Origin of the sequence: Mesorhizobium ciceri biovar biserrulae WSM1271 (assembly GCF_000185905.1) — a bacterium.
Taxonomy (GTDB): domain Bacteria; phylum Pseudomonadota; class Alphaproteobacteria; order Rhizobiales; family Rhizobiaceae; genus Mesorhizobium; species Mesorhizobium ciceri.
Genome location: NC_014923.1, coordinates 513,295 through 569,104, shown reverse-complemented (window position 1 = coordinate 569,104; position 55,810 = coordinate 513,295). Strand labels below are relative to the sequence as shown.

The 55,810-nt window shown below is 63.5% G+C and carries 55 protein-coding genes, 1 tRNA gene and 2 pseudogenes (2 of these 58 running past the window's edge); 24 read left to right on the top strand and 34 right to left on the bottom strand.

Annotated elements, in window-relative coordinates:
• Both MESCI_RS02615 and MESCI_RS02610 read left to right on the top strand, forming a co-directional pair.
• Nucleotides 1–346 carry the final stretch of a beta-ketoacyl-[acyl-carrier-protein] synthase family protein gene (locus tag MESCI_RS02615; protein WP_013528392.1) on the top strand. 863 nt of this gene lie to the left of the window's left edge, so the window shows 346 of its 1,209 coding nt (coding positions 864–1,209); its start codon lies beyond the left edge, outside the window; it ends in the stop codon at nt 344–346.
• A gap of 163 nt (nt 347–509) precedes the next feature.
• A complete protein-coding gene (locus MESCI_RS02610; protein ID WP_013528391.1) occupies nt 510–1,214 on the top strand; it encodes a glutathione S-transferase N-terminal domain-containing protein in 705 nt (234 codons plus the stop codon).
• Nucleotides 1,215–1,237: 23 nt separating this feature from the next.
• On the opposite strand, the gene MESCI_RS02605 is transcribed toward MESCI_RS02610, so the two are convergent.
• The 4 genes from MESCI_RS02605 to MESCI_RS02590 all read right to left on the bottom strand — a co-directional run bounded on the left by MESCI_RS02605 (nt 1,238) and on the right by MESCI_RS02590 (nt 5,435).
• Nucleotides 1,238–1,585 carry a hypothetical protein gene (locus MESCI_RS02605; protein WP_013528390.1) on the bottom strand — a complete coding sequence of 116 codons (348 nt, stop codon included), beginning with the start codon at nt 1,583–1,585 and terminating at the stop codon, nt 1,238–1,240.
• An 85-nt stretch (nt 1,586–1,670) separates the two neighbouring features.
• Complete coding sequence (locus MESCI_RS02600) at nt 1,671–2,291, bottom strand: nucleoside triphosphate hydrolase (protein ID WP_013528389.1); 621 nt, start codon at nt 2,289–2,291, stop codon at nt 1,671–1,673.
• Nucleotides 2,292–2,401: 110 nt separating this feature from the next.
• Nucleotides 2,402–3,502, bottom strand: a complete 1,101-nt coding sequence (locus MESCI_RS02595; RefSeq protein WP_013528388.1) for a hypothetical protein — start codon at nt 3,500–3,502, stop codon at nt 2,402–2,404.
• Nucleotides 3,503–3,620: 118 nt separating this feature from the next.
• Nucleotides 3,621–5,435 (bottom strand): methyl-accepting chemotaxis protein, encoded by a 1,815-nt coding sequence (locus tag MESCI_RS02590; protein WP_164919839.1) that lies wholly within the window; start codon nt 5,433–5,435, stop codon nt 3,621–3,623.
• 216 nt (nt 5,436–5,651) lie between these two features.
• Here MESCI_RS02590 and MESCI_RS02585 point away from each other — a divergent pair, with 216 nt between their 5' ends.
• From MESCI_RS02585 to MESCI_RS02575, 3 genes are all read left to right on the top strand, one after another.
• Entirely contained in the window at nt 5,652–6,539 is an 888-nt protein-coding gene (locus MESCI_RS02585; RefSeq protein WP_013528386.1) for a D-alanyl-D-alanine carboxypeptidase family protein, read from the top strand.
• Between the two features lie 692 nt (nt 6,540–7,231).
• Nucleotides 7,232–8,158 (top strand): DUF1003 domain-containing protein, encoded by a 927-nt coding sequence (locus MESCI_RS02580; RefSeq protein ID WP_013528385.1) that lies wholly within the window; start codon nt 7,232–7,234, stop codon nt 8,156–8,158.
• A 131-nt stretch (nt 8,159–8,289) separates the two neighbouring features.
• Nucleotides 8,290–8,366, top strand: a tRNA-Arg gene (locus MESCI_RS02575).
• 52 nt (nt 8,367–8,418) lie between these two features.
• Here the strand turns inward: MESCI_RS02575 and MESCI_RS32535 are convergent.
• The 3 genes and pseudogenes from MESCI_RS32535 to MESCI_RS02560 all read right to left on the bottom strand — a co-directional run.
• A pseudogene (locus MESCI_RS32535) lies at nt 8,419–8,532 on the bottom strand (DUF899 family protein); the annotation flags it as partial.
• 198 nt (nt 8,533–8,730) lie between these two features.
• A complete protein-coding gene (locus MESCI_RS02565) occupies nt 8,731–9,123 on the bottom strand; it encodes an MAPEG family protein (RefSeq protein ID WP_013528384.1) in 393 nt (130 codons plus the stop codon).
• A 1,010-nt stretch (nt 9,124–10,133) separates the two neighbouring features.
• Nucleotides 10,134–11,252, bottom strand: a complete 1,119-nt coding sequence (locus tag MESCI_RS02560; protein ID WP_164919838.1) for a LacI family DNA-binding transcriptional regulator — start codon at nt 11,250–11,252, stop codon at nt 10,134–10,136.
• Between the two features lie 557 nt (nt 11,253–11,809).
• On the opposite strand from MESCI_RS02560, the gene MESCI_RS02555 reads away from it, so the two are divergent.
• The 3 genes from MESCI_RS02555 to MESCI_RS02545 all read left to right on the top strand — a co-directional run bounded on the left by MESCI_RS02555 (nt 11,810) and on the right by MESCI_RS02545 (nt 15,562).
• The gene (locus tag MESCI_RS02555) at nt 11,810–12,772 is read left to right on the top strand and encodes a sugar-binding protein (protein ID WP_013528381.1); all 963 of its coding nucleotides are present in this window, start codon (nt 11,810–11,812) and stop codon (nt 12,770–12,772) included.
• A gap of 196 nt (nt 12,773–12,968) precedes the next feature.
• A complete protein-coding gene (locus MESCI_RS02550; protein WP_013528380.1) occupies nt 12,969–14,513 on the top strand; it encodes a sugar ABC transporter ATP-binding protein in 1,545 nt (514 codons plus the stop codon).
• A 53-nt stretch (nt 14,514–14,566) separates the two neighbouring features.
• Nucleotides 14,567–15,562 (top strand): ABC transporter permease, encoded by a 996-nt coding sequence (locus MESCI_RS02545; protein ID WP_013528379.1) that lies wholly within the window; start codon nt 14,567–14,569, stop codon nt 15,560–15,562.
• Between the two features lie 5 nt (nt 15,563–15,567).
• On the opposite strand, the gene phnN is transcribed toward MESCI_RS02545, so the two are convergent.
• The 9 genes from phnN to MESCI_RS02500 all read right to left on the bottom strand — a co-directional run bounded on the left by phnN (nt 15,568) and on the right by MESCI_RS02500 (nt 25,297).
• Complete coding sequence (gene phnN, locus MESCI_RS02540) at nt 15,568–16,197, bottom strand: phosphonate metabolism protein/1,5-bisphosphokinase (PRPP-forming) PhnN (protein WP_024502021.1); 630 nt, start codon at nt 16,195–16,197, stop codon at nt 15,568–15,570.
• On the bottom strand, nt 16,194–17,345 hold the full coding sequence (locus tag MESCI_RS02535) for an alpha-D-ribose 1-methylphosphonate 5-triphosphate diphosphatase (protein WP_013528377.1): 1,152 nt from the start codon (nt 17,343–17,345) through the stop codon (nt 16,194–16,196). Before MESCI_RS02535 ends, phnN begins: the two co-directional genes overlap by 4 nt.
• Nucleotides 17,346–17,358: 13 nt before the next feature.
• Nucleotides 17,359–18,066 carry a DUF1045 domain-containing protein gene (locus MESCI_RS02530; protein ID WP_013528376.1) on the bottom strand — a complete coding sequence of 236 codons (708 nt, stop codon included), beginning with the start codon at nt 18,064–18,066 and terminating at the stop codon, nt 17,359–17,361.
• A 153-nt stretch (nt 18,067–18,219) separates the two neighbouring features.
• A complete protein-coding gene (iolB, locus tag MESCI_RS02525; protein ID WP_013528375.1) occupies nt 18,220–19,032 on the bottom strand; it encodes a 5-deoxy-glucuronate isomerase in 813 nt (270 codons plus the stop codon).
• Nucleotides 19,033–19,181: 149 nt separating this feature from the next.
• The gene (locus MESCI_RS02520; RefSeq protein WP_013528374.1) at nt 19,182–19,400 is read right to left on the bottom strand and encodes a hypothetical protein; all 219 of its coding nucleotides are present in this window, start codon (nt 19,398–19,400) and stop codon (nt 19,182–19,184) included.
• A 58-nt stretch (nt 19,401–19,458) separates the two neighbouring features.
• Nucleotides 19,459–20,376 (bottom strand): myo-inosose-2 dehydratase, encoded by a 918-nt coding sequence (iolE, locus tag MESCI_RS02515; protein WP_013528373.1) that lies wholly within the window; start codon nt 20,374–20,376, stop codon nt 19,459–19,461.
• Between the two features lie 114 nt (nt 20,377–20,490).
• On the bottom strand, nt 20,491–22,341 hold the full coding sequence (iolD, locus tag MESCI_RS02510) for a 3D-(3,5/4)-trihydroxycyclohexane-1,2-dione acylhydrolase (decyclizing) (protein WP_013528372.1): 1,851 nt from the start codon (nt 22,339–22,341) through the stop codon (nt 20,491–20,493).
• 34 nt (nt 22,342–22,375) lie between these two features.
• Nucleotides 22,376–24,310 (bottom strand): bifunctional 5-dehydro-2-deoxygluconokinase/5-dehydro-2-deoxyphosphogluconate aldolase, encoded by a 1,935-nt coding sequence (locus MESCI_RS02505; RefSeq protein ID WP_013528371.1) that lies wholly within the window; start codon nt 24,308–24,310, stop codon nt 22,376–22,378.
• Nucleotides 24,311–24,451: 141 nt separating this feature from the next.
• The gene (locus MESCI_RS02500; protein ID WP_024502014.1) at nt 24,452–25,297 is read right to left on the bottom strand and encodes a MurR/RpiR family transcriptional regulator; all 846 of its coding nucleotides are present in this window, start codon (nt 25,295–25,297) and stop codon (nt 24,452–24,454) included.
• 155 nt (nt 25,298–25,452) lie between these two features.
• Here MESCI_RS02500 and MESCI_RS02495 point away from each other — a divergent pair, with 155 nt between their 5' ends.
• Nucleotides 25,453–26,562 (top strand): Gfo/Idh/MocA family protein, encoded by a 1,110-nt coding sequence (locus MESCI_RS02495; protein WP_013528369.1) that lies wholly within the window; start codon nt 25,453–25,455, stop codon nt 26,560–26,562.
• Nucleotides 26,563–26,573: 11 nt separating this feature from the next.
• Here the strand turns inward: MESCI_RS02495 and MESCI_RS02490 are convergent, their stop codons facing one another.
• On the bottom strand, nt 26,574–27,275 hold the full coding sequence (locus MESCI_RS02490) for a helix-turn-helix transcriptional regulator (RefSeq protein ID WP_013528368.1): 702 nt from the start codon (nt 27,273–27,275) through the stop codon (nt 26,574–26,576).
• A 129-nt stretch (nt 27,276–27,404) separates the two neighbouring features.
• Between MESCI_RS02490 and MESCI_RS02485 the strand changes: the two genes are divergently transcribed.
• The gene (locus tag MESCI_RS02485; protein WP_013528367.1) at nt 27,405–28,040 is read left to right on the top strand and encodes a LysE family translocator; all 636 of its coding nucleotides are present in this window, start codon (nt 27,405–27,407) and stop codon (nt 28,038–28,040) included.
• 33 nt (nt 28,041–28,073) lie between these two features.
• On the opposite strand, the gene MESCI_RS02480 is transcribed toward MESCI_RS02485, so the two are convergent.
• The 7 genes from MESCI_RS02480 to MESCI_RS02450 all read right to left on the bottom strand — a co-directional run bounded on the left by MESCI_RS02480 (nt 28,074) and on the right by MESCI_RS02450 (nt 35,853).
• Nucleotides 28,074–29,165, bottom strand: coding sequence for a 3-deoxy-7-phosphoheptulonate synthase (locus MESCI_RS02480; protein WP_013528366.1), 1,092 nt, complete (start codon nt 29,163–29,165; stop codon nt 28,074–28,076).
• Nucleotides 29,166–29,682: 517 nt separating this feature from the next.
• Complete coding sequence (locus MESCI_RS02475; protein WP_013528365.1) at nt 29,683–30,477, bottom strand: SDR family oxidoreductase; 795 nt, start codon at nt 30,475–30,477, stop codon at nt 29,683–29,685.
• A 34-nt stretch (nt 30,478–30,511) separates the two neighbouring features.
• The gene (gene iolG / locus MESCI_RS02470) at nt 30,512–31,507 is read right to left on the bottom strand and encodes an inositol 2-dehydrogenase (protein WP_013528364.1); all 996 of its coding nucleotides are present in this window, start codon (nt 31,505–31,507) and stop codon (nt 30,512–30,514) included.
• Nucleotides 31,508–31,618: 111 nt separating this feature from the next.
• The gene (locus tag MESCI_RS02465; RefSeq protein ID WP_013528363.1) at nt 31,619–32,386 is read right to left on the bottom strand and encodes an ATP-binding cassette domain-containing protein; all 768 of its coding nucleotides are present in this window, start codon (nt 32,384–32,386) and stop codon (nt 31,619–31,621) included.
• Between the two features lie 2 nt (nt 32,387–32,388).
• Nucleotides 32,389–33,465: an ABC transporter permease gene (locus tag MESCI_RS02460; RefSeq protein ID WP_013528362.1), complete on the bottom strand. Its 1,077-nt coding sequence runs from the start codon at nt 33,463–33,465 to the stop codon at nt 32,389–32,391.
• Nucleotides 33,466–33,579: 114 nt separating this feature from the next.
• Nucleotides 33,580–34,521 carry a sugar ABC transporter substrate-binding protein gene (locus tag MESCI_RS02455; protein ID WP_013528361.1) on the bottom strand — a complete coding sequence of 314 codons (942 nt, stop codon included), beginning with the start codon at nt 34,519–34,521 and terminating at the stop codon, nt 33,580–33,582.
• A gap of 300 nt (nt 34,522–34,821) precedes the next feature.
• Complete coding sequence (locus MESCI_RS02450; RefSeq protein ID WP_013528360.1) at nt 34,822–35,853, bottom strand: LacI family DNA-binding transcriptional regulator; 1,032 nt, start codon at nt 35,851–35,853, stop codon at nt 34,822–34,824.
• Nucleotides 35,854–36,020: 167 nt separating this feature from the next.
• Here MESCI_RS02450 and MESCI_RS02445 point away from each other — a divergent pair, with 167 nt between their 5' ends.
• The 3 genes from MESCI_RS02445 (at nt 36,021) to MESCI_RS02435 (ending at nt 38,750) form a co-directional block, all read left to right on the top strand.
• Nucleotides 36,021–37,112 (top strand): fatty acid desaturase family protein, encoded by a 1,092-nt coding sequence (locus MESCI_RS02445; RefSeq protein WP_013528359.1) that lies wholly within the window; start codon nt 36,021–36,023, stop codon nt 37,110–37,112.
• 88 nt (nt 37,113–37,200) lie between these two features.
• Nucleotides 37,201–37,515 carry a Rieske (2Fe-2S) protein gene (locus MESCI_RS02440; protein WP_013528358.1) on the top strand — a complete coding sequence of 105 codons (315 nt, stop codon included), beginning with the start codon at nt 37,201–37,203 and terminating at the stop codon, nt 37,513–37,515.
• Entirely contained in the window at nt 37,512–38,750 is a 1,239-nt protein-coding gene (locus tag MESCI_RS02435; RefSeq protein ID WP_164919837.1) for an NAD(P)/FAD-dependent oxidoreductase, read from the top strand. The genes MESCI_RS02440 and MESCI_RS02435 overlap by 4 nt, the downstream gene beginning before the upstream one ends.
• Before the next feature lie 119 nt (nt 38,751–38,869).
• Here MESCI_RS02435 and MESCI_RS02430 read toward each other — a convergent pair.
• From MESCI_RS02430 to hslV, 6 genes and pseudogenes are all read right to left on the bottom strand, one after another.
• Nucleotides 38,870–39,897 (bottom strand): annotated as a pseudogene (locus tag MESCI_RS02430) (DUF1402 family protein).
• A 168-nt stretch (nt 39,898–40,065) separates the two neighbouring features.
• Nucleotides 40,066–41,376: an ATP-dependent protease ATPase subunit HslU gene (gene hslU / locus MESCI_RS02425; protein ID WP_013528355.1), complete on the bottom strand. Its 1,311-nt coding sequence runs from the start codon at nt 41,374–41,376 to the stop codon at nt 40,066–40,068.
• Between the two features lie 4 nt (nt 41,377–41,380).
• The gene (locus MESCI_RS02420; RefSeq protein WP_013528354.1) at nt 41,381–41,980 is read right to left on the bottom strand and encodes a DUF2585 domain-containing protein; all 600 of its coding nucleotides are present in this window, start codon (nt 41,978–41,980) and stop codon (nt 41,381–41,383) included.
• Nucleotides 41,977–43,191 carry a hypothetical protein gene (locus MESCI_RS02415; protein ID WP_013528353.1) on the bottom strand — a complete coding sequence of 405 codons (1,215 nt, stop codon included), beginning with the start codon at nt 43,189–43,191 and terminating at the stop codon, nt 41,977–41,979. Before MESCI_RS02415 ends, MESCI_RS02420 begins: the two co-directional genes overlap by 4 nt.
• Complete coding sequence (locus MESCI_RS02410) at nt 43,188–43,703, bottom strand: GNAT family N-acetyltransferase (protein WP_013528352.1); 516 nt, start codon at nt 43,701–43,703, stop codon at nt 43,188–43,190. Before MESCI_RS02410 ends, MESCI_RS02415 begins: the two co-directional genes overlap by 4 nt.
• Nucleotides 43,693–44,244 (bottom strand): ATP-dependent protease subunit HslV, encoded by a 552-nt coding sequence (hslV, locus tag MESCI_RS02405; protein WP_013528351.1) that lies wholly within the window; start codon nt 44,242–44,244, stop codon nt 43,693–43,695. Before hslV ends, MESCI_RS02410 begins: the two co-directional genes overlap by 11 nt.
• A gap of 242 nt (nt 44,245–44,486) precedes the next feature.
• Here hslV and hisB point away from each other — a divergent pair, with 242 nt between their 5' ends.
• The 9 genes from hisB (at nt 44,487) to coaA (ending at nt 50,368) form a co-directional block, all read left to right on the top strand.
• A complete protein-coding gene (gene hisB, locus MESCI_RS02400; protein WP_013528350.1) occupies nt 44,487–45,086 on the top strand; it encodes an imidazoleglycerol-phosphate dehydratase HisB in 600 nt (199 codons plus the stop codon).
• A 4-nt stretch (nt 45,087–45,090) separates the two neighbouring features.
• Nucleotides 45,091–45,567: a DUF2628 domain-containing protein gene (locus MESCI_RS02395; protein WP_013528349.1), complete on the top strand. Its 477-nt coding sequence runs from the start codon at nt 45,091–45,093 to the stop codon at nt 45,565–45,567.
• 23 nt (nt 45,568–45,590) lie between these two features.
• A complete protein-coding gene (hisH, locus tag MESCI_RS02390; protein ID WP_013528348.1) occupies nt 45,591–46,241 on the top strand; it encodes an imidazole glycerol phosphate synthase subunit HisH in 651 nt (216 codons plus the stop codon).
• Between the two features lie 86 nt (nt 46,242–46,327).
• Nucleotides 46,328–46,618: a DUF1330 domain-containing protein gene (locus MESCI_RS02385; RefSeq protein ID WP_013528347.1), complete on the top strand. Its 291-nt coding sequence runs from the start codon at nt 46,328–46,330 to the stop codon at nt 46,616–46,618.
• Nucleotides 46,619–46,622: 4 nt separating this feature from the next.
• Nucleotides 46,623–47,366 carry a 1-(5-phosphoribosyl)-5-[(5-phosphoribosylamino)methylideneamino]imidazole-4-carboxamide isomerase gene (gene hisA, locus MESCI_RS02380; RefSeq protein ID WP_013528346.1) on the top strand — a complete coding sequence of 248 codons (744 nt, stop codon included), beginning with the start codon at nt 46,623–46,625 and terminating at the stop codon, nt 47,364–47,366.
• Nucleotides 47,363–48,199 carry an arginase family protein gene (locus MESCI_RS02375; RefSeq protein WP_013528345.1) on the top strand — a complete coding sequence of 279 codons (837 nt, stop codon included), beginning with the start codon at nt 47,363–47,365 and terminating at the stop codon, nt 48,197–48,199. Before hisA ends, MESCI_RS02375 begins: the two co-directional genes overlap by 4 nt.
• Nucleotides 48,196–48,990 carry an imidazole glycerol phosphate synthase subunit HisF gene (hisF, locus tag MESCI_RS02370; protein ID WP_024501998.1) on the top strand — a complete coding sequence of 265 codons (795 nt, stop codon included), beginning with the start codon at nt 48,196–48,198 and terminating at the stop codon, nt 48,988–48,990. The genes MESCI_RS02375 and hisF overlap by 4 nt, the downstream gene beginning before the upstream one ends.
• Before the next feature lie 70 nt (nt 48,991–49,060).
• Entirely contained in the window at nt 49,061–49,384 is a 324-nt protein-coding gene (locus MESCI_RS02365) for a phosphoribosyl-ATP diphosphatase (protein WP_013528343.1), read from the top strand.
• Nucleotides 49,385–49,408: 24 nt separating this feature from the next.
• Nucleotides 49,409–50,368, top strand: coding sequence for a type I pantothenate kinase (gene coaA, locus MESCI_RS02360; protein ID WP_013528342.1), 960 nt, complete (start codon nt 49,409–49,411; stop codon nt 50,366–50,368).
• On the opposite strand, the gene MESCI_RS02355 is transcribed toward coaA, so the two are convergent.
• The 4 genes from MESCI_RS02355 to MESCI_RS02340 all read right to left on the bottom strand — a co-directional run bounded on the left by MESCI_RS02355 (nt 50,355) and on the right by MESCI_RS02340 (nt 53,783).
• Nucleotides 50,355–50,984, bottom strand: coding sequence for an alpha-ketoglutarate-dependent dioxygenase AlkB family protein (locus MESCI_RS02355; protein ID WP_013528341.1), 630 nt, complete (start codon nt 50,982–50,984; stop codon nt 50,355–50,357). The genes coaA and MESCI_RS02355 overlap by 14 nt on opposite strands.
• A gap of 102 nt (nt 50,985–51,086) precedes the next feature.
• A complete protein-coding gene (gene lysM, locus MESCI_RS02350; protein WP_013528340.1) occupies nt 51,087–51,560 on the bottom strand; it encodes a peptidoglycan-binding protein LysM in 474 nt (157 codons plus the stop codon).
• Nucleotides 51,561–51,650: 90 nt separating this feature from the next.
• A complete protein-coding gene (gene arfB / locus MESCI_RS02345) occupies nt 51,651–52,088 on the bottom strand; it encodes an alternative ribosome rescue aminoacyl-tRNA hydrolase ArfB (protein WP_013528339.1) in 438 nt (145 codons plus the stop codon).
• 84 nt (nt 52,089–52,172) lie between these two features.
• On the bottom strand, nt 52,173–53,783 hold the full coding sequence (locus MESCI_RS02340) for a phosphoenolpyruvate carboxykinase (RefSeq protein WP_013528338.1): 1,611 nt from the start codon (nt 53,781–53,783) through the stop codon (nt 52,173–52,175).
• 343 nt (nt 53,784–54,126) lie between these two features.
• Between MESCI_RS02340 and MESCI_RS02335 the strand changes: the two genes are divergently transcribed.
• On the top strand, nt 54,127–54,828 hold the full coding sequence (locus tag MESCI_RS02335; RefSeq protein WP_013528337.1) for a response regulator transcription factor: 702 nt from the start codon (nt 54,127–54,129) through the stop codon (nt 54,826–54,828).
• A gap of 20 nt (nt 54,829–54,848) precedes the next feature.
• Nucleotides 54,849–55,810, top strand: partial view of a sensor histidine kinase gene (locus MESCI_RS02330; protein ID WP_013528336.1) — the 5' portion only. The gene runs 823 nt beyond the window's last position; the window shows 962 of its 1,785 coding nt (coding positions 1–962); its start codon is at nt 54,849–54,851; its stop codon lies beyond the right edge, outside the window.

The window sequence follows — 55,810 nt, the reverse complement described above, 5'->3', positions numbered from 1 at the left end:
CGACTACCTCAATGCCCATGGCACCGGCACCAAGGCCAACGACCAGATCGAGACGGCAGCGATCAAGCGCGTCTTCGGCGACCATGCCTACAAGCTTTCGGTGTCGTCGACCAAGTCGATGCATGCCCACTGCCTCGGCGCATCGGGTGCGCTGGAGATGATCGCCTGCGTGATGGCGATCCGCGAAGGCATCGTGCCGCCGACGGCCAATTTTCGTGAGCCCGATCCCGATTGCGACCTCGACGTCACGCCGAATGTGCCGCGCGAGCGCAAGGTGCGCGCCGCGATCAGCAACGGCTTCGCGTTCGGCGGCACCAATGCCGTGCTGGCCTTCAAGGCTGTCTGATCTAGGGGGCGGGCGGATCTGCCCCAGGCCGGCCATTCCGTTGACTGTCCGTGCACGATGAAACCCTTCGCCGCCATATTGATCGTGCCGTGCGCCGCGTCTAATCCTTGGCCGACCCGCCAAAACCGCGCCGCTCGGCGCGAATCCTCATCCAGGAGTTTCCATGGCAGACCTGTCCGCCTTTCCGATCGCAACGCGTTGGCCGGCCAAGCATCCGGACCAGCTCCAGCTCTATTCGGCGACAACGCCGAACGGGGTGAAGATATCGATCGCCCTGGAGGAACTCGGCCTTCCTTACGAGCCGCATTGGGTCAACATCGGCCAGAACGAAAGCTGGACACCGGAATTCCTGTCGCTCAATCCCAACGGCAAGATACCGGCGATCATCGATCCCAACGGCCCGGACGGCCAGCCGATCGGCCTGTTCGAATCCGGCGCCATCCTGCTCTACCTTGCTGAAAAGACCGGCCTGCTCATGCCCATTGATGGCGCGCGCCGCTACGAGACCATCCAGTGGGTGTTCTTCCAGATGGCCTCGGTCGGGCCGATGTTCGGCCAGGTCGGCTTCTTCCACAAATTCGCCGGCCGCGAAATCGCCGACAAACGCCCTCTGGAGCGCTATCGCGACGAGTCAAAGCGACTGCTCGGCGTGCTCGACGGCCGGCTGAAAGGGCGCAAGTGGATCATGGGCAATGACTACACCATCGCCGACATCTCGCTGCTCGGTTGGGTGCGCAACCTGATCGGATTCTACGAAGCGCGCGAACTCGTCGGCTTTGACGATTTCGCCCATCTGGGAACATGGCTGGAGCGCGGCCTGGCGCGGCCGGCGGTGCAAAAAGGCCTGACCGTCCCGGCCAAGGGATAGCAAAACCAGCCTCCGAAGCGCGGCTATTTCGCCTTCGCTTTGGCTTTCGAACCGCCTTTGCCCATGACGGAAGCAGCGAGCGACGCAGCACCTCGGGCGGCGACCATGACCGCGCCGGCAGCGACGTTGGCCGTGGCCTTGGCCGTGCGCATCGCACTGCCGCCTAAGGAGTCGCTGGAACTCGCGGGCTTCTTCGGCTTTGCGGCTTTTGGCGCGGCTTTCGCTGCGGCTGGCACCACTTTCTTCGGCGCTGCCTTGCCGAAAGCCGGCTTGGCGTCCTTGGAACGGCCTGTCATTGCCGGGCCGGCGCCGGTTTTGGATTGGGTCGCCTTGCCCTTGGCGGGCGCAGGCTTTTTTGCCTTGGTTGCCATTGGACCGAATCCCTCTTTTGGCACAATTGTCGTGTCGGGATAACGGCCTGAAAGTCTTAAGGTTCCCCTTGCACAATCCGTCGAATCAAGCGGAAAGGCCGATCACCAGATCGGCGGCACTGCGCCGCGCGAGCACGCGCTCGATGTTGGGCAGGTCGTTGGAAGCGATCCAGGCGCGCGCATCTTCATCGGAGCGGCCATGCTCGTGCCAGCGCTCCATCAGGCGGCGCTCGAGCTCGTTGCGCGGCACGTCGACGAAGATCGAGAAATCGAACAGCGGCGCCAGCCGCGACCACGGCTCTTCGTCGAGCAGCAGGTAATTGCCTTCGACCAGGATGAACTTGGTTTCTGTGGCGACGATCGAGGCTGCGGCGCGCGACAGTTCCATGCTGCGGTCGAAGACCGGAATGGCGATGTCGGGTTCACCGGCACGGATACGCTTCAGCAAGGCCTCAAAACCGGCAAAGTCGAAGGTTTCCGGCGCGCCCTTGCGCGCGCGCAGACCGCGCCGCTCGAGCACGGCGTCGTCATAGTGGAAGCCGTCCATCGGTACGACCTCCGCTGCACCTTCGGGCAGCAGTTCATGCAGCCTTGCCGACAGCGTCGACTTGCCGGCGCCCGGTGGACCGGCAATGGCGACGATGAAGCGGTTTGCCTTGCCGGCACGCTTGAAGATGGTGGCGGCGAGATGGGCGATTTCGGACATGAGAGCCTCTCTGGCAGAGCTTCAGATCCACCATGTTCCGCATGATGATTTCGGCCACATCTTGGCGACAGTTCAGGGAAATTTCAAACCCTGCGGCCGCGCAATCACACCTACGAGGCCAGCGGCTGGCCGATGCGCAGGAAATCGCTGTCGAAGGGAACCTCCCGCGTCGAACCACCGGCTTGCAGCCGCATGCGGCCATCCGCCGTCATGACGTCCCGCGGCGGCTCGCCGCCCGACAGCGGCAGGACGCCGATGACGTGGCGAAAGGACACGCTTTGGCCTTCGCCCAGCGCAAAAGCGGTCGCCACCCCTTCGCGCTTCAGCCAGTTGTCGCCGATCGAGGCGGCATGGCCGACGGCAGCGCGGCCATCCTCGATGCCGAGCACGCCAAGGTGGCGGCCGCTCCATGGGGCGTAGTCGCGCCCGCCATTGCTGAACCACAGCATGGTGATTGGCAGTTCGGCCGGGTTCTTCAGCACCAGCACCAGATCGTCCTCGGCCTGTCGTGCAAGCGCGGTCCATCCCGGCCCGCCATGGTCGGCTTCGACCAGCGTGATGAAATCCTCGCGGCGGTCATCCATGCGGTATTCCGTCAGGTCGAGCGTGCCGCCGCCGGCGGCGGGAAAATGGCCGAGATCGGTGGAGCGCGCCGGATAGGCGAGCATGAAGCGGCCGCGTGCGGGATCGGGCTCCAGCGGATCGTCCAGCGTCGCGGCAAAACGCTTCGGCGAAAAGGCCAGCCTGCCGCCGCCGGTCATGGCCGTCATCGGGTGATGGGCGACCGAGATCGCACCATGACCGCCGGAAAATACATGCTCCTGGTAGAGGAAGGGATGGCCGTCGTGCAGCGTCAGGATCTTGTCGACCGAAGCGCCCATCACCTCGTGCCGCAGGCGGTAGACGGCGCGCCAGCCATCGTCGGTCGCGACACTTTCGACGACATCCCAGGCGCTGTTGGCCGGCCAGCCATGCAGCGGCGCTTCCTCGACATCGCTGCGCGAAAACGGCGCGCAGAGAAAATCGCCGGACAGCCGAACCGTGCCTTCCGGCAGGTCTTTCGGCAGCGTCTCGTTCGCATCGACCCAGGGCGCGCGATGCAGCGGCTTCAGCTGCCGCCCACCGCCCTCGACGACCATGTCGGCGATGTGGCCGACCGTGAGGTCGAGCGAAACCGAAATGCCTCTGGCCTTGATGGTGTGGATGGTCATTTGCGCTGTCACCGACTCTGAAGGCGCAAACTGAACCGTTCGGCGGCGGTTGCGCAAGCGCCGCGACAGGCATTTTGCATCAGCGCCCTTTCACCTTCCCCACAAAGGGGAGGGTGAGCTACTGTCGCTTGTATTCCCGCACCGGCGACTTGGTGTCGTCGGTGTAGGTAACCTGCACCGACATCGATTTCACGCTGTCGGCGACCTTGAAATAGGGTTGGTAATCGTAGGGGATGGCGTAGGGGTCCTTCTTGTCGCAAGGCGGCATCTTGATCTCCTTGTCGAGGGCCGCGCCGTTCAGGCCGTAATGCACCTGTTTGATGGCGCAGCGGTAGGACAGCATCTGGGTGAAATAGACCAGGCCGTGGTTGCCGCTGGCATCGAAGGCGATCCACGAGGTCCAGAACTGGTCGAGGATCTGCTTGTTGCCTTGCTGAAGCGCTGTCTCGGGGTCGAAGCGGATGTCGAACGGGCCGGTCTCGCGGCCCCTGATGTCGAGATATTTGATCGCAATGATCCCCGCCACCGTGCTGTCGGGCATCTCGAAGCTCGGATTGGCCATCGGCTTGCCGGTCGTCTGGTCGTTCATGGCCAGGAAACCGGTGTCGGTGAACGGACCGCTGTCGCCCATGCGCCAGGAGATGGCGGTCGCCGGCTCGGGCAGCGAGATGGTCATCGACCAGCCCTGGTTGGAGCGCATCGGCGTCAGCGAAGGCACGAAGCGGGCGGGGTCGAGCACGTCGCCAAGCGCCGCCAGCCGGCTGCGGCTGCGGTCCAGCCAGTCGGCCAACTGCGTCTGGTCGACGAAATATTTGAGCAACCCGCCATCCTTTTCGTAGGACGTGAACTTGGTCAGCGCCTTGGCCTCGTTGCGCTTGTCGGCCAGCGTCTGGGCGCCGAGGCGGTCTTCGGAAAACTCCTGCGCCAACAGGAAATAGGCCGGCGCGAAATCTGGATTGGCTGATATGAAGGCGTTGAGCTTGTCGAGGCGCTGGGCGTCGTCGAACTGCTGGATATGCACGAGCTTGATCGACAGCGCCTTGCCCTTGTCGGCAAGCGCGCCGAACACCTCGCGCGCGCCGGCCTTGCCGTCCTGCACCCGAAGCAGCGTGGCAAAGCGCGTATAGGGGTCGATGGCGTCGACGTCGAAGCCGGCAAAGGCGAGGTAGGAGCGCCGCGCATTGAGCATGTCGCCGGACAACTCGTAGACTCGGGCATTGTGGTAGAACTCGTCCGGCCGCTTCGGCTCGGCGATCGCCCCGCCCTGCGCGGCCAAGGCGGCAAAGCCCTTGGCGATGATGTCGATCGAGGCGGCGATCTGCACGGTCGTCGCTTGCAGCTTCTCGGTCTGGGCCTGCTGCTGCGCCTGGCCGGCGACCAGCGTCTCGGTCTCCTTCTTCACCTCGTCGGTGGTCTTCTGCACTTCCGCCGTCTGCTCAGTCTGCTGCTGCTGGACGGACGCGATCTCGTCGGTCTTTTTCGCCACCGTGTCGGTCGACTGCTTGACCGCCTCCACCGTCTTTTGCGTCTGCGTGACGGTCTGCTCGATCTTCGCAACTTTCTCGGTAACGATGCCCATCGACTGCTGCAGCCCGGCAACGGCCGGCACCAGGCTGGCGATCACCCCGTGCTGGGCGTTGGTCTGCTGCTGCAGGCCGTAGACGCCGCCGGCGACGGCCGCCGCACTGGTGGCGAAGATCAAGGCCGGCAGCGCCTTGGCCGCCAGCACCAGCCTGAGCACGATGGCAATGGCGATGATGATTGCGGCCACCGCGGCGACCAGCGCGATATAGGCGGCGAACGGCGCCAGCGGATTGAGGATGTCGGATACGGCACCCCCGACAAAGGCGACGCTGCCGGCCCATTTGCCGGTGCGGCTGAGTGATGCCCTGATAAGCGAGGGCGCAGCGCCCCCGGCCCCGATGTTCGTCATGCCAAGCCCCCAAGCCCTCGATACCACGCCCCTTCCCACGGGAAACGCGGCCTTGGCAAGCAAAGACACGGGAAAACCGGCGTTTTCGGGGCGGATGCCAAGCTTGCGAGGCTCGACAATCCTGGGGCTAACCGGCATTAACCAAATGGACGCAACAGCCGCGTTACGTTAGCGTCGTCTCATCTCAGCAACAGCCGACCCAGAACAGTCCAGCCCTTGTCCTACCTGCGTCCCCTTCCGCTCATCCAGAGAGTTTTTGCGGCACTAGCCCTGCTGGTGCTGCTGGCCGGCTGCGCCACGACGCCGCCCGACAGCGTGCTGGCCGTGCCCGCGCCGGCGCAGAAATATGCGGCCATCGTGGTCGACGCCAGGACCGGCAAGCAGCTGTTCGAGGTCAGCTCGACGGCGCAGCGCTACCCCGCCTCGCTGACCAAGATGATGACGCTGTATCTTTTGTTCGAGGCACTGGAGTCCGGCCGCGTCAGCAAGCAAACGCAGATCCCGGTTTCGGACCATGCCGCCTCGCAGCCGCCGACCAAGATGCGCTTCCGCCGCGGCGAAAGCATCGACGTCGATTCCGCGATCCGCGCCATCGTCGTCAAATCGGCCAACGACGTGGCGGTGGCGGTCGGCGAATATCTCGGCGGCTCGGAGGATCAGTTCGCCGCCATGATGACATCCAAGGCGCGCCAGCTCGGCATGACCAGCACCACCTTCCGCAACGCGTCGGGCCTGCCCGACGATGGCCAGATGACGACGGCGCGCGACATGGCGGTGCTCGGCATGGCGCTGCATCAGCGCTTTCCCCAGCAGTTCCACTACTTCTCCGAAAGCGACTTCATGTTCCGCGGCCGGCTGGTGCGCGGCCACAACGACATGCTCGGCCGCGTGCGCGGCGTCGACGGCATCAAGACCGGCTACATCAGGGCGTCCGGCTTCAACATCGTCACCTCCTACAATGCCGACGGCCGCAATTTGATCGTCGTGGTGATGGGCGCCGACTCAGCCCGCCAGCGCAACGACCATGTCGAAGCGCTGATCCAGCGCAGCCTGTCGCCGACCACGGACGGCGCCAAGACCAGGCTGATGTTCGCGGAACAGTGAGGAGTGGTCCCCGTAGCGGACAAAAAGCCAATTGCTTGGCTTTTTGAACGACGAACGCCCTGAGCCTGCGAAGGGCGAGCTGCCGGTAGCAAGCATCGCGCTTGGCTGCGCGGGGATGGATGTCGATAGGAATTTTTTCTTGACCCTGAGGGCAGCTATGCTACTATTTTCGGTATGGTGCTGAGTCGCGCCAATTGATCGACTGGAAACGTGCCCCGCCCGCAAGGCGGGTTTTTTGTTGCCCGCCGCCCTGCAGAACCTTGTGCACGTTGGCGGGACAGCGCCCCCCTCTGTCCTGCCGGATCTTCGTCGCTCGGAAAGCCAAGCAATTGGCTTTCCACCCGCTGCGCGGACCGCTCCTCAACCCCCGCAGGGGGGAGATTGGCAGCTTCGGCGCTCCGCTCACTCCTGTGACGGTGGAAATTGGCGAAAGCCGGGACAACAGCCAATCTCCCCCTTGAGGGGGGAGATGTCCGGCAGGAGAGAGGGGGGTGATTGGCGCAAACATCGGGCAAGTTCTTCCCGCTCCGGCCAATCTGGAACGTCTCCACCCGCCCTGAGGGGCGAGCCGCCGCCAGCCACATCGCCTTCTCCGATCAAAAACACTTGTCCGGCCTGCGAAATCCGTGCCCGGCGCTGGCTATGCGCCGCCACCTCTGTCTATCGTCGCCCAGCACCCTCAGGAGCCCACCATGAGCACCGTCCCCAAAACGCCCGAACAGGCGGCAGACAATCAGAACGATGACGGCGGCGAGTATTTCGAGGCGCCGATCGTCGGTGAGCTGGAGGCCGATCCGGTATCGGACGAACACTTCGACACGCCCGAAGTGCCGGACTCCGACCCCGCTGGTCCAGGCGCCCACCGTGGCAAGCCGAAGAAAAAGCCGTCGGCGATATCGGGCCGCAAATTCCGCAAGCGCGACCTGGTGCGCATCGACACGCTGCGCCCGAGCCTCGCTGACCGCATCCGCTCGGACCATCCCGACCTGCCGGCGGGCGCCCGCATCAGCCGCGCCGAGCTCGGCCGCTACCGCATGCGCTACATGGAGGAGTTGCTGCAGCAGGAGCACGGCGAATTCTCCGAGCTCGACCGCCAGGTGGTCGAATCGATCGCCAGGCAGGACACGATTTCCGAAAACTCGGAAGAAGAATTCGAGGAGCACCGCACCTTCGCCGACCGCGTCTCCGACAACATGGCGGCATTCGGCGGCAGCTGGTGGTTCCTGATCTCGTTCGGCAGCGTGCTTCTGGTGTGGATCGGCATCAATCTGGTCGCCGGCATGAGCGCCGCTTTCGATCCCTATCCCTTCATCCTGCTCAACCTGCTGCTCTCCTGCATTGCCGCCATCCAGGCGCCGATCATCATGATGAGCCAGCGGCGGCAGGAGTCCAAGGACCGCCTGCGCTCCTTCAACGACTACCGCGTCAACCTCAAGGCCGAGCTCGAAGTGCGCCATCTGCACGAAAAGCTCGACTACCTCATCTCGCGCCAATGGACGCGCCTGGCCGAAATGCAGCAGATGCAGCTGGACGCGATGCACGAACTGGCGGGCGCCAAGAAGCCGAAGCGGGCGGTGCGTGGAAGGCGGACGGTGAAGGCGGGGGCGGGAACCTCATAGGCCGCAGCCTGGACGCACCCGGCCAAGTCGCTACGCCAATCGCCAATTGCCCGTTGAAGCCCGCGCCTGCTTCCGCTAAGAAGCCGTGACTTGCCGGTTCACCGGCTGGTTCGTTTTCCGGATTCCGGAAAGCACCCGTAGCTCAGCTGGATAGAGCGCTGCCCTCCGAAGGCAGAGGTCACAGGTTCGAATCCTGTCGGGTGCGCCAATTATTTCTGGGACCGTTTCGGGGCACTGCGTTTGTCGTGGGCAGCTTTGCGGTCGAGCAGGCTCACGCGGCCCTTCAGCCCTTCAAAGGCATAATTCTTCTCAACCGCCAGCCAGGGCAACCGCCAGCGTTCGGCGGCGAGGGTGTCGCGAGCCCGCGAATGGGCCACCTGCGTCGTGAAGAAGGTGCACCCCTCATTGCTCGGCTGCCGGCCGGCCGTCGAACCACATGTAATAGTAGGCGATGAGCATTTGGCGCCCCTCGAACGCGTCCAGCAATGTTACCGACCCGACACCGACCGGAGTGGGTGCGCCCTATCTCCACTTATGAGGTACTGTGCCATTCTCCCGTGGCTGGGGAGCGCCTAGAGCATCAGATAGATGATCCGGCCCAGAGCGCCAAAAAGCAGCGCGAAGGCTGCAATCGACTGGACGAAGAAGCCGGGATAGCGCTTCAAGGGCGCGGTGCGATACCCTACGAAATATGCAATCCGACCTATCATCCAGAGCAGCCCAAGGCCGGAAGCCCACGCGGCATTCCAGTAGATCGCGAACAGCCACATCGACGGCATAAAGATAGGAAACCATTCCACCGCGTTGGCATGTGCCCGGATGGTTCGTTCAAGGAGCGGGTCGCCGGTCATTGCGGGCGCCAGTATGCCAGTCTTCTTGTGGGTTCTCGCGACCGTCACCGCCATTCCGAATATCATCAAGCTACAAAACAGCGTCACGAGAGCTACCGGGTAAAGCCGTTCCATGTTTGCCTCCTCTCATGGTCGGGACAGTAGGCAAGCAAAGGTTATCGGCAAGGGCAAGGCGCAGGCAGATCTTTCCTGACAGCCAGCGCCAATAAGAGCGGGGTTGTCAGTTACATAATTGCCCTTTTTGTTAATCATCCGAAAACGATGGGCAAGTTGGAATGCCATCAGCGTTCCTTCCGTGGAGGCGGTGATGGCCATCGACATACCGCCGTGACCGGCCTGCTGCCGAAAGGTGGCGGCATTTTGTTGCGCGATTGACACGCTGCCCGGCGGAAGGCAAAGAGTGACACATTATTGGCAAAGGGGAATGTCGATGAAGAAAATCTATCAGAAGCCCGTTTTCACGAAGCGTGAGCGACTGTCGTCAGTGACGGCTTCGCCCAGCTCATCCGGGATTATCGATTAACCAAGAGAGTTACAGTTTTGGAAAGCCCGCTGCCGAAAGGTGGCGGGCTTTTTGCTTTCTCCAGGAAACGACAGCCGATTCCGCAAGTCGGCTCCGTCAACCTCAATTTCAAGTTCGGCAGACGCAACTGCCTGTGGGACCGCGTGCAGGGCAAGGTTAGCGGACCAGTGCCGAAGGCCTGAAGAAAGACAAGGCGGAATGGTTCAAGCCCGGCCTTGTCGGACGGGTGCGAAGAAATGCATCGCCATGCGAAGCTGCTGGACTGCCCGGAGGAGAAGTAATGCCCGTGGTAAAAAGGCCCCCTGAAGCGCGAGAACAGGCTCTGCACTCGCGATCTAGACCATCAGGCTTAATTGCTGGATTCCTGTTGTGCCGGTAGCGTAATCGGGCTGGGGTGTCCAGCACTGGCCGGCACGGCGTGTCCAACCCCAAATTCGCAACCGTGCCGGTCTGTTGCACCAATGGGAATGAATGTCTCGGACTTCGACCTTGACCCCCTTCCGCGCAAGAATTGTCTGCATTGCCGCCATCAGCTCTTCGTCCCACTGGTCAGGTTTCCCTAACGGTCGAAGGTAAGCCAGCGCGGGCCCGCCGAGTCGCGTTACCCCGCCACCGCCCGCACACTCTCCCGCTCCACCAGCGGACACTCCAGCTTCGTGATCGGATACCGCCCCCGTCCAGGCGCCGCCGGCGCTTCCAGCTGTTCGATCGCCCATTGGCCCATCGCCATGTGCGGCAGGATCGAGGTCGTCAGCGGCGGGAACAGATGCCTGGCGATTTCCTCGTCGTCGTAGCCGACCACGGAGATGTCCTGCGGAATGTGCAGGCCGGCTTCCTTCAGCGCTTCGTAGCAGCCGATCGCGGTGCGGTCGTTCTGGCAGAAGATGGCGGTGGGCTTATCCCTGAGCGCCAGCAGCTTGACGGTGGCGGCATAGCCGGCGCTGGCCGACCAGTCGCCTTCGACCACCAGCTCGGGATCGAACGGGATGTCGGCCGTGGCGAGCGCGCGGCGGTAGCCCTTCAGCCGATCCTGTGCGGCCTGCATCCACGGCTCGCCGGTGATGGTGGCGATGCGGCGGTGGCCGTGGCTGATCAAATGGCGGGTCGAGCTCTGGCCGCCGGCGATCTCGCTCGGCACCACGGCCGGGAAGGCGTAGTCCGCCGTGTAGCAGTTGAGCAGGATCACCGGGATGTCGAGGCCGTAGAGATAGTCGGGCGCTGTGATCTCGCGGGTGAAGATGGTCATGTAGATCAGCGCCGAAATGCCCCGCTTGGTCAGCGCTGAAATGGCGCGCGGCTCCATGACGGAATCGCCCAGCGTCTGCGCCACCAGAAGCACGTTGCCGGCATTCCACGAGGCCTGGCGCGCGCCCTCGATGGCGACCACGGCTTCGGGGCTGGTGGCGAGCTGGTCTACGGCAAAGCCGATCACCCCGTCCAGCCCTTCGAAGGCGGGCCCCTCGAAGGCAGGCAATGCCGGGTGAAGCGCCTCGAAAGCGGGCGCGGTGTAGCCAAGCGTCCGTGCGGCCTCGATCACCCGTTCGCGGGTCTGCTGCGACAGCTTGATCCCTGGCGAATTGTTGAGCACGAAGGACACGGTCGCCTGCGAGCAGCCGGCAGCCCTGGCGATATCGATCATGGTGACGCGGCCCTTGGCGCCCTTGGCCGGCGCCTTGCGCCGCCTCGCCGTGTCGCTGGCCCGATCCGTCGTCTTGCTCATGGCAAATCCCAGTCTGGCTGGCCGGTCAGGCCGGCAAGGTGGCGTGACGCCGTCGATTTATCGGAATAACGTCGAGCTCGTTTATAACTATTAGTATGCCGGAGGTCCATCCGCCACGCATCTCCATACAAGCGAAAGCTCAATTAACAAAAGACCGGGCGGCGGCCCAGCCGTGAGGGCGGCACGCCGGCGGGCACACCGCGAAACCGCTGGCATTGGCTCGGAACTAATACTGTTTACTAATACAAAAATGCGCTGTACCGTCAATCGTCGCATCCGGCCGGTCACGTCCGGGGCGGCGGGAGAGTACGAAAAATGGCCCGGTGGCGAGCGGATCCTATCTCCGCAAGCCTTGTCTCGGATATGTGATATGTCAGACAAATCGGACTATTTACGAATGAAGGATGAGTCTCTAAGGTCGCTGTCGTGGCTGGAACGACGCAATTCTTTCGATGCCGGGAACCCCTTTGAGGAGGAGGGCGTCCACGCTGCAAACGGCAAATCAGGTCAGTGCAAGATCGGCCGGTCCAACGACTGAGCCAAACGGGAGGTTGAACATGAAATCCTTGATACGCAATGCATCCGTAGCCGCGACCGCGCTGCTGCTTGGCCTGTCGGCCACGGCAATCGCGCGCGCCGACGACAAGCCGACGCTGGCCTTCGTCGTCAACGGCGCTTCCGATTTCTGGAAGGCCGCCGAAGCCGGCGTCAAGAAGGCGCAGGGCGAACTGCCCGACTATACGCTCGAGCTCAAATATCCCGAACAGTCCTCGGTCGCCATCCAGCAGCGGCTGATGGACGATCTGGTGACCGCCGGCGTCAAGGGCATCATGGTCTCGGCCGTCGATCCCAAGACCTCGACCGATGGCCTCAACAAGATCGCCTCGGAAACCGCGCTGTTCACCACCGACTCGGACGCGCCGCAGACCAAGCGCGTCGCCTATATCGGCTCGTCCAACGTCGATGCCGGCAAGCAGGCGGCCGAAATCGCCAAGAAGGCGATGCCCAATGGCGGCAAATGCCTCGGCTTCGTCGGCCTGCTCGGCGCAGACAATGCCAAGGAGCGCATCCAGGGCATGAAGGACGGCCTGGCCGGCACCAAGATCGAGCTGATCGACGTGCGCGGCGACGACATCGACCAGGCGCGCGCCAAGAAGAACGTCGAGGACGCGCTGGTCGCCAGCCCCGACGTCACCTGCATGGTCGGCTTCTACTCCTACAACACGCCGCGCATCTATGAAGCGCTGCGCGATGCCGGCAAGCTCGGCTCGATCACCGTCGTCGGCTTCGATGACGATCCGATCACGCTGGGCGGCGTCAAGGAAGGCACCATTGCCGCCACCGTCGTGCAGCAGCCCTTCGAATGGGCCTATCAGGGCATGAAGCTGATGGCTGCCTATCTCAAGGGCGACAAGTCGGGCATCCCGGAAGGCAACCTCATCATCATCCCGACCAAGATCATCGGCAAGGATGACGTCGACGCCTACGCCGCCAATCTGAAGGCGATGGCCGGAAACTAAGACTTGAAGCAGTTCAGCCGGCTCAACGTCGCTTGGGCCGGCTGCTCGCATTGACGAACACCGCGAGGATCGTCAGTCTGCCAAAAGCCAAGAGCATGATCCCGAAAAGTGGAAGCCGGTTTTCTCGGACAAACGGGAAACCGTTTTGTCCAGAGATCATGCTCAGAAATTGGCCCGCCAATCGCTGTCAGGCATGATGAATTATTCCGACACATCCATTGCTGCATCCGTGACCGCCCCGTTCCTCAGCCTTGAGAACGTGCGCAAGACCTATCCGGGCGTCGTCGCGCTCGACGGCTTCTCCATGGAGGTCAGGCCGGGCGAGGTCATCGGCCTTGTCGGCGAAAACGGCGCCGGCAAATCGACGTTGATGAAGATCCTCGGCGGCGTCACCAGGCCCGACAGCGGCACGATCACCGTCGACGGCACCGCGCATGACAGGCTCTCCGTCGAAGCCAGCCTGGGATCGGGCATCGCCTTCGTCCACCAGGAACTCAACCTGTTCGAAAATCTGGACGTCGCCGCCAACATCTTCTTCGGCCGCGAGCCGTTGCGCGCCGGGCCGCTCAAGCTCGTCGACCGCGCCAAGCTGCGCACCATGGTGGCGCCGCTTTTGAAGCGCGTCGGCGCCAATTTTTCCGCCGACACGCCGGTTGCGACCCTGTCGCTGGCGCAGCAGCAGATGGTCGAGATCGCCAAGGCGCTGTCGATCGAGGCGCGGCTGGTCATCCTCGACGAGCCGACATCCAGCCTGCCGCTCGCCGAGACCGACAAATTGCTCGACGTCATCAAGGCGCTGAAGGCCGACGGCATCAGCGTCATCTTCATTTCGCACCGCCTGCACGAGGTCGAACGCGTCGCCGACCGCGTCGTGGTGCTGCGCGACGGCATGCTGGCCGGCACCTTGCCGAAGAGCGATATCGGCCATGACCAGATGGTCAAGCTGATGATCGGCCGCATGCTGAAGGAGCGCGAGAAGGCCTCGGAAGCGGCGCGTGCGCCCGGCGCCGTAGCACTTGCGGCCAAGGCCATCCGCACCCCTGCCTATCCCGGCCGCCCGGTCGATCTCGACGTCAGGCGCGGTGAAATCCTCGGCCTCGCCGGTCTTGTCGGTTCCGGCCGCACCGAGCTGGCGCGGGTGTTCTTCGGCATCGATTCGAAGCTCGGGGGCGCGCTGGAACTCGACGGCAAACCGCTTGCGCTGGCTTCCGCGGCCGACGCCGTCGCGCACGGCATCTTCCTGGTTCCGGAAGACCGCAAGCTCACCGGTATCCTGCTCGACCTGTCGATCGCTCAGAACATTTCGCTGCCCAATTTGCCCGCGCATGCGCGCCGCTCCCTGGTGTCCTCAAGCGCCGAGACCTCCACCGCCGAGAAGCAGAAGAAAGCTCTCGGCATCAAGGCGCCTTCGGTGCAGACGCGCACCGGCACGCTGTCGGGCGGCAATCAGCAGAAGGTCGTGCTCGGCAAATGGCTGGCCATGAACCCCAAGGTGATGATCCTCGACGAGCCGACGCGCGGCATCGACATCGGCGCCAAGGCGGAAATCTATGGCCTGATGCGCGCATTGGCCGATGCCGGCGTCGCCGTGTTGATGATCTCGTCGGACATGGAAGAGGTGATCGGCGTGTCCGACCGCATCGCCGTCATGCATGAGGGCCAAATCTCCGGCATTCTCGACAAGGACCGGTTCAGCCAGGAAAACGTGCTGCTGCTGGCGGTGGGCAAGCAGCCGAAGTAGTTTTGCCGGGGTCTCGCGCAAGCGCGATCTGCTCAGGCATTGGGGAGACGACGATGAGCAAGAAAGATCTCGGCCTGCTGATCCTGATCCTGGTGGTCGGGGCGATCGTGGCGATCATCAATCCGCGCTTCCTGTTGCCGATCAACCTCGCCAACACCTCGAACCTGATCGGCCTGTTCGGCATCCTGTCGATCGGCCAGGCCTTCGTCATCATCACCGGCGGCATCGAATTGTCGGTCGGCTCGGTGGTCGCGCTGCTTGGAACGCTGTTCATCGACTTCATCGCCGTGCGCGAGGTGGGCTGGCCGCTGGCCTTCGTGCTGATCCTGTTCCTCGGCGCCGTCATAGGCCTGGTGCATGGCTGGCTGATCACAAGGCTCAAGCTGCAGCCTTTCGTCGTCACTTTGTGTGGCCTGTTGATCTACCGCGGTGTCGCCCGCTTCTACACTGCCGACGGCACGGCGGGTTTTGCGTTCGGCCAGAATTTTCCCGAGCTCGAATTCCTCACCGCCGGCCGCTCCTGGGGCGTGCCGAACAGTTTCATCGCGCTGATCGTTATTTCGATCGTCATGTGGGTGGTGCTGCACCGCTCGGTGTTCGGCCGCTATCTCTACGCCATCGGCAAGAACGAGGAGGCGGCGAAATATTCGGGCATCCGCACCGGCCGTGTCGTCATCGCCGCCTATGTCATCTGCGGTGTGCTGACGGCGCTGTCGGCGATCTATTTCGCCATGTACACGCGCTCGATCTCGCCGGCCAGCCACGGCCAGTTCTACGAGCTCTACGCCATCGCCGCCGCCGTGCTCGGCGGCTTCTCGTTGCGCGGCGGCGAAGGCTCGCTGATCGGCGTCATCCTCGGCACGGTGCTGCTGCAGGAGCTGCAGAATCTCGTCAACCTGCTCGGCATCCCGTCCTCGCTCAACTTCGCGGTGATGGGCGGCGTCATCCTCATCGGCGTGCTGGTCGACCAGCAATGGGGCGTGTTCCGGGAACGGCGGCTGATGGTCGACGCCACCCGCAAGGGCGTGGCGGGCCAGGCTGCGGAATAGCTAGCCTAGATCAGGCCCGACATGTCGGAAAAGGCCATCGCCTTGCGCAGCACCTCGGCGAAGCGTTCGCCGGCGGCTTCGCGCGGGCCGCTGTTGTCGATCGAGGTGACGCCGGGCCCGGACAGAGTGACATTGGCGCTGCGTGCCAGCCGCGCCAGCACTTCGCCGCGGGACTCCCGGCCGCGCATCGCCAGACGCTCGGCCAGCACTTCAGGCGAGGCAGTGATCTCGACGACGGCCAGGTTGGCATAGCGTTCGCGCAAGGAGGGGATGATCGCGCGCGACACATTGGCGACAGCGACACGGCCATTGGCGACAGACCAGTCGACATCGGCGGGGATGCCGTAGCGCAAGCCGTGTGCTTCCCAGGAAATGGCGAAGGCGCCATCGGCTTCGGCTTCGGCGAAGGCAGCGTCGGCCAGCGTGTCGTGATCCTCGCTTGCGGCATCGCTCGGCCTGGTGATGACCCGGCGGACGAACTCCAGCCGCGTTTCGTCGGCAAAATGGTTGCGGGCGTAGCCGATCACCGTGTCCTTGCCGGCGCCGCTTGGGCCGACGACGGCGACGAAAACGCCATCGCGGATCGGAAACGTCTCGGCCGAAAGTTCCCGCTCGATCAGTGCCGACACCATCATGCCACCCGGCGTCCCTGCCGCCAGACGGTGCGCACGACCGGAACATGGTCGTCGACGCGCACCCGCACCAGATCGGCGCGGCGGCCCTGCTCGATGACGCCGCGGTCGGTCAGGCCAACCGCATCGGCCGGGTTCTTCGAGACCATGGCGACGGCCTGCGGCAGGGAAATGCCTTCGACGACATCGCCGAGGAAGAACGCCGACTGGATCAGGCTGAAGGGAATGTAGTCGGACGACAGGATGTCGAGCAGGCCGTCGCTGGCCAGCGTACGGGCCGAGACATTGCCCGAATGCGAGGCGCCGCGCATAACGTTTGGCGCGCCCATCAGCACACCCATCCCGGCCTCTTTCGAGGCCCTGGCGGCCTCTTCCGTGGTCGGGAATTCGGCGACCCGCACGCCCTGCTCGATCGCTTCGTCGACATGGCCCGATGTGGCGTCGTCGTGGCTGGCCAGCACGATGCCGCGCTCCTGGCAGGCGGCGGCGATCACCGCCCGGTTCGGCGCCGAATTGCGCGCCGATTCGGCCATCCGCTTTTCGCAGAACACCTTGAAGTCGCGATCGGTCAGCTTCAGCTTGCGCTGGTAATAGTAGGCATAGGTTTCGAGATTGACGAACTGGCGCTGGCCTGGCGCATGGTCCATCAGCGATGCCAGCTTAACCCGCTCGTCGCCGTCGAAATTGGCGAAAGCCCTGAGGCAGTCCGGTGCCGAAACCTCGCAGCGCAGGTGGATGAAATGGTCGGCGCGCAGACGGTCCTGCTTCACACTGTCCTCGATCGCGTCGGCCAGCTTGCGGATGTCGGCCGATGTCAGGTCGGCGTCTTCGTCCATACCGACGCGCAAGGCATCCAGCACGGTGGTGATGCCGGCGGTTGCCACCTGCGCGTCATGGGCGAGCACGGCGGCGATCGGATTCCAGCGCACCTTGGGCCGCGGCGCGTAATGGCCTTCGAGATGGTCGGTGTGCAACTCGACCAGCCCAGGAATAATATAGTCGCCGCCCATATCCTCGCCGGTGCGACTAGAACCAGAGCTTGCGCCGGCTTCGATGCCGGCGATAAAGCCGTCGCGCAGCACCAGCGAACCTTCGACGATCTCGTCGGCAAGCACGATGCGGGCATTGTGGAGAACAGTCTCGGCGGTCATTTCAGGCAGTCCTTCAGGCGGTTTTTCTGGCCGGGCGGCGCCCGAGCGCGTGATGCGAGAGCACCATGAACGGCGCACCCGGTTCGGTTTCGACAAACAAGGTCAGCGCATCCACCAGCACCTTCTGTTGCAGCACTTCCGCGAACAGGCTGTCGATCGCTGCGCGCAAACGCGGGCTCTCCTGTGACCCCGCCCGGCCGGAGAGCGTCATATGGAAGCGAAAGGTTTCGAAGACATAGGGGTAGCCCCATTGGCAGAGATTGCGGAACTCGGCCGGCTTCAGCGAATCCGGGCTGCGCCGCTCGATTTCCGCCTCGCTCAGCGGTGCGCGAAACCGGTCGAAGTCGCGCACCACGTCATCGGCGAACCGGTTGAGCGCAGGCACTGGCCCTTCCGGTACCAGTGCGAAGAAGCCGTCGATCTGGCTGACCACGAGACGGGGGATGGTCACCACCGGCGTCACCTCGGCAAAATGGTCGAGTGCGGCGCGCAGCGAGACTTCCGTCTCGTTGGCAGCCAGGCGGAACGGTGCTTTCAGCGTCGCATGGAAACCATAGCGGCGCGCCGAAGCGGTGTGGAAAGCGACTTCCGCCGCCGACAGGTCGGCCACCGCTTCGACCGGCCTCGTGGCGGCGCCAAACGGGTCGCGGCCCAGCCAGTCGGCGGCGATCCGCGCCAGTGGCTCGTCCTGCCGGGGAGTGAAATAGAGGGCGTAGCGCATGGAAAGTCCTTGTCAGCTTCGCTGCCATAGGTGATTTCCATGACGAATTGACGAAGCCTTGCTGGCTTTCAGGTAACAAAACGCTGCGGCGGGGTCATTAGCCGACGATTTTTTCGTGCTGGACCAGGGGGCGAGTGCTCACGCAGCGACCGATCAGGCCTTCATCAGCCATTCATGCTCGGGCGCATTGTGGAACTTCCACGTCCGCTTCGGTCCTGCCATGACGTTGAGATAATAGAGGTCGTAGCCATGGCAGGCGGCGCAGGGGTGATAACCCCTGGGTACCAGCACGACATCGCCATCCTCGATCGCCATTGCTTCGTCGAGCGCGCGATGGCCGTTCTTGTCGGCGTCGGTGTAGACGCGCTGGAAGGCAAAGCCCTGCGGCGGGTTGAGGCGGTGATAGTAAGTTTCCTCGAGGTAGGATTCAGCGGGCAGATTGTCCTGGTCGTGCTTGTGCGGCGGATAGCTCGACGTATGCCCCCCGGGCGTGATGACCTCGACCACCAGCAGCGAATCGGCCGGCTTGCCCTCCGGCAATATGTTAGTGACATAGCGCGTGTTGGTGCCCTTGCCGCGCACCTCCTGGCCGAGATCGTCCGGTCCGATGACGCGAACCGGCAGGCCGCCGCCAAGGCCCGGCGCCGAGCAGACCGCGAGCTCCAGTTCGGTGTCCGCGGTCACCGACCAGTCCGAACCCTCAGGCACGTAGACCGACCACGGCTTGCCCTCGAAGGGCGACATGCGCTCGCCGAGCAGGCCGAGCTCCTTGCCGCCGGCTGAAGCCTTGCCCTTGCCGGTGACGAACACCAGGCAGACTTCGCGATCCTCCGTCTTGCCGGAGGCGCTCTCGCCGGGCTTCAGCCGATGCAGGTCGAAACCGACATAGGTCCAGCCGGCGCTTTTCGGCGTCACATGGGCGACGCGACCGTGGCCCTTGTCGGCTTTGACGAGCAGCTTCGACATTTTTGTCTCTCCTATCGAAATCTTCGAGATCGGCCGAAGCCTCTCAACTTCGTCATCCTAGGGCCTAGCAGGAGCGAAGCTCCGTCGCGGAGACCCTAGGATGACGAAGTTAGAAGCACTGGAAGCTAACCGCCGACGCATGCGATCAGTCACTTCTTAGGCTCGGGCCCGACCGGAGGCCTCGCCTCGTCAGCAGGCTTGTAGAGATAAAAAAACTGCCAGACGGCGTAGCCGGCGAAGCCGAGCGCGATCATGCCCCAGAACGGCGTGCCGGTGGCGAACTCGATGATCGACCAGATGACGCAGACCGCGACGACGGCGACACGCCGCCACAAAGGCCGAAAGAAGGGGTGTTCGGAATCTTTCATCGGGCCAATCTACAGCAATCGGCCTCGCCGGGAACCCGTCGCACCAGCCATTGGGAAACTAGACATTTGGAAAGCCTTGCGTCTCGACCGTGTATCCGGCCGCCGTCATGACGCGCATCAATTCCTTGTAGCCCACTTGCGCCATCCTGAGCGGCGGGTTCTTCTTCGGGTCCTGCTCGGCCTCGACCACGAACCAGCCCTCATAGCCATGGTTGGCGAAGCGCTGCACGATGGCGCCGAAGTCCAGCGAACCGTCGCCCGGCACGGTGAAGGCGCCGAGCGCCACCGCGTCGAGGAAGGATTGTTTCGTGCGATCGAGCTTTTCGATCACCCCCATGCGGACGTCCTTCACATGCACATGGCTGATCCGGGTATGATGGTTGTCGATGGCGCGCAGCACGTTACCGCCGGCGAATGCCAGATGGCCTGCATCGAGCAGCAGCGGAATGCCGGCTCCGGAATAGCGCATGAAGGCATCGAGTTCCGGCTCGGTCTCGACCACCGCCGCCATGTGGTGGTGGTAGGACAGCGGCATGCCTTGTTCTGCGCACCATTCGCCAAATTCGGTCAGGCGCTTCGCATAGGCTTTCATCTCGTCGTCCGACAGCTTCGGCTTGGTGGCCAGCGGCTTCGAGCGGTCGCCCTGGATCGAACGGCCAACCTCGCCATAGACGATGCAAGGCGCGTTCACCGCCTTGAACAGGTCGATCATCGGCTGGATGCGATCCTTGTTGTCGGCCATCTCCCCATCGACCAGCGTGCCCGAGAACCAGCCGCCGCACAGCGTGACGTCGGCGGCCTTCAGGATCGGCAGCATGATTTCGGGGTCATTGGGAAAACGCCGGCCCATCTCCATGCCGGTGAAGCCGGCCGAGCGCGACTGGCGCAGACATTCTTCCAGCGACACGTCATCGCTGAGCTCCGCAAGATCGTCGTTCCACCACGCAATGGGGGACATGCCCAGTTTGGCTTTCAAGTCGTCACTCCGGTCCTAAAACAGTTTCTTGCTCGTTGGCGCCGCCCCTCATCTGCCTGCCGGCATCTTCTCCCCGTGTAGAGACAGCGAGAAGGAGGAGCTTCGGCGCCTCTATCAATCGCCGATGGTCTGCATCTGCCGCTTTTCGTCATACGCCTTGCGCGCCGCGTTGACCTGCGGCCGCACTGACACTTCCGGCACCGCCACATCCCACCAGTGACCGCCGGCATCGGTGGAAACCAGGGGGTCGGTGTCGATGACGAGCACCGTGGTGCGCGTATTCTTCCTGGCTTGTGCCAGCGCGTTTTCCAGCCCGGCGATCGACGGCACTTTCTCGGCAATCGCCCCCATGCTCGCCGCATGCGCGGCGAAGTCGATGTCGGGCAGAACCTCGTGGCGCGAGTCCTTCAGCAGATTGTTGAAGTTGGCGCCGCCGGTCGCCATCTGCAGCCGGTTGATGCAGCCGTAACCGCGGTTGTCGAGCAGCACGATGGTCAGCTTGAGGCCGAGCATCACCGAGGTGGCGATCTCCGAATTCATCATCAGGTAGGAGCCGTCGCCGATCATGACGACGATCTCCTCGCCGGGCTTCGCCATCTTGGCGCCGAGCCCGCCGGCAATCTCATAGCCCATGGTCGAGAAGCCGTATTCGCCATGGTACGAGCCGGGCGCGCCCGCCTGCCAAAGCTTGTGCAATTCGCCCGGCAACCCGCCGGAGGCATTCAGCAGCGTCACACCGGAGCCCATGGCGCGCTGCACCGCGCCGATCACCTGCGCATCGGACGGATAGGCGGCATTGGTCGACGCCGTCACCTTGGCCGCCTCGACCGCCCAGGCCTTCTTGCCGGAGGACGCATTGTCGGTCCAGCTTGCCGGCGCCTTCCAGTCCTTCAGCGCAGCACCGAGTTCCGCCAGGCCCTCGGCCGCATCGGCCACCAGCGGCAGGGCGCGGTGCTTGCCGGCATCGAAGGGCTGCACGTTGAGTCCGATGATGGTCTTGCCCGAATTCTTGAACAGCGCCCACGAACCGGTGGTGAAATCCTGCAGGCGCGTGCCGATGGCCAGCACGACATCGGCTTCCTCAGCCAGCCGGTTGGCGGCAGAAGTGCCGGTGACGCCGACCGCCGCCATGTTGAGCGGGTGGTTGTCCGGCAGCGAGGATTTGCCGCCTTGCGTCTCACAGACCGGGATGCCGCCGCTCTCGGCGAATTTCGCCAGTTCGTCCGACGCCTGCGAATAGAGGACGCCACCGCCGGCGATCACCAACGGCTTTTTTGCACCCTTGAGCGCGGCGACCGCGGCCGCCAGTTCCTGGCGATCCGGGCGCGGCCGGCGCTGGTGCCAGACCCGCTCCGCGAAAAAACTCTCGGGATAGTCATAGGCCTCGGCCTGGACGTCCTGGCAGAGCGACAGCGTCACCGGGCCGCATTCGGCCGGATCGGTCAGCACGGCCATGGCACGGCTCAGCGCAGGAATGATCTGCTCCGGCCGGGTGATGCGGTCGAAATAGCGCGAAACCGGACGGAAGCAGTCGTTGACCGTCGCCGTGCCGTCGGAAAAATCCTCGGCCTGCTGCAGCACCGGGTCGGGGATGCGGTTGGCGAAGACATCGCCTGGCAAAAACAGGACGGGCAACCTGTTTACATGGGCGAGCGCCGCCGCCGTCACCATGTTGAGCGCGCCGGGGCCGATCGAAGAGGTCGCGGCCATGAAGCGGCGGCGGAAATTGGCCTTGGCGTAGGCGATTGCCGCATGCGCCATCGCCTGTTCGTTGTGGGCGCGAAAGGTCGGCAGTTCGTCGCGCACCTGATAGAGCGCCTCGCCGATGCCGGCGACATTGCCGTGGCCGAAGATCGCCCAGACGCCGCCGAAGATCGGGACTTTGCTACCGTCGATCTCAGTCATCTGGCGCGACAGGAAGCGGGTCAGCGCCTGCGCCATCGTCAGGCGGATTGTCTTGCTCATGGTGTTTTCCTCCGCAGTCCTATTCCGCGCCTTCTTATGCCGCCTTGCGGCCGCGCGCGGCAAGCCACGCATCCGTCAACTGTTCGAAGCGCTGCGCCATGTCGGCGATCGCCTCGTCATCCGACATCCTGCCGGCCAGCCATTGTTCGGCCGCATGGACGAAGATGGTGCGGCCGACGGCAAAACCCTTGACGATGGGTGCCTTGGCGGTGGCGGCGAACGCCGCTTCCAGCTCGTCCTGCGGCGCTTCCAGGCCCAGCAGCACGACGCCGCGGCACCAGGGGTCGTGCTTCAGGATCACGGCCTCGATCTTCGCCCAGGCGCCGCTCGACGCCTGCGGCTCGAGCTTCCACCAGTCCGGCTTGATGCCGAGCGCATAGAGTTCCTCCAGCGCGCGCGGGATCGTCGTGTCGTCGAGCTTGCCATGCTTGCCGGCAATGATCTCGATGAGAAGTTCCCTGCCGACCTTCCGCGCCGCTTCGAACAGCGCGCGCAACTTCTGCTGCTGTTCGTCCTTGAGCGCCGCCGGATCGTCGGGATGATAGAAGCACAGGCATTTGATGCAATGGTCGACCGGCCACTCGGTGAGCTGCGAGCCGATGTCCTGCGAGAATTCGAAGCGCAGCGGCCGCGAACCCGGCAGCTCCACCGGCCGCCCGAGCCAGGCGAAGGAATGCCTGGCGAATTCGAACATCGCCTTGCGGCCGTGTTTCTCGTCGATCAGCATGCCGTAGCCGTCGCGGCCGGCGGCAACCTTCGCCGCCGCCTTGACCGCCAGCACCTTGAAATCCTGGATGCGTGCGGGATCGGCACCGGCCTTCGCCGCCACATCCTCGAGCTGCACGCGGTGGTCGCAGGCGAGCGCCATCATCGAGGGAATGTCGCGCCGGCGCGTCGTTGCCCAATGGATGTGGTTGATCGCCTCGTCCTTGCGCAACGCCAGATGCCTGCTGCCGTTCTTGAGGAAGAACCGCAGCTCCTCGAAGGTCGGATATTCCGGCGCGCAGAGCAGCCGCGACACGGCGAAGGCGCCGCAGGCATTGGCCCAGGTCGCCGCCGTCGCATGGTCTTCGCCACCCAGCCAGCCGCGCAGGAAGCCCGACATGAAGGCGTCGCCGGCGCCGAGCACATTGTAGATCTCGATCGGAAACCCCTTGCCGACGACGCCGTCCTCGAGATCGTCGCTGATCGGTCCGTCATAGACGATGCAGCCCATCGCGCCGCGCTTCAGGACGATGGTGGCGGACGACAGCGAGCGGATAGTCTTCAAGGCGCTCAGGCAATCATCGGCGCCCGACGCGATCATGATCTCTTCCTCGGTGCCGACGATGAGGTCGCAGTCGGGCAGCACCGTCTTCAGCTGGGCCGAGACGCGGTCCGATTTCACATAGCGCTCGAACCCTTCGGCATGGCCGGCGAGACCCCACAGGTTCGGCCGGTAGTCGATGTCGAACACCACCTTGCCGCCCTTGGCCTTCATGATGCGGATCGCCTTGCGCTGCGCGGCATCGCTGTTGGGCCTGGAAAAATGCGTGCCGGTGACGACGATCGAGCGCGCCGAGGCGATGAAGGCCTCATCGATGTCTTCCGACGCCAGCGCCATGTCGGCGCAGTCCGAGCGATAGAAGATCATCGGCGAGACGCCTTCGTCCTCGACCGACAGCAGCACCAGTGCGGTTAGCCGCTCCTTGTCGATCTTGAGCCCGTCGACATTGACGCCTTCACGCGTCAGCTGCTCGCGGATGAAGCGGCCCATCTGCTCGTCGCCGACGCGGGTGAGCAGCGCCGAGCGCAGGCCGAGCCTGGCGGTGCCGACCGAGATGTTGGCCGGGCAGCCGCCGACCGACTTGGCGAAGGAGGTGATGTCCTCCAGCCGCGAGCCGATCTGCTGGCCGTAAAGGTCGACGGAAGCGCGACCGATGGTGATGACGTCGAGCGGCGCGTATTCAGCGTCCACGGCTTCGCTCATTGGAACCTCCCGTCGGCCTTGTTGTGTTGGGGTACACGCGCGAGCGGCAGCGTGGCGCCGGGAATATGAAATAATAATTCCAATCGATAGTCAATATGGAATGAGTATTCCTTCGGTGAAAAGTACCTTTTCGGCGGTGGATCAGGCCTTGCGCTTCCTGCCCGTGTCGCGCCGCTTCTCGCCGACGCCGACGGTCAGCGCCATGGCCAGCGCCATCGTCGCCGACAGCGACCGGAAGCCGGCGAAATCCGCCTCGGCAACCTCGAACCAGACCTTGGCGAACTGGGCGAGCGGCGAAAACGAGCTGTCGGTGATGGCGACGATCGGCACGCCCTGTTCCGAGATGCTGCGCGCCTCCTCGATGGTGGCCGGCGCGTAGGGCGAGAAGGAGATGGCGATGACGGCATCCGCCGGCGTGGCGAAGCCGATCATCTCGGCATTCAGCCCGGCCGCCGATTCGATCAGCTGGTTGCGGATCTTCAGCTTGCCCAGTGCATAGGCGATGTAGGACGCCACCGGATAGGAGCGGCGCTTGGCCAGCACATAGATGGTTTCCGCCTTTGCCAGCAGGGAAATAGCGTCTTCCAGATGCGCTTCGTCCAGCGTGCGCGAAATGTCGTTGAGCGAGGTCGAGGCGGCGGCGACGAAGCCGTCGAAGATCGCCCGGTGGCCGGCGCCTCCCTCAGCCTTGACGCGCAGCGCCTGCAGCCTTTCGTCATAGGATGAGTTGCGCTCGCGCAGCCGTTCGCGAAACACCTGCTGCAGGCTGGTGAAACCATCGAAGCCAAGCTGCTGGGCAAATCGGATCAGGGTCGAAGGCTGCACGCCGGCCGAAGCGGCGATGCTGGCGGCGGTGCCGAAAGCGATATCGTCTGGATTGTCGAGCGCATGGGCAGCGATCTGGGCGATGCGCTTCGGCAGGCTTTCGCGTCGCTCCAGGATGGTGGTGCGCAGCGTCTCGAAATCGCGAGGTACCCGTTCGTCCATCGTCGCTCTGTCCAGGCTCATGCGTGAAGCGTCCTCTGTGCCTCATCATAGCGAGCCTGCGCAAGAACACCATAAAAAATGAGGCAGACATTCCATTTCAGGAGAAAATGGACTAATTCATCCACGCAGCGCTTCAAGCAGTGGAGAAACGGAAAATGGTCGGCGTCGGTCTCATCGGTACGGGTTTCATGGGCAAGTGTCACGCCATCGCATGGAGTGCCGTCAGCGCTGTCTTTCCCGACGTGGCCAAGCCACGGCTGGTCCATCTCGGCGAGGTCAATGAAGAGCTTGCCCGGCGCAAGGCCGGCGAGTTCGGTTTCGCCAAGGCGTCGGGCGACTGGCGCGCCGTCGTCAACGATCCCGAAGTCGACATCGTCTCGCTGACCACGCCCAACCAGTTCCACCCGGAAATGGCCGTCGCCATCCTCGAAGCAGGCAAGCATCTGTGGTGCGAAAAGCCGATGGCGCCGAGCTTTGCCGAGGCCGAGGCGATGGCGGCCGCGGCGAAAAAGTCCGGCAAGGTCGCGGCCCTCGGCTACAACTACATCCAGAGCCCGGCCATCCGCCATATCGGCGCGCTGCTGGAAGAGAAGATCATCGGCGAGGTCAACCATCTGCGCATCGAGATGGACGAGGACTTCATGGCCGACCCCGAAGCGCTGTTCTTCTGGAAGCACGAAGCAGCTTCCGGCTATGGCGCGCTCGACGATTTCGCCGTGCATCCGCTGTCTCTGGTCTCGGCCCTGTTCGGCCGCGTCGCCAGTGTCATCTGCGACATGGCTAAACCCTATGCCGATCGCAAGCTGGCCAGTGGCGGTCGTCGCGCGGTGGAGACCTACGACATCGCCAGCGTGCTGATGCATCTGGAAAACGGCATTGCCGGCACGCTGCTGGTCAACCGCTCGGCCTGGGGCCGCAAGGGCCGCATCGCCGTGCAGATCTTCGGCTCTAAAGGGTCGATCCTGTTCGACCAGGAACGATCGAACGAATTCCAGCTCTATCTCACATCAGACCGGCCGACCGAACAGGGCTACCGCACCATCCTGGTGGCGCCGCACCACAAGCCCTATGACCTCTTCGTGCCGGCGCCGGGCCATGGCCTCGGCTTCAACGATCTCAAGATCATCGAGTGCCACGAATTGCTGACGCGGCTTGAAGGCAAGCCGGCGCGGCTCATCGAGTTTGCCGAAGGGCTGGAGATCGAGCGCACGGTGCACGCGATGGCGCGCTCGTTCGAGGAAAAGCGCTGGGTGGACGTACGGTGATATAAGCCCGCTCAGACGACCGTGGCAGCGACGTTCGTCTCCCATCCATTCACCCAGACCTGCCGCAAGCGGTCGCCGTCGCCCTTGAAGCGTAACCCGGTCGCCTGGCAATCCGCGATCCGGTCGCTGCGGAAATTGCGGATCGCCTGGCGCAGCTCGCACCAGGCGACGATGTTGGCGGTTTCGGCGTAGTAGATCAGCGCGATCGGGCGGATGAGGCGCTCGGAGGCGCGGCCCATTTCGTCTCGATAGGAGAGGTCGAGCTTCTCCTCGTCGCGGATGGCGCGTCGCACCAGCGCAAGGTCGATCGCGCCGGTCGAAGGCGCGGCGAACCCCCACGCATGCAGCGCATTGGCGTCGAATACCTGGCGCAAGGGCGGCGGCACCGCGCCGGCGATCTTGGCGCTGACGCGCTTGGCCGCCTGCTTGAGCTCGCTGTCGCCGGTGCGCTCCAGCAGCGCCAGCGACAGGACGATCGCCTCCATCTCCTCGATCGAGAACATCAGCGGCGGCAGGTCGAAGCCGGGACGCAGGATGTAGCCGATGCCGCGTCCGCCCTCGATCGGAACGCGCATCGCCTGCAGCGCTGCGATGTCGCGATAGATCGAGCGCACCGTCACCTCCAGCCGCTCGGCGATCGTCGCTGCCGTCACCGGCTGCCGCGCCAGCCGCACGATCTGGATGATCTCGAACAGGCGCGACGCCTTGCGCATTTTTTACCCCAGGTTGCGCGCCCAACTGACACACCATCGTCAGTTGGGCTGACCTATAGGAGCGCCTATCGGATTGAAAATCAACAGGTTCCGCTGCGGCTTGGCCGGGCGAGGCGATAGGCAACTGACATGGACTACGCGGCAAACCTCTGGCTTTTCTTTATCCTGCTGTTCGGCATCATCGCCGTTCCGGGCATGGATATGCTCTTCGTGCTTGCCAATGCACTGACCGGCGGACGCGACAGGGGTCTCGCCGCGACCGGCGGCATCATGGTCGGCGGCATGGTGCATACGCTGAACGGCGCCATCGGCGTCGGCCTGCTGATGCATTTCGTGCCGATCCTGTTCAAGCCGCTGCTGCTTGCCGGCGCCGCCTACATGGCCTTCATAGGCATCACGCTGATGCGCAGTTCCATCATCGTCGGTCAGGAGGGGCCTGCCGGCAGCCGTTCCGCATGGAAGGCGTTTCGCCAGGGGTTTGTGACCTGCCTGATCAACCCGAAGGCATACCTGTTCGTGCTTGCCGTCTACCCGCAGTTCCTGAAACCGGACTACGGTCCGATCTGGATGCAGGCGACGGTCATGGGGCTGCTGACCGTGGTGACGCAGGCTGCGATCTATGGCGGGCTGGCGATCACCGCCGGCCGCAGCCGCAACCTTCTGATCGCCAATCCGCGGGCGACCATTTTTGCCGGCCGGGCGGCCGGACTGCTGCTCTTTGCCGTGTCGGTGTTCACGGCATGGGAAGGGTTAAGGGCGGCGTAATCCCGTCACCGCCGCCCACTCCCCTATGTCCTGTCAGGCAGCTCCCTGCCGGTTGTCGATCATGGCGCGGCGTGCCGAGCGGCGCCACTCGACGGCGCCGGCAAGGCCGTGCAGCACGGTCTCGGTGGTCGCCCAGTCGATGCAGCCATCGGTGATGCTCTGGCCATAGACCAGCGGCTTGCCCGGCACCACGTCCTGCCGGCCGGCGACGAGATTGCTCTCGATCATCAGGCCGATGATGCGCTCGTCGCCTGCCGCGACCTGGCCGGCGACATCTGCCGCCACCTTGGGCTGGTTCTCGGGCTTCTTGGCCGAGTTGGCGTGGCTGACGTCGATCATCAGACGGGGCGCAACGCCGATGCGGGCGAGTTCCACAGCGGCGGCTTCGACGCTCGCCGTGTCATAGTTCGGCTGAACGCCGCCGCGCAGGATAACGTGGCAGTCCTCATTGCCCGTGGTCGTGGCGATGCCGCTGCGCCCGCCCTTGGTCACCGCCATGAAATGATGCGGCTGCGCGGCGGATTTCACCGCCTCGGCGGCTATGCGCAGATTGCCGTCGGTGCCGTTCTTGAAGCCGACCGGGCAGGAGAGGCCCGAGGCCAGTTCGCGGTGGATCTGGCTCTCGGTCGTGCGCGCGCCGATCGCGCCCCAGGCGACGAGGTCGGCAATGTATTGCGGGGTGGTCATGTCGAGGAATTCGGTCGCCGCCGGCAGGCCGAGATTGTTGACGGCCGACAGCACATTGCGTGCCATCCGCAGCCCCTTGTCGATGTTGAAGCTGCCGTCGAGGTCGGGATCGTTGATGAGGCCTTTCCAGCCGACCGTCGTGCGCGGCTTTTCGAAATAGACCCGCATCACGATCTCCAGCCGGTCCGACAGGCTCTCGCGCAGCGCCGCCAGACGGCTGGCGTAGTCGACGGCCGCGACCGGATCGTGGATCGAACACGGGCCGACGATGACGAGCAGCCGGTCGTCGGTCCCGTTCAAGATGGCATGGGTTGCGTTGCGCGATGCGCTGACGGTGCGCGTCGCCGTCAAAGTGCGCGGTATCTCCCGCATCACCTCGTCCGGTGTGCTCAGTTCTCGGATTTCCTTGACCCGGAGGTCGTCTGTGGTGGTCAACACGGCTTTCTGCTCCTGTCGAGAGCATGATGCCGAAAAGTGTGAAGCGGTTTTCGGACGACATCATGCTCCTCTTTGATTTAGAGGGAACCTGCCGGCTGAAAACAAAAAAGCCGCCAGGTATGGCGGCTGTTCGGATCTTGTTGCTGCAATCTTCAGATCGAGCGCAATCCTCCCGCCGCCAGCGAGCTCCTAAAGTACCAATATGTGGCGGTCAGGTTGATCATGAGGCTCATATAGTCGATGCGGAGGCACTTGTCACGTGCCCTGATGCGGAGACAATTCGGGATGGCCGAAGCACCCAAACTTCGTCCTCCCTGGGCGGAGCAGGAGCGAAGCTCCGTCGCGGAGACCCTGGGATCCATTCCGTGACTTTGGCCGAATGGTGCAGCGGAGCAGAATTCCGCACCGCAGCAACGCTCAGAAGTCGCGGCATGGATCCTCGGGTCTGCGCTGCGTCGCTACGCTCCTTGCTCCGCCCGTGGATGACGAAGTGATGGGCGTTTGAGACTCGCCGGCGTTACTCCGGTGACGCCCCCGCAATGCTTTGATCGTAGTCGACCAGCGACCCGGTCATGACACCGGACTGCGGGCTGACCATGTAGCTGATCAGACGGGCAAGCTGGTCCGGCTTGACCAACTGGCCCATCGGCTGCGTCGCTTCGGCCTTCGCCAGCCAGTCGTCCGGCGCGTCGTGCCACTTCTTCTGCACGATGTCCTCACCTTCCGTGTCCATCCAGCCGGGCAGCACCGCATTGCAGCGGATGCGGTTGTAGCGATAGGCATTGGCGACGTTCTTGGTCAGCGTCATCAGCGCGCCCTTGCTGGTCGAATAGGGCGTCAGGAACGACTGGCCGGTATGCGCCGACATCGACAGCACGTTGACGATCGAGCCGGGCGCCTTCTTCTCAAGGAGATGCGCCACCACGCCCTGCATCAGGAAGAACGGGCCGCGCACATTGGTATCGAAAATCGTATCGAACAACTCTTCGGAGGTTTCGACCAGCGAACCGCGCGCCGAAGTGGCGGCGGCGTTGACCAGCGCGTTGACGGTGCCGAAATGCGAGATCGCGGTGGCGACCGCGCGCTTGCAGTCCGCCACTTTTGACACATCGGCGCTGATGAAAATGGCATCGACGCCGGCTTTCTTGAAATGGGCGACAGCCTTGTCGCCCTTCTCCTGCGAGCGGCCGATGAGCGCCAGTGCCCGGCAGCCCTCATCGGCCAAGGCCTCGGCGACGGCAAAGCCAATGCCTTGCGCGCCGCCGGTGACGATGGCGCGTGTCTGTGAATTGCGATCGGCTGATGCGCTCATCGCTCTGCTCCTGTGGTTTTTCCTAAGGGTTCTCTTACTTGTCGAGACGGACGGTCTTGCCGGTCGTCGCTGATTTCAGCGCTGCGTCGGCCAGTTTCAGCGCCACCAGTCCGTCCGCGCCGCTCGGCGCGGCCTTCTTGCCTAACGTCGCTGCGGCGATGAAAGCAGCGATCTCATTGGCATAGGCGTCGAGATAGCGGGTCATGAAGAAGTCGTGCAGCGGCGGGCGGGTATAGCCCTTCTCGTTGGCCAGTTCGATCGACACCGGGCGCTGGTTCTCGGCCGCGACCATGCCTTTCGAGCCGTGCACCTCGATGCGCTGGTCGTAGCCATAGGTGGCGCGGCGCGAGTTGGAGATGACGGCCTGCTTGCCGGAAGCGGTTTCGAGGATGACACTGACGCTATCGAAATCGCCGGCATCACCAATCTTCTTGTCGACCAGCACCGAGGCATGGGCGCTGACCGCCACGACCTCTTCGCCGAGCAGGAAGCGCGCCATGTCGAAATCATGGATGGTCATGTCGCGAAAAATGCCGCCAGAACGCTTGATGTAGTCGATCGGCGGCGCGCCGGGATCGCGCGAGGTGATGGTGACCATCTCGACGGTGCCGATGGCGCCGTCGTCGATCGCCTTGCGCACGGCGGCGAAGTGTGGATCGAAGCGCCTGTTGAAGCCGACCATCAGCGTCGCCTTGGTCTTCTCGACCACGGCCAGGCATTTCTCGACGCGCTTGACGTCGAGGTCGATCGGCTTCTCGCAGAAGATCGCCTTGCCGGCCTTGGCGAAGCGCTCGATCAGATCGGCATGGGTGTCGGTCGGCGTGCAGATGATGACGGCGTCGATATCTCCGGCTTTCTCGATGTCCTCGATGCTGCGCACCTCGGCGCCATAGGCGCTGGCCAGTTCGGTGGCCGCCTTCTCGAACGCATCGGCAACCGCAACCAGTTTGGCCTGCGGATTGGAGCCGACGGCACGGGCGTGGACCTTGCCGATGCGGCCGGCACCGAGGAGAGCGAAGCGAACGGTCATGGGTATTTCCTCTGGGGAATGGGTTGGAGAGAGTTGTCCGCACCTTGCTTTTGGGGAAAGGTGGCAAGGCTATTTTTCGAGCGCGCCAGAAAACAGGATGACCATCCTGTTTTAGGCCGCGAGTTCCGCCTCCCCGGTCTTGGCGCCGGTGATGTAGGAGACGATATCGTTTCCGTCGGTGTTCTCCTTGCGCAGATTGGCGACGATGCGGCCGCGCCGGAACACGACGATGCGGTCGCAGAGATCGAACACCTGGCGCATATTGTGGCTGATCAGGATCAGCGGCTCGCCATTGTCTTTCAGCGTACGCACGATGTTTTCGACCTGCGCGGTCTCCTGCACGCCAAGGGCGGCGGTAGGCTCGTCCATGATGATCAGCTTGGAGGCGAAGGTCGCGGTCCGGGCGATCGCCACGCACTGGCGCTGACCGCCCGACATGTGGCGGATGGTGTTGGACAGATTGGGGATCTTCACCGCCGTGCGGACCAATGCCGCCTCGGTCGCCTTGCGCATGTATTTGCGATCGAGGATCGAGAACGGGCCGAGGTTGAACAAAACCTTCTCGCGGCCGAGGAACAGGTTCGACGGCACGTCGAGATCGTCGGCCAGCGCCAGATTCTGGAACACGGTCTCGATGCCCGCCGTGCGGGCCTCGATCGGCCCGGCAAAATTCACTTCCTTGCCGTCGAACCAGATCTGGCCGCTGGTGCGCTGCTCGACGCCGGTGATCTGGCGCACGAAGGTCGATTTGCCGGCGCCGTTGTCGCCCATGATGGCGATATGCTCGCCCTTGCGCAGCTCGAAGTTCGCGCCTTCCAGCGCATGCACGCCGCCATAGCGCTTGGTCAGGTTTTCGGTCTTCAGGACGATGTCTGACATGGTCATGCCCTCATTGCCCGCAGGCGTTGGCGCCACTGGTCGAGAACCACCGCACCGACGATGATCACGCCCTTGACCATCTCCTGGTAGTAGGCGTCGAGGCGCAGGAAGGTGAAGCCGGAGATGATGACGCCGAAGATCAGCGAGCCGATCACCGTGCCGATGATCGAGCCGCGGCCGCCCGACAGCGAGACCCCGCCGATGACCGCCATGGCGATGGCGTCGAGTTCGTACATCACGCCCATGCCGGACTGCGCGGTCAGGTTCTTGGAGCTCAGCACCACGGCGGCGAGCGCGGCGAGAATGCCGGCGATGACGTAGACCAGGATCTTGTGATTGGCGATCTTGATGCCGGACATACGCGCGGCGTCCTCGTTGGAGCCGATCGCGTAACAGTGCTTGCCGTACCTCGTATAGGTCATGATCAGCTGGAACAGGATGGCCAGCGACAGGAAGATGACGACCGGCATCAGGCCTTTGCCGATGCTGGCGAAACTCTCGGTGGGAAACGAGATCGGCTGGCCCTTGGACCACCATTTGGCGATGCCGCGCGCGGTCACCATCATGCCGAGCGTGGCGATGAACGGCGGAATGCGCGTGTAGGCGATCAGCGCGCCATTGACCAGGCCGGCGAAGAGGCCGCAGGCGATCGCCACCAGCAGCGGCACGATGACAGGCAGGTCGGTCCAGCCTTGCGCCAGGAACATCGCCTTGGGATTGGGGTTGCCGTTGACCGTCGCCACCTGGGCGAAGCTCATGGCGATCATGGCGGTCGCGCCGACGATCGAGCCCGAGGACAGGTCGATGCCGCCGGTGATGATGACCTGTGTCACGCCGATGGCGATGATGCCGACGATCGACACCTGCAGGATGATGATCTGCAGGCGCGCTTCGTTGAAGATGCCGCCGACATCGCTGCGTGTGTTGAACAGGAAGCTGTCGCCGAGAAAGATGCGGCCGATCAGTTCGAAGATGACGACGAGAATGACCAGGGCCAGGAAAACATTGAACTCGGCCGGCCATGTGCGCTTCTTCGCATCATAACCGACGCCGCCGACGCCATGAGATGTCTGTGCCACGTATTCTGTCCTCCATCAGCCGCGGTCGCCCTCGCGCCGTGCCGGCGCTGAGGGAGAGAGGGGAGCGGCGCTGTCTTGATCGAGAGCGCCGCTCCGTATCGAACCGCTGGCGGCTCAGTTCTTCTTCAGGAACTTGTCGATGTTGGCTGGTGTCACCAGCTGGAAGGGCACGTAGACCTTGTGCTCGACCTTCTCGCCCTTGGAGAGCTTGAGCGCCGCATCGAGAGCGCCGGCGCCCTGGCCGGCCGCGTCCTGGAACACGGTTACGTCGAGGTCGCCCGCCTGCATGGCCGCCAGCGCGTCCTGGGTGGCATCGACGCCGCCGACGACAACCGCCTTCATGTCGATGTTGCCGGCCTTCATCGCCTGGATGGCGCCGATGGCGCTTTCGTCATTGTTGGCGATGACGCCATCGAACGGCTTGCCGGTCGAAAGCCAGTTGGTCATCAGGTTCTGCGCCTCGTCGCGGTTCCAGTTCGACGTCTGCTTGTCGATGATCTTGATGAAGCTGCAATCCGGCGTCGCGATCACGTCGTCGATGTCCTTGGTGCGCTGCACGGCGGCCTGGTTGGAAAGCTCGCCCATGATCACATAGACATTGGCTTCCTTCTTGCCGGCTTCCTTGAACAGGCGGCAGACTTCCTTGGTCTCGAGCGTGCCGGAATCGGCTTCGTTCGAGGCGACGAAGGCCTGGTTGTCGGGCAGCGTGTCGACATTGACCGGCTCGCGGTTGACATAGACCAGCGGGATCTTGGCTGCGGCGGCGGCATCCGACATCGCCTGCGTGGCCGAAGTGTCGACCGGGTTGACGATGATGGCTTCGACGCCCGAAGCGGCGAAGTTCTTGATCTGGTCAAGCTGCTTGGCAACGTCGTTCTGCGCGTCCTCGACCTGCAGCTCGACGCCGCTCATGCCCTTGGCCTGCTCGATCATGCCGTTGCGCAGCACGGTCAGGAAGTTGTCGTCGAACTTGGCCATCGACACGCCAACCTTGGCGGCCAGGGCGGATGAACTCATCAGCGCCGCGAAGGCGACGCCTAAAATCAATTTCTTCATTGTGTTTCTCCTCCACATATTGGTGTCCGGTTTCACCGATTTATCCGGAATCCCCGATCTCCCCGGGGAATCTCTCCCTGATGTCGTTTCTATTCCGGGTGACGCTTGCCGTTGGCTGGAACGTCAAACCCTCTGTTTGAAACAGATATTCCGGAACGAAAGAACCAAAATATACAGATGATGAAATATTTATTCCATTTCACATCGGGGCGTCAAGGGCGATTCCGCGGCCTGCGGGCCGATTTACGCATCGCTCTGATGGATTCTATCATTTGCCTCGGCGCCTTGCGTGGCGGCTGGCTAGATGTTTTCCGGCAGATAGATGTCGAAGGGCAGAAAGGTCTGGCCCGGAGCGTTGGCGGCGCCGGTTTCGATGGCATGCGCCATCAGGTCGACGAGCTCACGGCATAAAGCGGCGAGCGGGGTCGAGATCACCATGGTGAGGATGTTGTCGGCGAGCGCCGCGCGCGACTCGGCGTTGATCTCGTTGCAGACGACCACCGGCATGGTCGCGGGCTTCGCTGCCCGCAGCGCCGAGACCGCGCCTTCCATGCCACCGCCGGCGACGTAGCAGCCGGCAAGATCCGGATAGCGCGCCAGAAGATCGATCATCGCGTCATGGGTCACCTGGTTGGCTTCCAGATTGACCAGCGTTTCAAGCACGCTGAACTCCGGCGCATGCTCGCGGAAGAAGGAGCGAAAGCCGATCTCGCGCAGCTCATGGCCGTGGAAGCGGTGGCTGCCGACGAAGAGGGCGACCTTGCCGGGCCGCTTGGCTGCCTTGGATATCATCCATGCGGCGGTGCGCCCGACCTTGCGGTTGTCGAGGCCGATATAGCCCTCCCGGATGCCGGCGGCAAAGTCGGACAGCACCGAAAAGACCGGCTGTCCTCTCGCCTTCAAGGTTTCCACGACGGCTGTCAGGGTCGGATGGTCCGGACCGACAACGGCGATGGCCCTCGATTTCGCCGCCAGCCTGCGCATCTGCAAGGCGATCTCGTCGGGAGCCAGGGAGCTGGCGAAATCGATGCTCGCAACGCCGCGGAAGCGCTGCGATTGCGAGATGGCCAGTTCGAGTTCCCGCGCGAAGTCACCGTAGAAGGCATCATTGCCCCGCAGCAGCAGGAAGCCCAGGCGGTACTCCGGCAACTCCTGGCGCATGCGCTGCTTGATAAGGCCGGCGGCGTGGTAGCCGATGTCGGTAGCGGTCTCGTAGACGCGGCGCGCTGTCTCTTCGCGCACCGGCAGCCGGTTGTTCAGCACGCGGTCGACGGTGGCGACACTGACGCCCGAGATGCGCGCCAGATCGGATATTGTCGGCCGCTTCACCATGCTTGCCTCGTCGGGTTTGCTCGAGCCCTTCGTACATCATCCTGATGGGAAATGATAGAAACTATCTTTATGATGTTGAGTCTATCATCGGTCGGCGTTACTTTGACGCCTGAAGCCAAGGGATTTCATGCATTCGCTCTGGCGGATGCCTTTCGAGGGAGGCAATCATGTCCACTGCGCCGTCCCGGCGTGACTACAGCCTGATCGGCCGCGACGCCAAGCTCGCCGTCGAGACCGGCCTGTCGGCGGCCGAGTGGTATCACACCGACATACCGCGCAAGCAGATGAAGGAGCTGATGCAGCGCTCCGACGGGCCGGCGATCCGCGATACGGCGATCTGGTTCGCCGCCCTGATCGTCAGCGGCGCCGGCGGCGCCTGGCTCTGGGGCACATGGTGGTGCGTGCCGTTCTTCTTCGTCTATGGCGTGCTCTACGGCTCCTCGACGGATTCACGCTGGCACGAATGCGGTCACGGCACCGCCTTCCGCACGCAATGGATGAACGATGCGGTCTATCAGATCGCCTGCTTCATGATCATGCGCAATCCGGTGACCTGGCGCTGGAGCCACACGCGCCACCACACCGACACCATCATCGTCGGCCGCGACCCGGAAATCTCGGTGATGCGGCCGCCGGATCTGGTTCGCGCCATGCTGGGCTTCGTCGGCCTGCTCGACGCCTGGCATGCGATGAGCGATATGCTGCGCAACGCCGCCGGCACCGTCAGCGCCGCCGAAAAGACCTTCATTCCAGAACAGGAACAGCCCAAGGCGATCCGCGTCGCCCGCATCTGGACGGCGATCTATGCCGCCACCGTCGGGCTGGCGCTCTACACCGATTCGTTCCTGCCGCTGATGCTGGTCGGCCTGCCCAGGCTCTACGGCGCCTGGCACCATGTCATGGTCGGGCTGCTGCAGCATGGCGGCCTGGCCGACAATGTCACCGACCACAGGCTGAACAGCCGCACCGTCTACATGAACCCGATCAGCCGCTTCATCTACTGGAACATGAACTACCATGTCGAGCATCACATGTTTCCGATGGTGCCCTATCATGCGCTGCCGAGGCTGCACGAACTGATCAAGCACGATCTGCCGGAAGCGACACCGTCGATCCTGGCCGGCTACCGCGAGATGATCCCGGTCTTCCTGCGCCAGCTGCGCAACGAGGACTATTTCCTCAAGCGCGAGCTGCCGCCGACCGCACGGCCATATCGCGAGGAATTCCACAACGACACTATCGCCGCCGCGGCGGAATGATCGTGCTTCCATCCGATCCAGACTGTTTATTTAACGCAATTCCGGACGGAAAACCGCTGCGCACTTTTTTGCTTTTGGGAGGACTTGAATGAGCGACTGGGTCGAGGCCTGCGCCACCGGCGACATAGACGAGGAGGATGTGATGCGCTTCGACCATGGCGGCCGTACCTTCGCCATCTATCGCAGCCCCGACGACGAGTTCTTCGCCACCGACGGCCTTTGTACGCATGAAAAGGTGCACCTGGCCGACGGGCTGGTGATGGATGACATCATCGAATGCCCCAAGCACAATGGGCGCTTCAACTACAAGACGGGTGACGCCCGCGGCGCCCCGGTCTGCATCAATCTCAAGACCTATCCGGTCAAGGTCGATGCCGGCAAAGTCCTGATCCAGATCGGATGACTGACATGGCGGGGGGGATGCTCATCATCGGCGCCGGCGAATGCGGCGGGCGGGCGGCATTGGCGCTGCGCGACCTCGATTATCAGGGGCCGGTGACGCTGGTCGGCGACGAGCCGCATCTGCCCTATGAGCGCCCGCCTCTGTCCAAGGAGGCGATGGCCAGCGATGCGCCCGAGATCAAGGCGATCGCCAGCGACGCAATTCTGGCCGAGAAATCGATCCGGCATGTCCATTCCGTCCAGGCCGTCGCGATCGACCGCGCGGCGCATACTGTGCGCCTGTCGGACGGATCGGTCCTGCCTTACGACAAGCTCCTGCTGGCAACCGGTTCGACGCCGCGCAAGCTGCCGATGCCGGGCCTGGGCCCGCGCTGCGTCTATCTCAGAACCTTCGCTGATGCGCTCGCCATTCGCGCGCATCTCACCCCCGGCAACCGTATCGCCATCATCGGCGGCGGCTTTATCGGCCTCGAACTCGCCGCCGCGGCCCGCAAGCTCGGTGCCGCGGTTACCGTCATCGAGGCGCAGCCTCGCATCCTGATGCGCGGCGTGCCGGCGGCGATCGCGGAAATCATCCATGAGGCGCATGTCGCCGAGGGTGTCGACGTCCTGTGCGGCGACGGCATCGCGTCCATCGCCGACGATGGCAACGAGGTGCGCACCACACTTGCCGGCGGCCGGGAGATATCAGCCGACCTCGCGATCATCGGCATCGGCGCCGTGCCGGTGACCGGGCTTGCGGCCGAAGCGGGGCTGACGATCGACAATGGCATTGCAGTCGATGCCGAGCTGCGCAGCAGCGATCCCGACATCTTTGTCGCCGGCGATTGCTGCTCGTTTCCGCTCGCCGTCTATGGCGGCCGCCGGGTGCGGCTGGAAGCCTGGCGCAACGCCCAGGAACAGGGCGCGCTGGCGGCCAGGAACATGCTCGGCGCCGGCGAGGCGCATGCGGCGGTGCCGTGGTTCTGGTCGGATCAATATGGTCTGTCCCTGCAGATCGCCGGGCTCTCCGACGAGGGCAAAAACATTGTGCGCCGCGATCTCGGCGACGGCGCCTTCATCCTCTTCCATTTGGCTGAAGACGGCAGGCTGGTCGCGGCGAGCGGCATCGGCCCCGGCAACGCGGTCGCCCGCGACATCAGGCTGGCCGAAATGCTGATCGCCAAGCGGGCCAAGCCGGCGCCGGAAGCGCTGGGCTCGCAGGACGTGAAGCTGAAGTCGTTGTTGGCGGCCTGAGCTTACGCTCCCCCTTTTTTGGGGTCGCTGCGCAGCTGCGGGATGGGAGTGCGGCACCGCCCCCAACCTTCGGTCCGACCTGCCCTACAAGGGGGAGGTAAAGGCTCTGAACCCCAGCCCTAAAACAGCGCCTTCAGCTCCGGCAGTTTGTCGTTCACCAGCCAACCATAATAATTCTCTTCCGGCAGCTTTTCGGGCTCACCGGCGGCGCGGCGCCTGTCGTTCTCCGCCTTCAACGCATAAGCGCGCTGCTCCGGATTGCCGACATTGTAGAGCGTGGCGGTCAGCCCAGGATTGCCCGAAATGTCGAAGCCGGCAATGCTTTTATAGGCATCGATCGATTTCCTGATCGTCGCGGCGACGTAGGGCAGCGTCAGGTCGGGATCCATGATGGTCTTGTAGACCGAATTGGGATCGCCGACGTCGAGCTTGGGCAGGCCCGAAACCTTGTGCACCAGATCGCTCATCTGCAGGGCGGTCAGCGGATTGAGCTGGCCGAGGCCGAAGGTCTGGCCGGCATAATAAGGCTGGAAGAAGGTGGCGCCGAAGCGGTCGTCGGGAAAGCTTGTGCCGCCGACCGACTTGCCGCGAAACGAACGGTTCCACACCTGTTCGCGGCATTCCCACAGATCGTAGCTGTCGGACATCCCCGCGCATTTCTTGAATTCCGGCCGCTGGACGAAATCGGTGATGTCCTCGCCGTCATAGGCGAAGGACAGCTTGCTGGAGAGATAGGAGATCGCCTTGACATAGTAGGTCTGCAGCCGGTCATAAGCATCGACATTGTAGGTGTGCTCGCCGACGATGGCGCCGACAATGTGCAAGGGGCTGATGCCGTAGGCGGCCGCCGCCTTCCTGATCTTGGCGCGCAGATCGGCGTCGTTCTGCAGCAGGGCATAGACCTTGCGGTACTTCGCCTGGAAGCTGGTGTTGGTGGCCTGGGTGCGGCGGCTGGAGGCGCCGGGTATGTCGGGCTGCACGGCATTGCGGTTGCCCGCCGGCACCAAAGCCGCCGCGTCAGCCGCGAACAGCGTCGCCGCCAGCGTCAAGCTGAGAATGATTGGCCCGAGAATGATCAGGATCAGTTTTTTCATGCCGCCGCCCAAGCAATTCCAGGAAAAGAGTGAAACGGTTTTCCGTCCGGAATTGCGCCTAGAGAATTGCCGCGCAAACTAGGGAGTGCTCCCGGTTGAGTCGAGAGCGCCCCTGCAGCCGGCAAGACGAAAGGTGGCCGCATGATACCATCCGGCCACACATGATGCTGTTTGCCGGAAGTTGTTGCCTGAACCGGCGCCGGATGAACCGGCGCCTTCGTTTAAAGAATGAATCGCGACAAATCTGTGTTTCGCGAGAGGTCGCCGACATGCTTTTCGACATAGGCGGCGTCGATAGTGACGCTCGTTCCGTTGCGGTCGGGCGCATCGTAGGAGATTTCGTCCAGCACCCGCTCCATCACCGTCTGCAGGCGCCTGGCGCCTATGTTCTCGACGCTGGCGTTGAGATCGACGGCGATGCCGGCGAGCGAATCGATGGCGTCGTCGGTGAAGGTCAACTCGACGCCCTCGGTCTTCATCAACGCGATATACTGCTTGATCAGGCTGGCCTCGGTCTCGGTCAGGATGCGCACGAAATCGTCCTTCTCCAGCGCCCGCAGTTCGACGCGGATCGGCAGGCGGCCCTGTAATTCCGGCAACAGGTCGGACGGCTTCGAGACGTGGAAGGCGCCGGAGGCGATGAACAGGATGTGATCCGTCTTCAACGGTCCGTATTTGGTCGCCACCGTGGTGCCTTCGACCAGCGGCAGCAGGTCGCGCTGCACGCCTTCGCGCGAGGGCCCGCCGGAAATGTCCGATCTCGCCGCGATCTTGTCGATCTCGTCGAGGAAGACGATGCCGTCGTTTTCCGCGGCATCGAGCGCCCGGCGCACCACCTCGTCCTGATCGAGCAGCTTGTCGGACTCGTCATTGACCAGCAGGTCGTAGGACTCCTTCACCGTCGTCTTGCGCATCTTGGTTTTCTTGCCGCCCATCGCCTTCGACAGCATGTCGTTGATGTTCAGCACGCCGATATTGGCGCCCGGCATGCCGGGGATTTCAAATCCGGGCATGCCGCCGCTGCCGGTGTCGGCAACCTCGACCTCGATTTCCTTGTCGTCGAGCTCGCCGTCGCGCAGCTTCTTGCGGAAACTGTCGCGGGTGGCCGGGCTCGCCGTCTTGCCGACCAGTGCTTCCAGCACACGTTCCTCGGCGTTGACGTGGGCGCGCGCCTTGACGTCCTCACGCATCTTCTCGCGCACCAGGCCGATGGCGATCTCGACCAGGTCGCGGATGATCTGCTCGACATCGCGGCCGACATAGCCGACTTCGGTGAACTTGGTCGCCTCGACCTTGACGAAGGGCGCACCGGCCAGCCGCGCCAGGCGGCGCGAGATTTCCGTCTTGCCGACGCCGGTCGGCCCGATCATCAGGATGTTCTTGGGCATCACCTCTTCGCGCATCTGGCCTTCCAGCTGCTGGCGGCGCCAGCGGTTGCGCAAGGCAATGGCCACGGCGCGCTTGGCGTCCTTCTGGCCGATGATGAAGCGGTCGAGTTCCGAAACGATTTCGCGGGGAGAAAATGTGCTCATATCACTAAATTCCACTTTGCCACTGCTTGATGGCCTCGAACGGATGCAGCAGCATGATCACGTTGAGTGTCAGATTGTCCCGGATGAGGTAGCCGGTGCCGAGTTCGAAGATGATGGCGAGGCTGACGATCACCCATATAGGTAGCCTTCGCGCCATCACAAATCCCAGCACCATGGCCAGTGTGTCCGACACCGAATTGATGATGCTGTCGCCATAGTAATCGAGCGAAATGGTGCCGGCGCGGTAGCGGTCGATGATGAACGGGCTGTTTTCCAGCAGCTCCCAGCCGCCCTCGATGAAGACGGCGAACGCCAGCCTCAGGCCGATCGGCGAACGCGGGAACAGGAACCGCGCCAGCGCATAGAACAGGAAGCCGTGGATGATGTGCGAGAAGGTGTACCAGTCCGAAATGTGCTGGGAATTCTCCGAACTGTTCACCACGCCATGCCAGAGCTTGACGTAGCCGCAGGTGCAGATCGGCGTCCGCCCCATGCCGTAGAGCGCCCCGGCCTGGAAGATGACCAGGGCAAGCACCAGCAGAAGCCCCATCCGCCAGCTGTCTTCGTAGGCCGAATAGCTGTTTTCCGTGGCCGGTGTCGTCATCGGTTCATTCCCCCTCGTTTCGCGTCGCCGTCTCGATCATCACAAAGCCCTGTCACGCCTTCAGCGGCGGCAGCCGGCGGATCACGGCCGCCGGCAAGGTGGGGTTGACCACAATCCGCCGGATACGCTGCCAGCCGGCCCCGAACAGAATAATCAGCGCGCCAACAACGACCAGGATCAAGGCAAAAGGCGGGATGCCCGTCGAATCGGAGGCGGAATTCACCAGATAATAGATGCCCAGCGAGCCGAAGTAAGCCAATGTAGGAACCAGAAGCGAACGGCGGTCTATGGCCAGCGCGACAGAGGAAGCCAAGGATCAGAATCGTCAGCATGATGGTTGCATTGGCATCCGGCGCGATATGTCCGAATACGACGTTTTGGCCGGTTGCCATGATAAAGAGCGGATGCACCAGCATCGGCGCCGAGACGACATGGAGCCAGAAAGCGCAATCGGACCAGATCTTGCGTCGATCCCTGTCGTAAATGTCAAAAGCGACACCCGTTGCGAACACGATCAGGCCGCAGATCAGCGGCATGTAAAGGGCCGCGCGAAGCAATTCGGGAACGTCCTCGAGGCGCGGCGGCGCAATCGCGCCGGTTGTCACACTGTCATACAGGATTATCGCCGTTTGCAGGAAGGCAAGCAGTGTGAAGGCGATGGCGATGGTCCCGGCAATGATGGGGACGCGAAAGCGCCAGAAATAGATCGCCGCCGCGATTATTCCTCCGCCCAGGAACAGATATCCGGCCCGGGACGCCGTCTGGCGCAACGCCAATAGCTGCCAGATGGTTTCCGGCTTGCGTATGCCGAAGCTGGCCTCCACTTGCAGCGCCAGAGCGGCCAGAATGGCGGCCATGAAAATCAGGGCAAGCACGGACGACGATAGCTTCATCCGGTGCTGACGCGTGACGATTTCGGCGAGCCCCCAGGCGAAAACCGCAAGGATGCCGGCGATCCAGAATGTCTGGCCTGGAAGCAAGGTGGTGAGGACAAAGAAGAAGCCGGCGCTGAGCAGAACGGTTCCCACGGTGACGAACAGATCGTTGCCGCCGCCGACCAGCCGCAGGTTTTCCTCGTCACTCTCATCATCGGCGCGCCTGGCCTCGGGGGCGAGAGCGACCGCGCGTTCCATGGCCTCCAACTGATCGCGCAAGGTCTGCGAGATCAAACCTTTCGCGACTGCCTTGTCGAGGGTTTCGGCGCTGATCAATTGGGCTCCTGCGTCGCGTCGCGCGCCATCATCAGGGCTGGCCCGTACTCCGATGTTCTGGTGTCAAAGGCAACAAAGCCGGCCTTTTCGTAGGCGCGGATCGCCCTGACATTGGCGGGATCCGGGTCGATGATGACGCGCGGAACACCTTCCTCGAAAAGCTGTTCGACAAATTGGCGCACGATCGCCGAGCCATGGCCACGCCCGACCAGCTCCGGCACGCCGATCGACACGTCGATGCCGAGCGTGCCGAACGGCTGGTCGGCGTAGGGGTGGTCGTCTTCCAGATGCGGATCGTAGCTATGCAGATAGGCGATCGGCTTGCCGTCGAGCTCGACGATCAGCGGCTCGACGGAAATCGAGTCGATATGATCGCTAATCCCGGCGATTTCCGTCTCCGGATCGTCCCACCACTCTGCAACATGCGGCTGGGCAAGCCAGCCGGCGATCATCGGCAGGTCTTTCTCCGTCACCGGCCGAAAATCATAGGTCACCACCTCTTCAGGCGGCATCGAGCGTTTCGACGACGAAATTGTTGTTGGTGTAGACGCAGATGTCGGATGCGATCTGCATCGCCTTGCGCGCGATCTCCTCGGCATCCTTGTCGCTGTCCATCAGCGCGCGGGCCGCGGCCAGCGCGTAATTGCCGCCCGAACCGATGGCCATGACGCCGAATTCGGGCTCGAGCACGTCGCCGGTGCCGGTCAGCGCCAGCGAGACTGACTTGTCTGCCACCAGCATCATCGCTTCCAGCCGGCGCAGATAGCGGTCGGTGCGCCAGTCCTTGGCGAGCTCGACGCAGGCGCGCGTCAGCTGGTCGGGATATTGTTCGAGCTTGGCCTCGAGCCGCTCCAAAAGCGTGAAGGCGTCGGCGGTGGCGCCGGCGAAACCGGCAATCACATTGCCGCCCTTGCCGATGCGGCGCACCTTCTTGGCGTTGCCCTTCATGATGGTCTGGCCAAGGCTGACCTGGCCGTCGCCGGCGATCACCACCTTGTTGCCCTTGCGCACCGTCACGATGGTCGTGGCGTGCATGGTCAGTTCATTGGACATTTCTTGGGCTCCGAGCAGCGCCATCCCGATAAGGCGATTGGCGCGGTACGAGTAACTTTGATCGGCCATATGTATGCATGGGGCCGGTGATTGCAAATCGCTCTCTGGCAAGGCCGATACCGCTGCCAGAGGCAACTGGCAATCGCCGGATCATGCTGCTAGAAGGCTTTCGTTTTCAAGCCTGCGAGCGCTTGAAGCCTCTGAGCCGGTCACGATGTGAACCTCTGGACAAGGATAGAGTGATGCCGCCCCGTTCCGCCGAAGCGAGCCGCAAGACCAAGGAAACCGACATCTCCGTGTCGATCCATGTCGACGGTTCCGGCAAGTCGGATATCGCTACGGGCGTCGGCTTCTTCGACCATATGCTGGACCAGCTGTCGCGCCATTCCCTGATCGACATGACGGTCAGGGCCAAGGGCGACCTGCATATCGACGATCACCACACGGTCGAGGACACCGGCATCGCGCTCGGCCAGGCCTTGACCAAGGCGCTCGGCGAGCGGCGCGGCATCATACGCTATGCCTCGATCGACCTTGCCATGGACGAGACGCTGACGCGCGCCGCGATCGATGTGTCCGGCCGTCCCTTCCTGGTCTGGAACGTTTCCTTCTCGTCGCCGAAGATCGGCACCTTCGACACCGAACTGGTGCGCGAGTTCTTCCAGGCGCTGGCGCAAAATGCCGGCATTACGCTGCATGTCACCAACCACTATGGCGCCAACAACCATCACATCGCCGAGACCTGCTTCAAGGCGGTGGCGCGCGCGCTGCGCGCTGCTCTCGAACGCGATCCGCGCCAGCCGGATGCGGTTCCCTCCACCAAGGGATCGTTGAAGGGATAAGGCCATGGCCACCTACGTCGTGATGGAACCGCCAGGCCGCAGCGAAAAGGCTGATGCGACGGCCTTTGTCCGCGATGGCTTCACCTGGCTGGGCCTCCTGGTGCCGCCGCTATGGTTCGCCTGGCATCGGCTGTGGATCGAAGCAGCACTTACCTTCGTCGTCATGGGCCTGCTTTCGATGCTGGGCCAGAAGCTCGGCCTTGGTGTGGCCGGGTCGCTGCTGTCGTTGTTGGTTTCGCTCTATGTCGGCCTGGAAGGGCAAGGCCTGCGCATCGCGGCACTTCGCCGGCGTGGTTGGCACGAGTGGGGCACGGTCGAAGCCGGTTGGCTCGACGATGCCGACACACGCTATGCGCTGGAGGCGGAAGCGCTTGCCGATGAGGTTGTGCCGGCGCCGCGCATGGTCCCCGATGCTGCCCTCGCGCGGCCAGCGCTGCCGGGCATTGCGCTGGGGCTGACCCACATACCGGGAAGAAACTGACATGATTCCGGGAAGAAGCTGAGATGCGGGTTGCGATCATCGACTACGGCTCGGGCAATCTGCGCTCGGCCACCAAGGCTTTCGAGCGCGCCGCGCGCGAAGCCGGCATCGCGGCGCAGATCGACCTGACGGCCGATGCCGAGCGGGTGCGCACGGCCGATCGCATCGTCCTGCCCGGCGTCGGCGCCTATGCCGATTGCGCGGCCGGCCTGCAGGCCGTCGAAGGCATGTGGGAAGCCGTCGAAGATATCGCGATCGTCAAGGGCCGGCCTTTCCTCGGCATCTGCGTCGGCATGCAACTGATGTCGCGGCGCGGCCTTGAAAAGACAATTACCGAGGGCTTCGGCTGGATATCGGGCGACGTCAAGGAGATCATGCCTTCCGATCCGGCGCTGAAGATCCCGCAGATCGGCTGGAACACGATCGAACTCAAACGCCAGCATCCACTGTTTGCCGGCATTCCCACCGGGACCAACGGGCTGCACGCCTATTTCGTGCACTCCTACCACCTCGATGCGCGCAAGCCGGACGAAGTGCTGGCGGTCGCCGATTATGGCGGCCCGGTGACGGCGGCCGTCGCCCGCGACAATCTCGTCGGCACGCAATTCCACCCGGAAAAGAGCCAGGCGCTGGGCCTCGCCCTGATCACCAATTTCCTGCGCTGGAGGCCCTAGAGCATGATCCCGAAAAGTGGACCCCGGTTTTCTCGGACAAACGGTCCCGTTTGTCCCGAGATCATGCTCAAGCAAAGGGGAAACCGATGAGCAAGAAGGGCTACTGGATGGCGATGGTCGAGGTGACCGATCCGGAAAACTATCCGCTATACATTGCCGCCAACAAAGCGGCTTTCGACAAATATGGCGCAAAATTCCTGACCCGCGGCGGTCAGTCGTCGAGCCCGGAAGGGTCGTCGGGCAATCGCCATGTCATCATCGAGTTCGAGAGCTACGCGGTCGCACTCGCCTGCTTCCATTCGCCCGAATACCAGGCGGCGCTGAAGTTCCGACGTCTCTATTCGACATCGCATTTCGCCATTGTGGAAGGCGCCTGAACGGATGATCCTTTTCCCCGCCATCGATCTCAAGGACGGCCAGTGCGTGCGCCTGAAGCACGGCGACATGGCCACCGCGACCATCTACAACGATGATCCTGCAGCGCAGGCGCGGGCCTTCGAGCAACAGGGCTTCGAATGGCTGCATGTCGTCGACCTCAACGGCGCCTTCCAGGGCCAGAGCGTCAACAGCGCGGCGGTCGGCGCCATCCTCAAGGCGACGAAGAACCCTGTGCAGCTCGGCGGCGGCATCCGCACGCTGGCGCAGATCGAGGACTGGCTCGATCGCGGGCTGGCCCGTGTCATCCTCGGCACGGTGGCGGTGCGTGACCCGGACCTGGTCAGACAGGCCTGCAAGGCGTTTCCGGGCAAGGTCGCCGTCGGCATCGACGCCAAGGGCGGCAAGGTCGCCGTCGAGGGCTGGGCCGAGGCGTCGAGCCTCGGCGTCGTCGAACTGGCGAGGAAATTCGAGGGCGCCGGAGTCGCCGCCATCATCTACACCGATATCGACCGCGACGGCGTTTTGACCGGCATCAACTGGGACGCCACCATCGATCTCGCCGATGCCGTATCGATCCCGGTCATCGCGTCGGGCGGCCTCGCCTCGATCGCCGACATCGTGCGCATGACCATGCCCGATGCGCAAAAGCTCGAAGGGGCGATCTCCGGGCGCGCGCTCTATGACGGCCGCATCGATCCGGCCGAGGCCCTGGCGATCCTGCAGGGCAGGGCGGAGACGCGGACGTGAAAATCTCCATCATCCTGGCCTCCTACGACAGCGGTCATTACCATGGCGGCATGGGCCAGGGCCCGGACGCACTGATATCAGGCGGGCTCGTCGACGCGCTGACCATGGCCGGCCATGACGTTACGGTGGAAGACATCGGCAGGGTCGGAGACATCCAGGAGCGCGAGATCGCCACCGGCTTTGCTGTCTGCAACGCGGTTGCGACCGAGGTTCGCCTTGCCCGTGACGCCGGCCGGTTTCCCATCGTCCTTGCGGGAAACTGCCTGACATCAGCCGGTGCGGTCGCCGGCGAGGACGCCGATGCGATCATCTGGGCCGACCAGCATGGCGACCTCAACACGCCCGAGACATCGGCATACGGGTTTCTCGACGGCATGGCGCTGGCGACGGTGCTTGGCCTGTGCTGGAGGCCGATGGCGTCGGCCATTCCCGGCTTCAAGCCGATCGATCCGTCGCGTTGCGTGCTCGTCAACGCCCGCGATCTCGATCCGGACGAGAAGCGGCTGCTGGAGACGCTGCCGATCGTGCGGACGGAATGCTCCGGGGTGGCCCAGGCGACCGAAAGACTGAAGATCGCCGGCGCCAAACGCGTGCACATGCACCTCGATATGGACGTGCATGATCCCCGCGAGTTGCAGGCCAACCGCTATATCACTTCGGGCGGCCCGAGCCCGGAGCAGTTGCGCGACGCCACTTGCGCCATGGCGCTTGCGGTGCCGGTCGTCGGCATCACCGTCTCCGCCTACGATCCGGCTTTCGACGCGCAGGCCGATGTTCCGCCGCTGGTCGGCCAGTTGCTGAACGATCTCATCGCCACGATAGAGGGCCGCTGATGCTGAAAGCCCGTGTCATCCCCTGTCTCGACGTCAAGAACGGCCGTGTCGTCAAGGGCGTCAACTTCGTCGATCTCGTCGACGCCGGCGATCCGGTCGAGGCGGCCAAGGCCTATGACGCGGCCGGCGCCGACGAGCTTTGCTTCCTCGACATCACTGCTTCGTCGGACAATCGCGAAACCATCTTCGACGTCATCGCACGCACCGCCGAACAATGTTTCATGCCGCTGACGGTCGGAGGCGGCGTGCGCCAGGTCGCCGACATCAGGAAGCTGCTCTTGGCCGGCGCCGACAAGGTGTCGATCAACACGGCGGCGGTGAAGAACCCGGATTTCGTTGCCGAGGCCGCCGACAAGTTCGGCAACCAGTGCATCGTCGTCGCCATCGACGCCAAGAAAGTGTCCGCCACCGGTGAGGCCGACCGCTGGGAAATCTTCACCCATGGCGGGCGCGAAAAGACCGGCATCGACGCGGTCGAGTTCGCGCGGAAAATGGTCGATCGCGGCGCCGGCGAGATCCTGCTGACCTCGATGGATCGCGACGGCACCAAGGCCGGCTACGACATCGCGCTGACCCGCGCGATATCAGACGCCGTGCGCGCGCCGGTCATCGCTTCCGGCGGCGTCGGCACGCTCGACCACATGGTCGAAGGCATTCGCGACGGCCATGCCGGTGCGGTGCTGGCCGCGTCCATCTTCCATTTCGGTACCTACACGATAGCGCAGGCCAAGGCGCATATGGCCGCCGCAGGGCTGCCGATGCGGCTGGACTCTGTGAATAATCGGCCCTAAAGCATGATCCCGAAAAGTGGGAACCGGTTTTCGGAAAAGATCATGCCTAAACAAGCAGATAGATGGCGCCATGGCTGAGTTTTCGCTGTCAGGTCTTGAAGAAACCATCAGGGAACGCGCCCATTCCGGCGACCCGGACTCGTGGACGGCAAAACTGTTCGCGCGCGGCATCGACAAGGCGGCGCAGAAACTCGGCGAGGAAGCAGTCGAGACGGTGATTGCCGCCGTCAAGGGCGACAAACAGGCCCTCGTTTCGGAAAGTGCCGATCTTATATATCATTGGCTCGTCGTTCTCGGCCTCTCGGGGGTTTTGCTGAGCGACGTGCTCAAGGAGCTCGAAGGCCGCACCCGGCGTTCGGGCATCGCCGAGAAGGCGTCACGGCCCAAGGGCTGACCGCGAGGAAGGGCAGGTATCTCGATGGATCAGCTCGCGCCGACCGAGAAGTATTCCCCGTTTCGCTTCTTCTCCGCCGAGCAATGGTCGCAATTCCGCGCCGACACGCCGCTGACGCTGAGCGCGGACGAATTCCGCCGCCTGCGGTCGCTCAACGATCCGGTCGATCTCGAAGAGGTCACGCGCATCTATCTGTCGCTGTCGCGGCTGTTGTCGGCTCATGTCGAAGCGAGCCAGCTGCTGTTTCGGCAACGCCAGGCCTTCTTCAACGCGGTCGACGTGGTCAAGACGCCCTTCATCATCGGCATCGCCGGTTCCGTCGCGGTCGGCAAATCGACCACCGCACGCGTGCTGAAGGAGCTTTTGGCGCGCTGGCCGTCGAGCCCCAAGGTCGATCTCATCACCACCGACGGCTTCCTGCTGCCCAACGAGGTCCTGCGCCGCGAGAACCTGATGGAGCGCAAGGGTTTTCCAGACAGTTACGATGTCGGCGCGCTGCTGCGCTTCCTGTCGGGCATCAAGTCGGCGCTGCCCGATGTCCGCGCGCCGGTCTATTCGCACCTCACCTATGACGTCATTCCCGGCGAGTTCGTCACCATCGACCGGCCCGACATATTGATCTTCGAAGGCATCAATGTCCTGCAGCCCGGCAAGCTGCCGCAGGACGGCAAGATCGTGCCTTTCCTGTCGGACTTCTTCGATTTCGCCATCTACATCGATGCCGACGAGAAGCTGATCCACAACTGGTACATTTCCCGCTTCATGCGGCTGCGTGAGACCGCCTTCCGCAATCCGGACTCCTTCTTTCACCGCTACTCGCAGCTGTCGGAGGGTTCGGCGCGCGCCATCGCCGAAGGGCTGTGGACCAACATCAATTTGAAGAATCTGCGCGAGAACATCCTGCCGACGCGGGCCCGCGCCGACTTGATCCTGCGCAAGGGGGCCGACCACCTGATCGAGGAAGTGGCGCTCAGGAAGCTGTGACGGCCGGCTTCGTCACCCGTCGCAATGTCAAATTGATCCGCCCACCGTTTTTCAGCAGTGCCGAGGTCGAGGGATAGATCCGATCGACGCCGTGAAAGCACAGCCGCCCCTCACCGCCGAGCACCACGACGTCACCGCTTTGCAGCCTGAACGACTTGGTGGCGCCATCACGCGTGGTCTGGCCAACCCGGAACAGGCAGTCGTCGCCGAGCGAGACGGAGACGACCGGCGCCGAAAAGTCGGCCTCGTCGCGGTCCTGATGCAGGCCCATCTTCGCATCCGCCGTGTAGAAATTGATCAGGCACGCTTCCGGCGGATGCGGATAGCCCGAGACCTCGCGCCACAGGTCGAGCAGCGCATCCGGAATTGGCGGCCAAGGCGCCCCGGTTAGCGGATGCGCCGGCTGGTAACGATAGCCGTGCTCCTTGTCGGTGACCCAGCCCAGCGGCCCGCAATTGGTCATGCGCACGCTCATCTCCTTGCCGGTGCGCGGCATGGCCGGCACGAACAGCGGCGCCTGCTGCACGATCCGTCTCACCTCGTCGACCAGTTCTTCCTGCACGGTGCGTGACAGGTAGGCCGGCATGTGGCGGACGCCTTTGGGCAGAACGAGCACGGATTCGATCACCTTTTGGATGGTTCGGAACCGTAAAATGTCACGATCAAATGAAAACGGCGACCCGAAAGCCGCCGCTCTTGTCGAATTGGCAGTCGCCGATCAGGCGAGGTCGGGGATGCGCAGCACCTGGCCCGGATAGATCTTGTCGGGATGGGTCAGCATCGGCTTGTTGGCCTCGAATATGACCGTGTTCTTGACGCCTTGGCCCTTGCCGTAGCTTTTCTCGGCGATCTTCCAGAGATTGTCGCCCTTCTTCACGGTGTAAAAGGTGGGCTCCTTGGCCGGGGCGGCGGCCGTGCCAGGTGCTGGCGCGACCTGTAATTCGTCCGCCTGCACCTTGGAGACGCCGAGCGTGTTGCCGACGGCGATGACCGCCTTCTCGAAGATCGACTGGTCCTTGACCACACCCTTCAGCACCGCCGTATCGCCGTTGACGACGACCTCGACGCCATCGGTGCCGAGCTTGTGCGAATCGAGCTCCTTCTTGAGTGTGTCGGCCGTGGGTGCGGCTTCGTCGTCACCGCCGATGCCCAGTTTCTTGCCGACACTCTTGACGAAATCGAACATGCCCATCGTTGGTCTCCATTGCTGTGGTGGGTGATCGCAGCTTGCCATCTGCAACCCAGAATTGGAAGCCACCCGCGCGTTGCAGCTTCGCGGTGCTTAATCGTTCTCCACCCGGCCGCGCAGCTTCTTGATCGTGCCGCGCCCGGCCTTGCTCTTCAGCCGCCGTTCCACGGCACCTTTCGACGGCCGCGTCTTCTTGCGCGGCGGCGGTGGCGGCTCGGCGGCCTTGGCGACCAGTGCCGTCAGCCGTGCCCGCGCATCCGCCCGGTTCTGTTCCTGGGTGCGGAAGCGGCCCGCTTCGATGACAACGACGCCGTCCTTGGTGGCACGCTGGCCGGCAAGCTTGATCGTCCGCTCGCGCACGCGCTCCGACAGACCCGCTGCGTTGGCGGCGTCGAAGCGCAGTTGCACCGCCGTCGCCACCTTGTTGACGTTCTGGCCGCCGGGACCGGACGAGCGGATGAAATCCTCGTGCAGGTCGCCCGGATGGATCACCGCATCGCCTGATATGAAGATATTGTCGTCGCTCGCCATGCCGCAGTCATGGCGCGGCGGATCGAAAAAGAAAAGGCCCGATCGAACCGGGCCTTTCAACGAAAGCTGAACCTTGTGGCGCGATTACTCCGCGGCTTCCTGCATGCGCGGCGCCGCACCCAGCACCACGGCATCGACATGGCTTTCGAATTTCTCGAAATTAATGGCGAACATGCCGACCAGCCTTGCCGCCTGCCGGTCATAGCCGGCCTTGTCGGCCCAGGTGGAGCGCGGGTCGAGAATGGCGCTGTCGACGCCTCGAACCGCCACCGGCACCTCGAAACCGAAATGAGGGTCGGTGCGGAACTCGGCCGTCTTGAGCGAGCCGTCGAGTGCGGCGGCAAGCAAGGCCCGCGTCGCCTTGATCGGCATGCGCTTGCCGGTGCCGTAGGCGCCGCCGGTCCAGCCGGTGTTGACCAGCCAGCAATCGGCGCCGTGGCGGGCAATCAGCTCGCGCAGCAGATTGCCGTATTCCGATGGATGGCGCGGCATGAACGGTGCGCCGAAACAGGTCGAAAACGTCGCTTCCGGCTCGGTCACGCCCTTTTCGGTTCCGGCCACCTTGGCGGTGTAGCCGGAGAGGAAATGATACATCGCCTGCGCCGGGGTCAGCCGCGCGATCGGCGGCATCACGCCGAACGCGTCGGCGGTCAGCATGATGATGTTCTTCGGATGGTTGGCGCGGCCGGTCTTGCTGGCGTTGGGGATGAAATCCAGCGGGTAGGCGCAGCGTGTGTTTTCGGTCAGCCTTCCGTCGTTGAAATCCGGCACGCCATCAGCGTCGAGCACGACATTTTCCAGCACCGTGCCGAAGCGCTGCGTGGTGGCGAAGATTTCCGGCTCGGCTTCCGCCGACAGCTTGATCGTCTTGGCGTAGCAGCCGCCTTCGAAATTGAAGATGCCGTGGGGTCCCCAGCCATGCTCGTCGTCGCCGATCAGCGTGCGCGAGGGATCGGCCGAGAGTGTCGTCTTGCCGGTGCCCGACAGGCCGAAGAAGATGGCGGCGTCGCCGGCCATACCCTCGTTGGCCGAGCAATGCATCGGCATCACGCCTTTCGCCGGCAGCAGATAGTTGAGCATGGTGAACACCGACTTCTTCATCTCGCCGGCATAGGAGGTGCCGCCGATCAGCACGATCTTGCGCGTGAGATCCACGGCGATCACCGTTTCGGTGCGGCTGCCGTGGCGGGTGGGATCGGCGCGGAAGGACGGCAGGTCGATGATCGTCATATCAGGCACGAAATGATCGAGCTCGGCGGCATCGGGACGAATGAGCAGATTGCGGATGAACAGCGAGTGCCAGGCAAATTCGGTGACCACCCTGGTCGGCAGCTTCAGCTCCGCATCGGCGCCGCCGATCAGGTCCTGGACGTATAGATCCTTGTCCGCGGCATGCGCCTGGAAATCGGCGAGCAGCGTGTCGAACTGGGCTTGTGAAATTGCCTTGTTGTTGTCCCACCAGACGTGCGGTTCGGTGTCACTGTTGCGGACGACAAACTTGTCCTTGGGCGAGCGGCCGGTGTGCTGGCCTGTTTCGGCGACCAGCGCGCCATGTGCCGTCAAGCGGGCTTCGCCGCGCCGGATCGAGTCCTCATAAAGGGCAGCCGCACCGAAATTATAGCGCACCACGCCGGTGGTTTTCAGGCCGATATGATCGATCGCGCAGGCGGAATTGCGTTTGCCGACTTCCGACATCGAGTGTCCCTCTTGGATTTGCCGCATCTTTGCCGGCACCTTCCCGGCACGCCCACTACGCGGGCTGAGATGGTCAGAACCAGAAAAGCCAAATGATATCAAATCATTAATCGATTTAAATATTTTGAAAGTTGTTTAAATCGTTTATATGTGCAAAAAGTTTCGCGGTTGCCCAAAGGATTGGCGATGTACGTTCGTCCAATCGATGTCGAGGTAGGATTGTGGCCGCCGGCATGCCGCGCGTGACAGCGGACAAGGCCTATGCCACATTTTGTACCTAATTTGTCCTGCAAAAGCCCCTTCTCTACGACAGAAGGGACAGCTCATGAGGGAGCCGCTTGAAATGGCAACAATCGCGCTTGTCGATGACGACCGCAACATTCTGACATCGGTGTCGATCGCCCTGGAATCCGAGGGGTATCGCGTCGAGACCTACACGGATGGTGCGTCGGCGCTGGAAGGCCTGGCGGCACGCCCGCCGAACCTTGCCATCCTCGACATCAAGATGCCGCGCATGGACGGCATGGAACTGCTGCGCCGGATGCGCCAGAAGTCCGACCTGCCGGTGATCTTCCTGACCTCCAAGGACGACGAGATCGACGAATTGTTCGGCCTCAAGATGGGCGCCGACGATTTCATCCGCAAACCCTTCTCACAGCGCCTGCTGGTCGAGCGCGTGCGCGCCGTGCTGCGCCGCGCCAGTGCCCGCGAGGCCGCCGCCAAGACACCCAGCCAGCAGGCCCGCTCTCTCGAGCGCGGCCAGCTCGTCATGGACCAGGAGCGCCACACCTGCACCTGGAAGGGCGAGCCGGTGACGCTCACCGTCACCGAGTTCCTGATCCTGCATTCGCTGGCGCAGCGTCCCGGTGTCGTAAAAAGCCGTGATGCGCTGATGGATTCGGCTTATGATGAACAGGTCTATGTCGACGACCGCACCATCGACAGCCACATCAAGCGGCTGCGCAAGAAGTTCAAGGCCGTCGACGACGACTTCGAGATGATCGAAACCCTTTACGGAGTCGGATACCGGTTCCGCGAAGCATAAGTAGCAGGGCCTGCTATTCGATGGCAGTGGAAGCACAGCGAACAAGACCGGCGGGCGCCTCCAGGCGGCCGTCGCGGATCATGCCGTCCTTCGTCTCGAAGATCACGGTGCCGATGCGCCGCTTCCTTGGCCATCACATCTTTTCCAGCCTGACGCGGCGTATCCTGTTCCTCAACCTTGCCGGCCTCGCCGTGCTGGTGACCGGCATCCTCTATCTCAACACCTTCCGCGACGGGCTGATCGACGCCCGCGTCGAAAGCCTGATGACCCAGGGCGAGATCATCGCCGGCGCCATTGCCGCTTCGGCGACGGTCGAGACGGATTCGATCAGCATCGACCCGGAAAAGCTGCTTGAACTGCAGGCCGGCGAAAGCCTGGGGCCGGGCTCCGACCAGCTCGACAATCTCGATTTCCCCATCAACCCGGAGCGTGTCGCCCCGGTGCTGCGAAGGCTGATCTCGCCGACCAGGACCCGCGCCCGCATCTATGACCGCGACGCCAATCTGCTGCTCGATTCGCGCCACCTCTATTCGCGTGGCCAGATCCTGCGCTACGACCTGCCGCCGGTCGAGGAAGAAGAGCCCGATCTGGTCGAGCGCATCCAGAAATTCGTCTTCGACTTCTTCCGCAACACCGAGCTGCCGGTCTATCACGAGCAGCCGGGCGGCAATGGCGCCGCTTTCCCGGAAGTGGTCAAGGCGCTCACCGGCAGCCCTTCGACCATCGTGCGCGTCAGCGAGCAGGGCGAGCAGATCGTTTCGGTGGCGGTGCCGATCCAGCGCTTTCGTGCCGTCCTGGGCGTGCTGATGCTGTCGACCGAAGGCGGCGACATCGACAAGATCGTCGCCGCCGAGCGCAAGGCGATCCTGCGCGTCTTCGGCATCGCGGCCCTTGTCACCGCCATCCTGTCGATGCTGCTCGCCTCGACCATCGCCAATCCGCTGCGCCGGCTGTCGGCGGCGGCGGTGCGAGTGCGGCGCGG

Coding starts and splice junctions, on each gene's coding strand:
- MESCI_RS02610 (WP_013528391.1), top strand. CDS start 510: ATGGCAGACCTGTCCGCCTTTCCGATCGCAACGCGTTGGCCGGCCAAG.
- MESCI_RS02605 (WP_013528390.1), bottom strand. CDS start 1,585: ATGGCAACCAAGGCAAAAAAGCCTGCGCCCGCCAAGGGCAAGGCGACC.
- MESCI_RS02600 (WP_013528389.1), bottom strand. CDS start 2,291: ATGTCCGAAATCGCCCATCTCGCCGCCACCATCTTCAAGCGTGCCGGC.
- MESCI_RS02595 (WP_013528388.1), bottom strand. CDS start 3,502: ATGACCATCCACACCATCAAGGCCAGAGGCATTTCGGTTTCGCTCGAC.
- MESCI_RS02590 (WP_164919839.1), bottom strand. CDS start 5,435: ATGACGAACATCGGGGCCGGGGGCGCTGCGCCCTCGCTTATCAGGGCA.
- MESCI_RS02580 (WP_013528385.1), top strand. CDS start 7,232: ATGAGCACCGTCCCCAAAACGCCCGAACAGGCGGCAGACAATCAGAAC.
- MESCI_RS02565 (WP_013528384.1), bottom strand. CDS start 9,123: ATGGAACGGCTTTACCCGGTAGCTCTCGTGACGCTGTTTTGTAGCTTG.
- MESCI_RS02560 (WP_164919838.1), bottom strand. CDS start 11,252: ATGAGCAAGACGACGGATCGGGCCAGCGACACGGCGAGGCGGCGCAAG.
- MESCI_RS02555 (WP_013528381.1), top strand. CDS start 11,810: ATGAAATCCTTGATACGCAATGCATCCGTAGCCGCGACCGCGCTGCTG.
- MESCI_RS02550 (WP_013528380.1), top strand. CDS start 12,969: ATGAATTATTCCGACACATCCATTGCTGCATCCGTGACCGCCCCGTTC.
- MESCI_RS02545 (WP_013528379.1), top strand. CDS start 14,567: ATGAGCAAGAAAGATCTCGGCCTGCTGATCCTGATCCTGGTGGTCGGG.
- phnN (WP_024502021.1), bottom strand. CDS start 16,197: ATGATGGTGTCGGCACTGATCGAGCGGGAACTTTCGGCCGAGACGTTT.
- MESCI_RS02535 (WP_013528377.1), bottom strand. CDS start 17,345: ATGACCGCCGAGACTGTTCTCCACAATGCCCGCATCGTGCTTGCCGAC.
- MESCI_RS02530 (WP_013528376.1), bottom strand. CDS start 18,066: ATGCGCTACGCCCTCTATTTCACTCCCCGGCAGGACGAGCCACTGGCG.
- iolB (WP_013528375.1), bottom strand. CDS start 19,032: ATGTCGAAGCTGCTCGTCAAAGCCGACAAGGGCCACGGTCGCGTCGCC.
- MESCI_RS02520 (WP_013528374.1), bottom strand. CDS start 19,400: ATGAAAGATTCCGAACACCCCTTCTTTCGGCCTTTGTGGCGGCGTGTC.
- iolD (WP_013528372.1), bottom strand. CDS start 22,341: ATGAGCAAGACAATCCGCCTGACGATGGCGCAGGCGCTGACCCGCTTC.
- MESCI_RS02505 (WP_013528371.1), bottom strand. CDS start 24,310: ATGAGCGAAGCCGTGGACGCTGAATACGCGCCGCTCGACGTCATCACC.
- MESCI_RS02500 (WP_024502014.1), bottom strand. CDS start 25,297: ATGGACGAACGGGTACCTCGCGATTTCGAGACGCTGCGCACCACCATC.
- MESCI_RS02495 (WP_013528369.1), top strand. CDS start 25,453: ATGGTCGGCGTCGGTCTCATCGGTACGGGTTTCATGGGCAAGTGTCAC.
- MESCI_RS02490 (WP_013528368.1), bottom strand. CDS start 27,275: ATGCGCAAGGCGTCGCGCCTGTTCGAGATCATCCAGATCGTGCGGCTG.
- MESCI_RS02485 (WP_013528367.1), top strand. CDS start 27,405: ATGGACTACGCGGCAAACCTCTGGCTTTTCTTTATCCTGCTGTTCGGC.
- MESCI_RS02475 (WP_013528365.1), bottom strand. CDS start 30,477: ATGAGCGCATCAGCCGATCGCAATTCACAGACACGCGCCATCGTCACC.
- iolG (WP_013528364.1), bottom strand. CDS start 31,507: ATGACCGTTCGCTTCGCTCTCCTCGGTGCCGGCCGCATCGGCAAGGTC.
- MESCI_RS02465 (WP_013528363.1), bottom strand. CDS start 32,386: ATGTCAGACATCGTCCTGAAGACCGAAAACCTGACCAAGCGCTATGGC.
- MESCI_RS02455 (WP_013528361.1), bottom strand. CDS start 34,521: ATGAAGAAATTGATTTTAGGCGTCGCCTTCGCGGCGCTGATGAGTTCA.
- MESCI_RS02450 (WP_013528360.1), bottom strand. CDS start 35,853: ATGGTGAAGCGGCCGACAATATCCGATCTGGCGCGCATCTCGGGCGTC.
- MESCI_RS02445 (WP_013528359.1), top strand. CDS start 36,021: ATGTCCACTGCGCCGTCCCGGCGTGACTACAGCCTGATCGGCCGCGAC.
- MESCI_RS02440 (WP_013528358.1), top strand. CDS start 37,201: ATGAGCGACTGGGTCGAGGCCTGCGCCACCGGCGACATAGACGAGGAG.
- MESCI_RS02435 (WP_164919837.1), top strand. CDS start 37,512: ATGACTGACATGGCGGGGGGGATGCTCATCATCGGCGCCGGCGAATGC.
- hslU (WP_013528355.1), bottom strand. CDS start 41,376: ATGAGCACATTTTCTCCCCGCGAAATCGTTTCGGAACTCGACCGCTTC.
- MESCI_RS02420 (WP_013528354.1), bottom strand. CDS start 41,980: ATGACGACACCGGCCACGGAAAACAGCTATTCGGCCTACGAAGACAGC.
- MESCI_RS02410 (WP_013528352.1), bottom strand. CDS start 43,703: ATGCCGCCTGAAGAGGTGGTGACCTATGATTTTCGGCCGGTGACGGAG.
- hslV (WP_013528351.1), bottom strand. CDS start 44,244: ATGTCCAATGAACTGACCATGCACGCCACGACCATCGTGACGGTGCGC.
- hisB (WP_013528350.1), top strand. CDS start 44,487: ATGCCGCCCCGTTCCGCCGAAGCGAGCCGCAAGACCAAGGAAACCGAC.
- MESCI_RS02395 (WP_013528349.1), top strand. CDS start 45,091: ATGGCCACCTACGTCGTGATGGAACCGCCAGGCCGCAGCGAAAAGGCT.
- hisH (WP_013528348.1), top strand. CDS start 45,591: ATGCGGGTTGCGATCATCGACTACGGCTCGGGCAATCTGCGCTCGGCC.
- MESCI_RS02385 (WP_013528347.1), top strand. CDS start 46,328: ATGAGCAAGAAGGGCTACTGGATGGCGATGGTCGAGGTGACCGATCCG.
- hisA (WP_013528346.1), top strand. CDS start 46,623: ATGATCCTTTTCCCCGCCATCGATCTCAAGGACGGCCAGTGCGTGCGC.
- MESCI_RS02365 (WP_013528343.1), top strand. CDS start 49,061: ATGGCTGAGTTTTCGCTGTCAGGTCTTGAAGAAACCATCAGGGAACGC.
- coaA (WP_013528342.1), top strand. CDS start 49,409: ATGGATCAGCTCGCGCCGACCGAGAAGTATTCCCCGTTTCGCTTCTTC.
- lysM (WP_013528340.1), bottom strand. CDS start 51,560: ATGGGCATGTTCGATTTCGTCAAGAGTGTCGGCAAGAAACTGGGCATC.
- arfB (WP_013528339.1), bottom strand. CDS start 52,088: ATGGCGAGCGACGACAATATCTTCATATCAGGCGATGCGGTGATCCAT.
- MESCI_RS02340 (WP_013528338.1), bottom strand. CDS start 53,783: ATGTCGGAAGTCGGCAAACGCAATTCCGCCTGCGCGATCGATCATATC.
- MESCI_RS02335 (WP_013528337.1), top strand. CDS start 54,127: ATGGCAACAATCGCGCTTGTCGATGACGACCGCAACATTCTGACATCG.